50 protein-coding genes, 1 tRNA gene and 1 pseudogene (1 of these 52 only partly in view) are annotated in these 56241 nt (G+C 64.5%); 30 read left to right on the forward strand and 22 right to left on the reverse strand.

Annotated features, from left to right (window positions below):
• The first annotated feature begins 265 nt into the window (after window positions 1-265).
• Window positions 266-640 carry a transposase gene (locus ACLIIZ_RS17780; protein ID WP_416694282.1) on the forward strand — a complete coding sequence of 125 codons (375 nt, stop codon included), beginning with the start codon at window positions 266-268 and terminating at the stop codon, window positions 638-640.
• A gap of 11 nt (window positions 641-651) precedes the next feature.
• A pseudogene (tnpC, locus tag ACLIIZ_RS17785) lies at window positions 652-1498 on the forward strand (IS66 family transposase); the annotation flags it as partial.
• 108 nt (window positions 1499-1606) lie between these two features.
• On the opposite strand, the gene ACLIIZ_RS17790 reads toward tnpC, so the two are convergent.
• Complete coding sequence (locus ACLIIZ_RS17790; RefSeq protein ID WP_416694284.1) at window positions 1607-2365, reverse strand: tRNA threonylcarbamoyladenosine dehydratase; 759 nt, start codon at window positions 2363-2365, stop codon at window positions 1607-1609.
• The gene (locus tag ACLIIZ_RS17795; protein WP_416694286.1) at window positions 2365-3468 is read right to left on the reverse strand and encodes an HD domain-containing phosphohydrolase; all 1104 of its coding nucleotides are present in this window, start codon (window positions 3466-3468) and stop codon (window positions 2365-2367) included. Before ACLIIZ_RS17795 ends, ACLIIZ_RS17790 begins: the two co-directional genes overlap by 1 nt.
• Before the next feature lie 143 nt (window positions 3469-3611).
• Between ACLIIZ_RS17795 and ispB the strand changes: the two genes are divergently transcribed.
• Both ispB and ACLIIZ_RS17805 read left to right on the forward strand, forming a co-directional pair.
• Window positions 3612-4580, forward strand: a complete 969-nt coding sequence (gene ispB / locus ACLIIZ_RS17800; RefSeq protein WP_416694288.1) for an octaprenyl diphosphate synthase — start codon at window positions 3612-3614, stop codon at window positions 4578-4580.
• A 16-nt stretch (window positions 4581-4596) separates the two neighbouring features.
• A tRNA-Pro gene (locus tag ACLIIZ_RS17805) sits at window positions 4597-4673 on the forward strand.
• 133 nt (window positions 4674-4806) lie between these two features.
• Here ACLIIZ_RS17805 and ACLIIZ_RS17810 read toward each other — a convergent pair.
• From ACLIIZ_RS17810 to ACLIIZ_RS17830, 5 genes are all read right to left on the reverse strand, one after another.
• A complete protein-coding gene (locus ACLIIZ_RS17810; RefSeq protein ID WP_416694290.1) occupies window positions 4807-5787 on the reverse strand; it encodes a LysR family transcriptional regulator in 981 nt (326 codons plus the stop codon).
• Between the two features lie 66 nt (window positions 5788-5853).
• Complete coding sequence (locus ACLIIZ_RS17815) at window positions 5854-8145, reverse strand: nitric oxide reductase activation protein NorD (RefSeq protein ID WP_416694292.1); 2292 nt, start codon at window positions 8143-8145, stop codon at window positions 5854-5856.
• Window positions 8146-8150: 5 nt separating this feature from the next.
• Window positions 8151-8954, reverse strand: coding sequence for a CbbQ/NirQ/NorQ/GpvN family protein (locus ACLIIZ_RS17820; protein ID WP_416694294.1), 804 nt, complete (start codon window positions 8952-8954; stop codon window positions 8151-8153).
• A gap of 59 nt (window positions 8955-9013) precedes the next feature.
• Window positions 9014-10393, reverse strand: coding sequence for a ribulose-bisphosphate carboxylase (locus tag ACLIIZ_RS17825; RefSeq protein ID WP_416694296.1), 1380 nt, complete (start codon window positions 10391-10393; stop codon window positions 9014-9016).
• Between the two features lie 332 nt (window positions 10394-10725).
• Window positions 10726-11433: an HAD family hydrolase gene (locus ACLIIZ_RS17830; protein ID WP_416694298.1), complete on the reverse strand. Its 708-nt coding sequence runs from the start codon at window positions 11431-11433 to the stop codon at window positions 10726-10728.
• Window positions 11434-11611: 178 nt separating this feature from the next.
• On the opposite strand from ACLIIZ_RS17830, the gene ACLIIZ_RS17835 reads away from it, so the two are divergent.
• The 9 genes from ACLIIZ_RS17835 to ACLIIZ_RS17875 all read left to right on the forward strand — a co-directional run bounded on the left by ACLIIZ_RS17835 (window position 11612) and on the right by ACLIIZ_RS17875 (window position 21329).
• Entirely contained in the window at window positions 11612-12673 is a 1062-nt protein-coding gene (locus ACLIIZ_RS17835) for a class 1 fructose-bisphosphatase (protein WP_416694300.1), read from the forward strand.
• 33 nt (window positions 12674-12706) lie between these two features.
• Window positions 12707-13579: a phosphoribulokinase gene (locus tag ACLIIZ_RS17840; RefSeq protein WP_416694302.1), complete on the forward strand. Its 873-nt coding sequence runs from the start codon at window positions 12707-12709 to the stop codon at window positions 13577-13579.
• Between the two features lie 32 nt (window positions 13580-13611).
• Window positions 13612-15645, forward strand: coding sequence for a transketolase (gene tkt / locus ACLIIZ_RS17845; RefSeq protein ID WP_416694304.1), 2034 nt, complete (start codon window positions 13612-13614; stop codon window positions 15643-15645).
• A 46-nt stretch (window positions 15646-15691) separates the two neighbouring features.
• Window positions 15692-16696 (forward strand): type I glyceraldehyde-3-phosphate dehydrogenase, encoded by a 1005-nt coding sequence (gap, locus tag ACLIIZ_RS17850; protein ID WP_416694306.1) that lies wholly within the window; start codon window positions 15692-15694, stop codon window positions 16694-16696.
• 10 nt (window positions 16697-16706) lie between these two features.
• On the forward strand, window positions 16707-17924 hold the full coding sequence (locus ACLIIZ_RS17855; protein WP_416694308.1) for a phosphoglycerate kinase: 1218 nt from the start codon (window positions 16707-16709) through the stop codon (window positions 17922-17924).
• Entirely contained in the window at window positions 17915-18952 is a 1038-nt protein-coding gene (fba, locus tag ACLIIZ_RS17860; protein ID WP_416694310.1) for a class II fructose-bisphosphate aldolase, read from the forward strand. The genes ACLIIZ_RS17855 and fba (ACLIIZ_RS17860) overlap by 10 nt, the downstream gene beginning before the upstream one ends.
• Window positions 18953-19041: 89 nt before the next feature.
• Window positions 19042-19746, forward strand: coding sequence for a ribulose-phosphate 3-epimerase (gene rpe / locus ACLIIZ_RS17865; RefSeq protein WP_416694312.1), 705 nt, complete (start codon window positions 19042-19044; stop codon window positions 19744-19746).
• Entirely contained in the window at window positions 19743-20405 is a 663-nt protein-coding gene (locus ACLIIZ_RS17870) for a phosphoglycolate phosphatase (protein ID WP_416694314.1), read from the forward strand. Before rpe ends, ACLIIZ_RS17870 begins: the two co-directional genes overlap by 4 nt.
• 78 nt (window positions 20406-20483) lie before the next feature.
• Window positions 20484-21329 carry a hypothetical protein gene (locus ACLIIZ_RS17875; protein WP_416694316.1) on the forward strand — a complete coding sequence of 282 codons (846 nt, stop codon included), beginning with the start codon at window positions 20484-20486 and terminating at the stop codon, window positions 21327-21329.
• Between the two features lie 61 nt (window positions 21330-21390).
• Here ACLIIZ_RS17875 and fba (ACLIIZ_RS17880) read toward each other — a convergent pair whose 3' ends face one another.
• From fba (ACLIIZ_RS17880) to tkt (ACLIIZ_RS17920), 9 genes are all read right to left on the reverse strand, one after another.
• Window positions 21391-22455: a class II fructose-bisphosphate aldolase gene (fba, locus tag ACLIIZ_RS17880; protein WP_416694318.1), complete on the reverse strand. Its 1065-nt coding sequence runs from the start codon at window positions 22453-22455 to the stop codon at window positions 21391-21393.
• A gap of 45 nt (window positions 22456-22500) precedes the next feature.
• Window positions 22501-23940 (reverse strand): pyruvate kinase, encoded by a 1440-nt coding sequence (pyk, locus tag ACLIIZ_RS17885; RefSeq protein WP_416694320.1) that lies wholly within the window; start codon window positions 23938-23940, stop codon window positions 22501-22503.
• A 48-nt stretch (window positions 23941-23988) separates the two neighbouring features.
• Complete coding sequence (locus ACLIIZ_RS17890) at window positions 23989-25080, reverse strand: diguanylate cyclase (RefSeq protein WP_416694322.1); 1092 nt, start codon at window positions 25078-25080, stop codon at window positions 23989-23991.
• A gap of 5 nt (window positions 25081-25085) precedes the next feature.
• The gene (locus ACLIIZ_RS17895) at window positions 25086-26270 is read right to left on the reverse strand and encodes a phosphoglycerate kinase (protein WP_416694324.1); all 1185 of its coding nucleotides are present in this window, start codon (window positions 26268-26270) and stop codon (window positions 25086-25088) included.
• A 16-nt stretch (window positions 26271-26286) separates the two neighbouring features.
• Window positions 26287-27375 (reverse strand): type I glyceraldehyde-3-phosphate dehydrogenase, encoded by a 1089-nt coding sequence (locus ACLIIZ_RS17900; protein WP_416694326.1) that lies wholly within the window; start codon window positions 27373-27375, stop codon window positions 26287-26289.
• 74 nt (window positions 27376-27449) lie between these two features.
• Window positions 27450-28145 carry a hypothetical protein gene (locus ACLIIZ_RS17905; protein WP_416694328.1) on the reverse strand — a complete coding sequence of 232 codons (696 nt, stop codon included), beginning with the start codon at window positions 28143-28145 and terminating at the stop codon, window positions 27450-27452.
• A gap of 15 nt (window positions 28146-28160) precedes the next feature.
• The gene (locus tag ACLIIZ_RS17910; protein ID WP_416694330.1) at window positions 28161-29789 is read right to left on the reverse strand and encodes a methyl-accepting chemotaxis protein; all 1629 of its coding nucleotides are present in this window, start codon (window positions 29787-29789) and stop codon (window positions 28161-28163) included.
• Between the two features lie 202 nt (window positions 29790-29991).
• The gene (gene gap / locus ACLIIZ_RS17915; RefSeq protein WP_416694332.1) at window positions 29992-31020 is read right to left on the reverse strand and encodes a type I glyceraldehyde-3-phosphate dehydrogenase; all 1029 of its coding nucleotides are present in this window, start codon (window positions 31018-31020) and stop codon (window positions 29992-29994) included.
• Window positions 31021-31055: 35 nt separating this feature from the next.
• Window positions 31056-33059: a transketolase gene (gene tkt, locus ACLIIZ_RS17920; RefSeq protein ID WP_416694334.1), complete on the reverse strand. Its 2004-nt coding sequence runs from the start codon at window positions 33057-33059 to the stop codon at window positions 31056-31058.
• 207 nt (window positions 33060-33266) lie between these two features.
• Here tkt (ACLIIZ_RS17920) and ACLIIZ_RS17925 point away from each other — a divergent pair, with 207 nt between their 5' ends.
• Both ACLIIZ_RS17925 and ACLIIZ_RS17930 read left to right on the forward strand, forming a co-directional pair.
• Window positions 33267-33869, forward strand: coding sequence for a TRAP transporter small permease subunit (locus ACLIIZ_RS17925; protein WP_416694336.1), 603 nt, complete (start codon window positions 33267-33269; stop codon window positions 33867-33869).
• Window positions 33866-35617, forward strand: a complete 1752-nt coding sequence (locus ACLIIZ_RS17930; protein WP_416694396.1) for a TRAP transporter large permease — start codon at window positions 33866-33868, stop codon at window positions 35615-35617. Before ACLIIZ_RS17925 ends, ACLIIZ_RS17930 begins: the two co-directional genes overlap by 4 nt.
• Before the next feature lie 125 nt (window positions 35618-35742).
• On the opposite strand, the gene ACLIIZ_RS17935 is transcribed toward ACLIIZ_RS17930, so the two are convergent.
• The 3 genes from ACLIIZ_RS17935 to ACLIIZ_RS17945 form a co-directional block, all read right to left on the reverse strand.
• Window positions 35743-36882: a TRAP transporter substrate-binding protein gene (locus tag ACLIIZ_RS17935; protein WP_416694338.1), complete on the reverse strand. Its 1140-nt coding sequence runs from the start codon at window positions 36880-36882 to the stop codon at window positions 35743-35745.
• A gap of 144 nt (window positions 36883-37026) precedes the next feature.
• Window positions 37027-38040: a class 1 fructose-bisphosphatase gene (locus tag ACLIIZ_RS17940; protein WP_416694340.1), complete on the reverse strand. Its 1014-nt coding sequence runs from the start codon at window positions 38038-38040 to the stop codon at window positions 37027-37029.
• Between the two features lie 33 nt (window positions 38041-38073).
• Window positions 38074-40554: an EAL domain-containing protein gene (locus ACLIIZ_RS17945; protein WP_416694342.1), complete on the reverse strand. Its 2481-nt coding sequence runs from the start codon at window positions 40552-40554 to the stop codon at window positions 38074-38076.
• Between the two features lie 180 nt (window positions 40555-40734).
• On the opposite strand from ACLIIZ_RS17945, the gene ACLIIZ_RS17950 reads away from it, so the two are divergent.
• The 14 genes from ACLIIZ_RS17950 (at window position 40735) to ACLIIZ_RS18015 (ending at window position 52958) form a co-directional block, all read left to right on the forward strand.
• Window positions 40735-41472, forward strand: coding sequence for a 16S rRNA (uracil(1498)-N(3))-methyltransferase (locus tag ACLIIZ_RS17950; protein WP_416694344.1), 738 nt, complete (start codon window positions 40735-40737; stop codon window positions 41470-41472).
• A 3-nt stretch (window positions 41473-41475) separates the two neighbouring features.
• Window positions 41476-42978 (forward strand): polyphosphate:AMP phosphotransferase, encoded by a 1503-nt coding sequence (gene pap / locus ACLIIZ_RS17955; protein WP_416694346.1) that lies wholly within the window; start codon window positions 41476-41478, stop codon window positions 42976-42978.
• On the forward strand, window positions 42975-44294 hold the full coding sequence (argA, locus tag ACLIIZ_RS17960; RefSeq protein ID WP_416694348.1) for an amino-acid N-acetyltransferase: 1320 nt from the start codon (window positions 42975-42977) through the stop codon (window positions 44292-44294). The genes pap and argA overlap by 4 nt, the downstream gene beginning before the upstream one ends.
• A gap of 191 nt (window positions 44295-44485) precedes the next feature.
• Window positions 44486-45742 (forward strand): tyrosine-type recombinase/integrase, encoded by a 1257-nt coding sequence (locus ACLIIZ_RS17965; RefSeq protein ID WP_416694350.1) that lies wholly within the window; start codon window positions 44486-44488, stop codon window positions 45740-45742.
• Window positions 45739-46035, forward strand: a complete 297-nt coding sequence (locus ACLIIZ_RS17970) for a hypothetical protein (protein ID WP_416694352.1) — start codon at window positions 45739-45741, stop codon at window positions 46033-46035. The genes ACLIIZ_RS17965 and ACLIIZ_RS17970 overlap by 4 nt, the downstream gene beginning before the upstream one ends.
• A gap of 43 nt (window positions 46036-46078) precedes the next feature.
• Entirely contained in the window at window positions 46079-46369 is a 291-nt protein-coding gene (locus ACLIIZ_RS17975; protein WP_416694354.1) for a hypothetical protein, read from the forward strand.
• Window positions 46370-46438: 69 nt separating this feature from the next.
• Window positions 46439-46717, forward strand: a complete 279-nt coding sequence (locus tag ACLIIZ_RS17980) for a type II toxin-antitoxin system RelE/ParE family toxin (RefSeq protein WP_416694356.1) — start codon at window positions 46439-46441, stop codon at window positions 46715-46717.
• Window positions 46717-47019, forward strand: a complete 303-nt coding sequence (locus tag ACLIIZ_RS17985; protein ID WP_416694358.1) for a HigA family addiction module antitoxin — start codon at window positions 46717-46719, stop codon at window positions 47017-47019. Before ACLIIZ_RS17980 ends, ACLIIZ_RS17985 begins: the two co-directional genes overlap by 1 nt.
• A gap of 1 nt (window position 47020) precedes the next feature.
• A complete protein-coding gene (locus tag ACLIIZ_RS17990) occupies window positions 47021-47800 on the forward strand; it encodes a hypothetical protein (RefSeq protein ID WP_416694360.1) in 780 nt (259 codons plus the stop codon).
• A 126-nt stretch (window positions 47801-47926) separates the two neighbouring features.
• Complete coding sequence (locus tag ACLIIZ_RS17995) at window positions 47927-48151, forward strand: helix-turn-helix transcriptional regulator (protein WP_416694362.1); 225 nt, start codon at window positions 47927-47929, stop codon at window positions 48149-48151.
• Window positions 48148-48387, forward strand: coding sequence for a hypothetical protein (locus ACLIIZ_RS18000; RefSeq protein WP_416694364.1), 240 nt, complete (start codon window positions 48148-48150; stop codon window positions 48385-48387). Before ACLIIZ_RS17995 ends, ACLIIZ_RS18000 begins: the two co-directional genes overlap by 4 nt.
• Window positions 48384-48584, forward strand: coding sequence for a hypothetical protein (locus ACLIIZ_RS18005; protein WP_416694366.1), 201 nt, complete (start codon window positions 48384-48386; stop codon window positions 48582-48584). Before ACLIIZ_RS18000 ends, ACLIIZ_RS18005 begins: the two co-directional genes overlap by 4 nt.
• Window positions 48574-51375, forward strand: a complete 2802-nt coding sequence (locus tag ACLIIZ_RS18010; protein ID WP_416694368.1) for a DUF927 domain-containing protein — start codon at window positions 48574-48576, stop codon at window positions 51373-51375. Before ACLIIZ_RS18005 ends, ACLIIZ_RS18010 begins: the two co-directional genes overlap by 11 nt.
• Before the next feature lie 1310 nt (window positions 51376-52685).
• Entirely contained in the window at window positions 52686-52958 is a 273-nt protein-coding gene (locus ACLIIZ_RS18015; RefSeq protein ID WP_416694370.1) for an oxidative damage protection protein, read from the forward strand.
• A 45-nt stretch (window positions 52959-53003) separates the two neighbouring features.
• On the opposite strand, the gene ACLIIZ_RS18020 is transcribed toward ACLIIZ_RS18015, so the two are convergent.
• Window positions 53004-53141 (reverse strand): hypothetical protein, encoded by a 138-nt coding sequence (locus ACLIIZ_RS18020; protein ID WP_416694372.1) that lies wholly within the window; start codon window positions 53139-53141, stop codon window positions 53004-53006.
• Window positions 53142-53318: 177 nt separating this feature from the next.
• Between ACLIIZ_RS18020 and ACLIIZ_RS18025 the strand changes: the two genes are divergently transcribed.
• Window positions 53319-55103, forward strand: a complete 1785-nt coding sequence (locus tag ACLIIZ_RS18025; RefSeq protein ID WP_416694374.1) for an EAL domain-containing protein — start codon at window positions 53319-53321, stop codon at window positions 55101-55103.
• Between the two features lie 6 nt (window positions 55104-55109).
• On the opposite strand, the gene ACLIIZ_RS18030 is transcribed toward ACLIIZ_RS18025, so the two are convergent.
• Together ACLIIZ_RS18030 and ACLIIZ_RS18035 are read right to left on the reverse strand one after the other, a co-directional pair.
• A complete protein-coding gene (locus tag ACLIIZ_RS18030) occupies window positions 55110-55742 on the reverse strand; it encodes a type II secretion system protein (RefSeq protein ID WP_416694376.1) in 633 nt (210 codons plus the stop codon).
• A 29-nt stretch (window positions 55743-55771) separates the two neighbouring features.
• Window positions 55772-56241, reverse strand: the 3' portion of a protein-coding gene (locus tag ACLIIZ_RS18035) for a type II secretion system protein (protein WP_416694378.1). 220 nt of this gene lie beyond the right edge of the window; 470 of the gene's 690 nt are visible here — the last part of the coding sequence; its start codon lies beyond the right edge, outside the window — the gene reads right to left on this strand; it ends in the stop codon at window positions 55772-55774.

A 56241-nucleotide genomic window follows, 5' to 3' on the forward strand; every position in this document is an offset into this window, starting at 1 on the left:
TCCCGAACAGGACCGTGAAACAGAATCGCGCCGATGATAGTGAGCACCTCGCTCGCGAAAGTAGGTCACCGCCAGGCTCCCATTCCAAAAGACCCCCCCTAGTTCTCTAGGCGGGGCCTTTTGCCGTTTACAACGTAAATCAACGGTAAGCGGTAGTAAGCGCTAAGCCCACGGCGAACCGTAAGCCCCCGGCAACCCCACCTACAAATTGCTCCGATAGACCGCGAAGATAGTGTCCCCTTAAAAGCGATGGTGGACACTATCAATGGAAATACAGAAGCCAATTCGCCGGCGGCGGCATCACCCGGAGGCGTTCAAGCATGCGGTGGTGGAAGCCTGCTGCGAGCCAGGCGCCGCGGTGGCCGGAATTGCCCTGGCCAACGGCGTCAATGCCAACTTGGTTCGACGCTGGTTGCGGGATCGCGCCATTGAACCACCCCGCCGACGCGTGCCGGTGCCCGTCAAAGAGGTCGCATCGGGGATGGCGCCGGCGTTCGTGCCGTTGCCGCTGGCAGCGGCCGAAGCGCCATCGCGCGATATCCGGATCGAGATCCAGCGAGGCAACACGGCGATCAAGCTCGACTGGCCGGCCCAGGCCGCCGGCGATTGTGCCGCCTGGCTGATCAACTGGCTGCGATGATCCGGGTCGATGCCTTGTGGCTCTCCATACGGATGGGCGTCACCCTGCAACCCCTGGTCGATGCCCTGAAGGCCGAGATGCTGACCTGCCCGGTGCTGCATGCCGACGAAAACCCGGTGGCAATGCTCGACCCCGGCGCCGGCAAGACGCATCGGGCCTATACAGCATCGGCGCCTTCGAGCCGATCAAGGCCGTCATCTACGATTTCGCCGACAGCCGGGCCGGCAAGCATGCCCAGGAATTTCTCGACACCTGGCGCGGCACACTCGTCTGCGACGACTACGCGGGCTACAAGGCCCCGATCGCCGGCGGCGTGACCGAAGCGGGTTGCATGGCGCATGCGCGCCGAAAATTCTTCGACCTGCACGCCAGCAACCAGAGCCAGATTGCCGAACAGGCGCTGGCCTACATCCAGGGGCTCTACCAGGTGGAGCGGGAAGTTGCCGAACGGAGCCCGGACGAACGGCGACGAATCCGTCAGGCGCAGGCCAAACCGATTCTCGATGAATTCCACGATTGGCTGCCCCGGCACTGATTGCAGGTGCCCAACGGATCATCGACGGCCAAGGCGATCGATTACAGCCTCAAACGCTGGACCGCGCTCGTTCATTACGCCGACGACGTCAGGTACCGATCGACAACAACTGGATCGAGAACCGCATCCGCCCGATTGCCACGGGCCGGAAGAACTGGCTATTCGCCGGCAGCCTGCGTGCCGGCAAGCGGGCTGCCGCCATCATGAGCCTGATCCAGTCCGCCAAGCTCAACGACCACGATTCCTTCCTCTATCTGAAGGACGTCCTGTCTCGCCTGCCAACGATGCGGGGCACCACCGCCTGCTTGGACGCCTCCGGATGATGCCGCTGCCGGTGAACTGGCTCCTGTATTGTCCACTATCGTTTCAAGGGGAAACGATCTTCGCGGTCTATCGGAGCACTTTATTGGTCAGTCCCGCCCGGGGCTTACTCAGGTGCTGCCGATCTGGCGGATGGCGTGGCTTGCTGCCGCCATGCCGAAGGCGGAGGTTACACAGACGCTGGATCCGAAACCTGCGCAATTCAATCCGCTGGGCGACGGGCCGTCGCAACTTGGGCGGGTTTCGGGGTAGCGCAGCGCTTCGTCGGAGTAGATCGCGGTAACGCCAAGCTTGCCCTGTCGCGGGAAGCCATGGTGGCGGCGTAGTGCGGAACGGACTTTGGCGAGCAGCGGGTCCTGGACGGTCTGGGCGAGATCGGCAATCCGGACCCTGGTTGGGTCGAGTTGCCCACCTGCGGCGCCCGCCATGATGAGTGCCTGCCCACACTGGCGGCAGTAACTGGCGATGGCGACCTTCACGCGAGCCTGATCAATGGCGTCGATGACGAAATCGAAGCCGTCGCCGAGCAAGCGTCTGACGTTTTCCTCAGTGACAAAATCCTCGATGGTGCGGACCTGACATGCGGGGTTGATGCCGTAGATACGCTCGGCCATGGCGTCAACCTTGGCTTTGCCATAGATGTCGCCAAGCGCATGAATCTGGCGATTGGTGTTCGATTCGGCAACCATGTCGAGGTCGATCAGCGTCAGCCGGCCGATGCCCGTTCTGGCTAGGGCCTCGGCGCACCAGGAGCCGACTCCGCCGATACCGACGACGCAGACGTGCGCCGCTTGCAGGCGGCGATAGGCCGCCTCACCATAAAGTCTGGCAACGCCGGAAAAGCGGCGTTCAACGTCGGGGCTCGTCATCAGCTCTCGATGGTCTTGCGGATCACGGCATTGAAAGGCGCGATCCATTCCGGTGCGAACTGTTTGTCGCAGGCGTTGATTTCGGCGATCGCCCGCAGCACCGAGCGATTTTTGCCTCGATGGATGTGCTTGAGCATGACCGCTTCAAAAGCATCGACGATGGCAAGGATCTTGGCGCCTGGACAGATGCTTTCGCTATTCAAACCTTGCGGATAGCCGGCGCCGCCTGGCATTTCGTGATGCTGGGCGACGATTTCGGCGGCCGTTTCCCAGCCTGCCATGCGTTGCAGCAGGCCGGCGGCGTAGCCAGGGTGGTTGCGCAACTGCGCCTTGTCACTCTCGCTCAGCTTGCCGACCTTGAGCCAGTTTTCTTCGGGGAGCAGCATCATGCCGATATCGTGCATGTAGACCGCAGCCTCCAGTTGCAAAGGGTCGATCGGATTGCCCGCGGTCCGGTTGGTTTCCAGCGCCAGTCGCAGCACCCGCATCGTTCTTCCCTTGAACAGCGGGGAGCGGCTCTCGAACTGGGTAGCCAGCGAACGGAAGAAATGCAGGTCGTTGCTGACATTGGCGTGTTCGGACTTGGGAATCGCGGTCTTCGGCGACTTGCCGCTCATGCTGCTGATCACCGGCGGAAAACCGGTAACCGCTTCGATCAGTTCGGCGCAATCCGCGTCGACACGCTCGCCGCTGGCGCGAGAAATTTTCTCCAGTCCCTGCACCAGATCCAGCAGGCGCAAACTTTCCAGCGGCTTGCGGTTGAGTACGGCATCGGTCGCCAGTTCCAGGCGGTCGATCGCCAGTAATATGGTTTCGGCGAGCAAGTCAGAGAAGCCGATTTCTCCCTCGCGGAAACGCGACATCATCGATTCGATCGGATGAGCGATGGCGATGCCCAAATCGAACTTGCACAGAGCCGCATCGCCCTTGATGTTGTGGATGGCGCGGAAGAGATCGGCGGTGATTTCGCGGTCGCCTTGCGACTTTTTCAGGCGGGCGACGTCGCGCTCGACTTCGGGCGCCCGGTCGGTGAGCGCATCGGCGAATTCTTCCAGCGCTTCACGGTCGTGAACCGTCGGCGAGATTACTGCGCGAATATCCATTTCCGGGCTCCCTGTGCCAACACCAATCGATCCGAGGAGTTTAGCAAACCCCCGTCCGGATAGGGAGAAGACGCCGCCGATTGACCTTGACTGCCCAGTGGTGGCCCCCTAAGATTTCGGGCTTCGCCTCGAGATAACGCATCGTGACCCTGGAACAGCTTTATGCCCTGATCGGGCCCGACATGAAAGCCGTCGACGCGGTGATTCGAGAGCGCCTCTACTCCGACGTCGTACTGGTTCGCCAAGTCGCCGAATACATCATCAACAGTGGCGGCAAGCGCATGCGCCCGGCACTGGTGCTGCTGACTGCCGGGGCGATGGGATATCAAGGCACGCACCACCATGAACTGGCGGCCGTTGTCGAGTTCATCCACACGGCGACGCTGCTGCATGACGATGTGGTCGACGAATCCGAACTGCGACGCGGTCGGCAAACCGCCAATGCTGCCTTTGGCAACGCAGCCAGCGTTCTGGTCGGAGACTTCCTCTATTCGCGTGCTTTCCAGATGATGGTGGCAGTCGACAACATGCGCGTCATGCAGGTCCTTTCCGACGCCACCAACATCATCGCCGAGGGCGAAGTGTTGCAGTTGATGAACTGCCACGACGCCGACGTCGATGAAGAGCGCTACATGCAGGTCATCCACTACAAGACGGCCAAGCTGTTCGAAGCCGCCGCTCGCCTCGGCGGTATCATCGGCGATGCGGAGCCCGTCGTCGAGGCAGCCCTGGCGTCTTACGGCATGCATCTGGGGACGGCTTTCCAACTGGTGGACGACGTGCTCGACTATTCCGGCCAGGAAGCGGATACCGGCAAACATCTCGGTGACGACCTGGCTGAAGGCAAGCCGACTTTGCCGCTGATCCACGCGATGCAGCACGGCACCCCGGAACACGCCGCCTGTGTTCGCAAGGCGATCGAGGAAGGTGGACGCGATGCGTTCCCGGAAGTGCTCCAGGCTATCCAGCAGAGTGGGGCTTTGGAACACACCCGGGCCCGGGCGGCAAAGGAAGCGGAGCAGGCCAGAGCAGCAATTTCGCTGCTGGGGGATTCTCTTTATAAAAAAGCTCTGCTAGAATTGACCTTCTTAGCTGTTGAGCGAAATCACTAGGTTTCGCAAAGCACATCGGAGTGTAGCTCAGCCTGGTAGAGCACTGCGTTCGGGACGCAGGGGTCGCATGTTCGAATCATGTCACTCCGACCAAAGAATCTACGAAAAGCCTTGATTTATCAAGGCTTTTTTCGTTTCTGTCGGTGCGTTGAGCAAAGTGCCGTCTTTGTGCTCCGATATCGCTCCAAAGAAACCCGTTACCGCTCGGGACTCCGTCGTCTCCGGTTTATCCCTTGCCGCCGACGTCATACGGGCAGGGCTGGCGTTCCAGATTCAGCAGGTGATGGTCGAATTCCTGGATCAGGGCCGGTGCCGTTTCATCGAGCAGGAAAGCGCGGAATTTGGCGGCGGCCGGCATCAGGCGCTTGGCGCTCATGTTGACCACGTACCAGGTGCGTTCGATCGGTGTGCCTACGACGTCGAGCAGGCACAGGGCGTGGGTCTTGAGTTCCAGCGGCAAGGTGTGCAGCGACAGCAGGCTGACGCCCATGCCGGCCATCACCGCCTGCTTGATGGTTTCGTTACTGCCCATGCTGATCGTCCGCGCCGGGGTGAACAGGTGGTTCTTGAACATTTCCTCGGCAACGCGCCGCGAGCCCGAGCCTTCCTCGCGCAGCAGGAAGGTCTCGTGTCGCAGTTCGTGCATCTCGAAGCGGCGGGCGTCGCGCAGCGGATGGTCGGCCGGGGCGATAAGGACGTAGGGGTGGCAGGCCATCGGCTCACCGTGCGCGTCGATTTCCTGCGGAATGCGGCCCATGATCGCCAGGTCGATGGCGTTGTCCTGCAGCTTCTGCAAGAGCGCCTGGCGGTTGCCGACGCTGAACTGGACATCGACGCCGGGGTGTTGGTGGGCGAACTTGGCGAGCAGGCGCGGCATGAAATACTTGGCGGTGCTGACCAGACCGACCGAAATCTGGCCGCTTTCGGCGCCATTCAGCGCCTGCAGGCTGGCTTCGGCGTCCTTGATCTCGCCCAGGATGCGTAGCGCGTGATGGACCAGCAGCTCACCGGCGCCGGTCAGCGCGACGCCGCGGCCCATGCGTTCGAACAGCGGCAGGCCGACGTTGTCTTCGAGCTGCTTGAGTTGCATCGACACGGCCGGCGGCGTCAGGTGCAGTTCCTCGGCGGCGCGGGCGTAGCTCAGGTGGCGGGCGGCGACGACGAAGATCTGCAGTTGGCGCAGGGTCAGGTTGCGAACGAAGTTCATGTTTTTCTGAACTGGAGCGATGAAAAATTCGGAATCGCTTAACTCTAGGCGTCGCATCGGCCAGCGTCAACGGGTCAGGTTGAGGTAGATCAGCGGCAATTGCTCGGGCAACTGCTCGATCCGGTCGAGCACCCGCCAGCGCTGGCCGAAGATTTTCCCGACGTAGGCGTCGGCCTTGGGGTCGAGGCTCAGGCAGAAGCAGTCGATGCCGCTGGCGGCCAGTTCGGAGACCGCCTGGCGCGTATCGGCGAGCAGGTAGTCGGGGTCGCTGACGTCGATGTCGGCCGGCTCGCCGTCGGTCAGGACGAGCAGCAGGCGTTTCTCGCTGCGCCGGGCGGCGAGCAGGCGGCCGCCGTGGCGCAGGGCGGCGCCCATGCGCGTCGACCAGCCGGCCTCGACGGCGGCCAGCCGCGCTTTGACCGTGTCGTCCCAGGCCTCCGAGAAGCCCTTGAGGTGGTGGTAGCGGACCTCGTGCCGGGTGTTCGAGTGGAAACCGGCGATGGCGCAGGCGTCGCCAAGCTGGTCGATGGCCCAGGCGAGCAGGGCGACCGCCTCGCGCGCGGTGTCGAGCACGCGCTGCCCGCTGCCCGGCAGTGTGGCGTTGAGCGATTGCGAGAGGTCGAGCAGCAGGAGCACGCTGATGTCGCGGCCAGCGGTGCGCTGGCTGATTTCGATCCGGGCTTCGGGCAGGCGCCCGCTCTGCCAGTCGACGAGGGCGTCGATGGCGACGTCGAGGTCGAGTTCGCTGCCGTTTTCGCGGTAGCGCTCGCGCACCCTGGCCTGCGGCTTGACCAGGTCGAGCAGGCGCTTGAGGCGGCGGGCGAGTAGCGCGTGGCGGGCAAGCAGCGCATCGATGTCGGCGGCGCGCCCGGCCGGGTGCAGGGCTTCGTAGACCGCCGTCCAGTCCGGCCGGTAGCTCTGGCTGGCGGCGTCCCATTCCGGGTAGTGGCGGGGTGGCAGGCCGCTCGTTTCGGGGGCGGCGCTGCGCGGCGGCGGGGTGAAGGATTCCTCCTCGTCGCCGGCTTCGATGAAGGTCCACAGATGGCGGTTGTCGTCGCGGTAATCGACCTCGGTGTCGGCGAAATGCACCTGGGCGAACTGGTCGCTGGGCAGCCGGCTGCGGGTGGCGTAGGCGAGCGCCAGTTCTGCCATCGCCCGGGTCGAGGCTTTGCTTTCCGCCAACTGGGCGGCGAAACGGGCGGTGAACTCGCCGATCAGTGGGTCCGGGTCACGGTAATCGCGGTCGATGCAGGCGCGCGACAGGCGCGTCAGGCGGTGGCGCAAAGTATTCTCGCGGGCCGGGTCGCAGGCGTCGGCGGCTGGTATCGGATGGAGCGCCAGCAGAATCCGGCGCAGGCCCGGATAGCTGTGGACGATCAACGCGTCGATGCGGGCATCCTCGAAAGCCTCGACGCTCAGGCGTTGCAGCGGGCTCCAGTTGTCGGCGACGAGCGGCGTGCTCCAGCGGTGGTGGCCGCTCAGGTGCGCGAGCATCGCCCGGTAGCGGTCGCTGCCGGAGACACCGGCGCTCGCTTCAAGGACGTCCGGCAGGCGCATGCCGTCGGCGGCCAGGTAGGGCTGCAGGCGTGCCTCGACGAAGGCGGTCGAGTACGGAACGAGCAGGCTGTCGTCCTGCCACAGACCCTGCTGGCTGAGAACGAGGCGGCGCTCGACGTCGGCGAACAGGGTGCCGGCGCGCTGTTGCTGGAGCAGGGCGCGGCTTTCCGGCGAGCGCAGCGCGAAATACTCGCGCAGGCGCTCCGGGTGCTCGCCGCTCAGACGAATGCCGTCTTCCAGCCAGCGCCGGACGCCGGCCAGCGGGACCAGGGCGAGGAGCTGCGGTGCGACGCGCAGGAATTCGGGCAGCGCCGGGCTCGCCTGGGTGACCTGGCGGCCGTGGATCGAGCCCGAGGTGCGCGCCGCCAGATCGCGCGCCAGGCGCAGGTAATGTTCGAGGGCGGGTGCGCTGCGCAGGCGTTCGGCGACGCCGCCCAGGGTTTGCAGCAGCGGCGTCAGGGCCAGGCCGTTGGGCGATTTCTGCAGCTCGCCGATGGTCTCGATGAGCAGCGGCAAAGCCTCGTCCTGGGGGATCGTCGCCACCACGCGCGGCCAGCCTTCGAGAAAGGCGAGCGGCGGTTCGGCGCCCCGGCCCAGCTTGCCGAGCCGGCGGGCGGTTTCAAGAAAGGCAGGGAGTTCGGCGTCGGTGAGCGCTTGCTTCGATGCCGCGTAACAGTCGTCGAAGACGTCGGCGACACTGGCAAAACCACAGTCGAGCGTGGCCCAGGCTGCCTGCGCTTCAGGGTTGGCCATCAGCCGCTGGCGGGCGTCGGCCACTTGGCGGATGCCGGGGACGGCCATGGCGATCAACCGAAAATCGCGCCGATGGCGTGGTCGAGACTGTCGATGATGTCCGGGTCGTCGGTGATCGGGCGCACCATCGCCATCCGGCAGGCGTCGGCCGGCGCGGTGCCCTGGCCGATCAGCCTGGCCGCATAGACGATCAGGCGGGTCGAGATGCCTTCGTCGAGGCCGTGCCCCTTCAGCCGCCGGCCGACCTGGGCGAGTTCGACGAGACGCCCGGCGAGGTCGGCGGCAATGCCGCTCTCGCTGCAGACGATGGCGGTTTCCAGCGTGCTGTCCGGGTAGTCGAACTGGAAGGCGGCAAAGCGCTGCTTGGTCGATTGCTTGAGGTCCTTCATCAGGCTCTGGTAGCCCGGGTTGTAGGAAATCACCAACTGGAAGTCGGGATGTGCCGCCACCAGCTCGCCCTTCTTGTCGAGCGGCAGCGTGCGCCGGTGATCGGTCAGAGGGTGGATGACGACCAGCGTGTCCTGGCGCGCCTCGACGATCTCGTCGAGGTAGCAGATGGCGCCGAGGCGCGCCGCCAGCGTCAGCGGGCCGTCCTGCCAGCGGGTGCCGCCGGCGTCGAGCAGGAAGCGGCCGACCAGGTCGGCGGCCGTCATGTCCTCGTTGCAGGCCACCGTGATCAACGGCTTGCCCAGCTTCCAGGCCATGTGTTCGACGAAGCGCGACTTGCCGCAGCCGGTCGGCCCTTTCAGCATGACCGGCAGGCGCGCGGCGTAGGCCGCTTCGTACAGTTCGATTTCCTTGTCTTGCGGCTGGTAGAAGGGTTCCTGGCGAACCCGGAAGTCGTCGGCGGTGGGCATGGCGGGCTTCCTTTGCGGCTGGGGTGAAAAAACCCCGCCAAAGCGGGGTTGGTGAATGCTTACTTATGGACGCCGAGCTTTTCCCGCCAGCCGGGATAGATCTTGTCGGCATCGTTCGGGAAGGAGACGAAGGCGCGGGCGAATTCCGGGTGTTCCTTCGCCCATTCGATCGGGTCGGCCTTGGCCTTCCAGCATTCGTAGGCCTGGCGCAGCGACTTGGCGCCGGCGGCCGGACTGTCGATGTGGCCGTAGGAACCGCCGCCCGCCGTGTTGATCACGTTGCCGTGGCCGAGATTCTCGAAGAAGCCAGGCAGGCGCAGGGCGTTCATGCCGCCGGAGATGATCGGCGTCGTCGGCTTCATGCCGTACCACTCTTGGTGGTAGGCCGGGCCGCTGTAGCTGTCGCGCTCGATGATGTAGGCGATGGCGCGGTCGTCCTTGTCGCCTTCCATCTTGCCGTAGCCCATGGTGCCGACGTGGATGCCGGAAGCGCCCTGCAGGCGGCTCATCTTGGCCAGCACGTAGGCGGTGTAGCCGCGCTTGCTCTGCGGGCTGGTGACGGCGCCGTGGCCGGCGCGGTGGTAATGCAGGTACTGGCCCGGGAAATAGCGGCGGGCGGTGGTGACCATGCCCGGGCCGCCGACGTAACCGTCGACCAGGAAGGCGACCTTGTCGGCGTCCGGGCCGAAGGTTTCGAGGATGTACTCGCCGCGCGCGATCATTTCGCCGTGGTAGTCGGCGGTGATGTTGGCGGAGAAGATCTTGGCCTCGCCGGTTTCGTCCATCGCCCGCTTCATCGCGTCGTACACCAGGGGCATGACCTTCTTCATCGGCGCGAAGACCTGGTTGCCCTGCGGTTCGTCGTTCTTGATGAAGTCGCCGCCGAGCCAGAACTGGTAGGCGGCGGCGGCGAACGGTTCGGGGCGCAGGCCGAGCTTGGGCTTGATGATGGTGCCGGCGATGTAGCCGCCATCGACGACCGGCCGGCCGAGGATGCGCCAGAGGTCGGAAATATCCTTGGCCGGGCCGTCCAACAGCTCGATGGCGCGGCGCGGCACGTAGAAGTCGTACATCTTGGCGTACTCGATGTCGCCCATGCCCTGGTTGTTGCCGATGGTCAGCGTCAGGAAGGAGACGATCATCATCCGGCCATCGACCACGTTGCGGTCGAAGAGGTCGAGCGGATAGGCGATGCGCATCTCTTCGCCGGCTTCGTCGATGTGATAGACCAGCGCGTCGACGCCCTTGGTGAATTCGTCGGTGGTGCACACCTCGACGTTGGTGCCGGTCGACGACTCGGCAGCGAAGTGCGCGGCAGCCTCCAGGTAACCGTAACCGGCCTTCGGCTTCATCTTGTAGGCGCAGAGGATGTGGCGGCCGCCGGCGATCAGGTCGTCTTCCCTGAGGCTGAGGTCGGCGTAGCGGTTCGATTGGTCCATCGTCTTGTCTCCGTGTGTGGTTGTGCGGTTTGCTGCGGCGATGGAGCGAATATTAGGAAGGGCGAAAGATAAATAACAGTCACGTATTTTTACCGGGGTGTTCAGCAAAAATTTACGATCCGTGCGGTGAATCCCGGGAACTTTCCGGCGTGACGGGAAACAAAACCGCTCCGATCAAATTACCTACTGCGGGGTATCACATGGACCAACTGTCCCTCGTCGGTGTCGGCTTTGCCGTCGCCATCTTCGGCCTGGCCTGCTTCATGGCTTTGAAGCTGGCCTCGAAGAAGGCGTATCACTGATCTGCCGGCGCCGGGATTTCCCGGCGTTTTTCATGGTGCAGGGGGAAACAGGTCCTTCGGGGCGATGCCTTCCAGGCTGTCGACCACCCGCCAGGCAGCGCTGAAGTCCTGGTCGCGCGAATATTCGCCACGGCAGACCAGACAGCGCAGGCCGGCAGTGCGCGCCGCGTCCAGGCCGTTGGCCGAATCCTCGATGGCGAGACAGGCGGCGGCCGGCAGGCCCAGGCGCTCGCGCACCCAGTCGTAGATGTCGGGCGCCGGCTTCTTGGCCGGCACGACGTCGCCAGCGCCGATCACCTCGAACCAGCCGGCAGCGTCCGGCGCCAGACTGGCACGCAACAGCGCGTCCACATTCTCCGGTGCGGTCGTCGTCGCGATCGCCAGCCGCCAGCCGGCGGCCCGCGCCGCACCGATCAGCTCGGCGACGCCGGGGCGCAACGGAATGGCGCCGGCGGCGACGCTGCGCACATAGTGCGCGGTCTTCGCCCGATGCAGTTGCTGCACCAGTTCCCCGAAATCCGCCGCGGCCGCCCGCCGCGGATCGTAACGTCCGGCGAAATGCCGGATCCGTTCCTTGCCGCCGGTGACTGCCAGCAGTTCGCCATAGAGACGGGCGTCCCAGACCCAGGGTAGACCGAATTCGGCAAAGGCGGCGTTGAACGCCGGCAGGTGGCCGTCACGCTCGGTTTCGGCGAGCGTGCCATCGACATCGAAGATCAGGGCGGGTTCGGTTTGCATGCTCGCCAAGATAGTGCGGCGGCCGCGCGATCGCCAGTCAGGAATCCTGAACCCAGGGCTCAGACTTGTTTAATCAGCAATGATTTATGAATAAATTAAAAAATACTGACTAGGCCTTAATTCACAAGTAACTTATCTTGAGCTCCAACACGGTAACAAACCAATGACTGGAGACATCATGCTATTCGGACGCACCACGCTGTCGAAGTTCGTCATCGAGCACACCCGCGGCCAGCACAGCGACATGGGCGCCCTGCTGATCGACGTCGCGGCGGCGGTCAAGGGTATCTCGGCGCTGGTCGGCAAGGGAGCGCTGTCCGGGTTCTCCGGATCGGCGGCAACGACCAACGTGCAGGGCGAAGAGCAGAAGAAGATCGACGTCCTGGCCAACGAGGCCATCCTGCGCCACTGCGAATGGGGCGGCCAGCTCGCCGGCATGGCGTCGGAGGAGATGGACGAACCCTGTCCGATTCCCGAAAGCTATCCGCGCGGTCGCTACCTGCTGGTCTTCGACCCGCTCGACGGCTCGTCGAACAGCGACGTCAACGTCTCGGTCGGTACCATCTTCTCGATCCTGCAGCGGCCGCAGGCCGGCGACGCGACGCTGGCCGACTTCCTGCGCCCGGGCGCCGAACAGGTGGCTGCCGGCTACGCCATCTACGGCCCGGCGACCATGCTGGTGCTGAGCGTCCGCACCGGCACGCATGCCTTCACGCTGGACCGCGAGAGCGGCAACTTCATCCTCACCCATCCCGACATCCGCGTGCCGGAGGCCACCCGCGAGTTCGCCATCAATACCTCGAACGAGCGTTTCTGGGAGCCGCCGGTGCAGCGCTACGTCGCCGAGTGCAAGGCAGGGAAGACCGGCGTGCGGGGTGCCGATTTCAACATGCGCTGGATCGCCTCGATGGTTGCCGAAGTGCATCGCATCCTGATGCGCGGCGGCATCTTCATGTATCCCAAGGACAGCAAGGATCCGTCGAAGCCCGGGCGCTTGCGCCTGCTCTACGAAGCCAACCCGATGGCGATGCTGATCGAGCAGGCCGGCGGCGCCGCCAGCACCGGCCGCGAGCGCATTCTCGACGTCGCGCCGGAAGCGCTGCACCAGCGCGTGCCGGTGATCCTCGGCTCGCGCGAGGAAGTCGAACGGCTCGAACGTTACCACCAGGAGTTCGACGCCGGCACCGACCGTCCCTACGCCTCGCCGCTGTTCGCCGAACGTTCGCTGTTCCGCGATTAGCCCACCGTCTTCCTCATTCCCGGAGTTCCCGCCATGTCCGTCAAACATCCGATCATCGCCATCACCGGCTCGTCCGGCGCCGGCACCAGCACGGTGATGCAGAGTTTCCAGCACATCTTCCGGCGCGAGAAGATCAACGCCCAGATCGTCGAGGGCGATTCCTTCCATCGCTACGACCGGCTGTCGATGCGCGCCGAAATGAAGGCGCAGGGGGAGCAGGGCAACGTCAATTTCAGCCACTTCGGCCCGGAAGCCAACCTGCTCGAAGAACTGCAGGACCTCTTCGTGAGCTACGGCAAAAACGGTAGCGGCAAGGTGCGCAAGTACCTGCACGACGCCGCCGAGGCCGCGCCCTGGCAGCAGGAGCCCGGCACCTTCACGCCCTGGCAGGACATCCCGGCCGCTACCGACCTGATGTTCTACGAAGGCCTGCACGGCGCCTGGAGTGGCGACGGCATCGACATCGCCGCCCAGGTGGATCTCTGCGTCGGCGTCGTGCCGATCATCAACCTGGAGTGGATCCAGAAACTGCACCGCGACCAGAAGATGCGCGGCTACTCGCAGGAAGCGGTGGTCGACACCATCCTGCGCCGGATGCCCGACTACGTGAACCACATCTGCTCGCAATTCGGCCGCACCCACGTCAATTTCCAGCGCGTGCCGATCGTCGATACCTCCAACCCCTTCATCGCTCGCGACATCCCGTCGGCCGACGAGAGCATGGTGGTGATCCGCTTCGCCAACCCGAAAGGGATCGATTTCCAGTACCTGATCAACATGCTGCACGGCTCGATGATGACCCGCCCGAACACGCTGGTCGTGCCCGGCGGCAAGATGGGGCTGGCGATGCAGATGATCTTCACGCCGATGGTCCTGCGCCTGATGGATCAGAAGCGCCGCGCCTGAGACGGACGGAAATTTCAGCCATGGAGAGAGACATGACGACCACCACCTTCCGCCGCGACCTGGCGAACGCCCTGCGCTTCCTCGCCATCGACGCCGTCGAGCAGGCCAAATCCGGCCACCCCGGCGCGCCGATGGGCATGGCGGACATTGCCGAAGTCCTGTGGCGCGACCATCTGCGCCACAACCCCGCCAACCCGCAGTGGGCCGACCGCGACCGCTTCGTGCTGTCGAACGGGCACGGCTCGATGCTGCTCTACGCCTTGCTCCACCTGAGCGGTTACGACCTGCCGCTCGCCGAGATCAAGCGTTTCCGGCAGTTCGGCAGCAAGACCGCCGGCCATCCGGAAGTGCACCACACGCCGGGCGTCGAGACGACCACCGGGCCGCTCGGCCAGGGCATCAGCAACGCGGTCGGCATGGCGCTCGCCGAGAAGCTGCTCGCCCAGCGCTACAACCGTCCCGGCCACGCCATCGTCGATCACCGCACCTGGGTCTTCCTTGGCGACGGTTGTCTGATGGAAGGGATCAGCCACGAAGCCTGCGCGCTGGCCGGTGTCTGGGGGCTGGACAAGCTGGTCGCCTTCTACGACGACAACGGGATTTCCATCGACGGCCACGTCGCAGGCTGGTTCCGCGACGACACCGTTGCCCGTTTCCGCGCCTACGGCTGGGACGTCATCGGCCCGCTCGACGGCCACGATCCGATTGCCATCGCCGCGGCGACGGCCGAGGCCCGCCAGTCGCGCGGCCGGCCGACGCTGATCGTCTGCCGCACGCAGATCGGCTGGGGGTCGCCGAACAAGGCCGGCAGCCACGACGTGCATGGCGCGCCGCTCGGCGCCGCGGAAGTTGCCGCCACCCGCGCCGCGCTCGGCTGGCCGCATGCGCCGTTCGAGATTCCCGAGGCGCTGCGCGCCGCCTGGGACGCCCGCGCCAGCGGCGCGGCGGCGGAGGCCGCATGGCAACAGCGCTTTGCCGCCTACCGTGCCGCCTATCCGGCGCTGGCCGCCGAGTTCGAGCGCACCCAGGCCGGCGGCCTGCCGGAAGGCTGGCCGGAAATCCGCGCCGAACTGCTCGCCCAGGCGGCAGCGAAGACCGGCGGCATCGCCAGCCGCAAGTCGTCGCAGAACTGCCTCGATTTCCTGATCGAGCGCGTTCCCGAACTGCTCGGCGGTTCGGCCGACCTCACCGGCTCCAACCTGACCGCCGGCAAAGGCAGCGTCGCCTGGCACGCGGCCGGCGACAAGACGCCGAACTACCTGTCCTACGGCGTGCGCGAATTCGGCATGGCGGCGATCATGAACGGCGTCGCCCTGCACGGCGGGTTGATTCCCTATGGCGGCACCTTCGCCGTCTTCTCCGATTACTCGCGCAACGCCATCCGCATGAGCGCGCTGATGCAGCAGCGCGTCGTCCATGTCCTGACCCACGATTCCATCGGCCTCGGCGAGGATGGGCCGACGCACCAGCCGATCGAGCATGTCGGCAGCCTGCGACTGATCCCCGGTCTCGATGTCTGGCGTCCCTGCGACGAGCTGGAAACAGCGGTCGCCTGGGCCGAGGCACTGGAACGCCGCGACGGGCCGAGCGCCCTGTTCCTGTCGCGGCAGAATCTCGAACAATGCGGCGACCGCGCCGCTCGGGCCGAAGAGATTGCCCGTGGCGGCTACGTCCTGCGCGACGCCGACGGCCCCTTGCAGGCGGTGATCCTCGCCACCGGCTCGGAAGTCGGCATCGCCCTGGCCGCGCAGCGCGAGCTGGCCGCCCACGGTGTCGCCGTGCGCGTCGTCTCGATGCCTTGCTGCGAGCGCTTCGACCGCCAGAAGACGGCGTGGAAGAAGGCGGTGCTGCCGCCGGACGTGGTGCGCATCGCCATCGAGGCGGCGCATCCCGATCCCTGGCGCAAGTACGTCGGCCTGGTCGGCGAAGTGGTCGGTATCGACAGCTTCGGCGCCTCCGCCCCGGCCCCCGTCCTCTACGAACATTTCAAGCTGACCGCCGCCCATCTGGCGAGCGTCGTCGTCGAAACCATCGCCCGCGAGAGCGGCAGCGACGGCGACTTCTGAGCGCCCCGGCCGCCACCGATTTCCATTCAAAATCAGGAGACAACCCATGCCAATACGGGTGGCAATCAACGGCTTCGGCCGTATCGGACGCATGGCCTTGCGCGCCATCGCCCAGGAAGACGAGTTTTCCGGTCTCGAGGTGGTCGGCATCAACGACCTGCTCGATGCCGACTACCTCGCCTATCTGCTCAAACACGACTCGGTGCACGGCCGCTTCGGCGGCGAGGTCGCCGTCGATGGCAATAACTTGCTGGTCGATGGCCGGCGCATCCGGCTCAGCGCCGAGCGCGACCCGGCCCGCTTGAACTGGGGCGAACTCGGCGTCGATCTGGTGATCGAGGCGACCGGCTTTTTCCTCACCCAGGAAAGCTGCCAGGCGCATCTTGCTGCCGGGGCGCGCAAGGTTGTCCAGTCGGCGCCGTCGAAGGACGACACGCCGATGTTCGTCTATGGCGTCAATCACGACAGCTACGCCGGTCAGCCCATTCTCTCGGCGGCGTCGTGCACGACCAACTGCCTGGCACCGGTGGCGAAGGTGCTCGACGATCGCTTCGGCATCAAGCGCGGGCTGATGAGCACGGTGCACGCGGCGACCGCCACCCAGAAGACGGTCGACGGTCCGTCCGGCAAGGACTGGCGCGGCGGGCGCGGCATCCTGGACAACATCATTCCGTCCTCGACCGGCGCCGCCAAGGCCGTCGGCAAGGTGATTCCGGCGCTGGCCGGGCGCCTGACCGGGATGGCCTTCCGGGTGCCGACGCCGGACGTCTCGGTGGTCGACCTGACCGTCGAACTGGCGCGCAGCGCGTCCTATGCCGAGATCTGCGCGGCCATGCGCGAAGCCGCCGCCGGACCGCTCAAGGGCGTCCTCGCCTATACCGACCAGGCGGTGGTATCGACCGATTTTCGCGGCTGCCCGCAACCGTCGATCTTCGACGCCGAGGCCGGCATCGCGCTCGATCCCAGCTTCGTCAAGGTCGTCTCGTGGTACGACAACGAGTACGGCTACACCTGCAACATGCTGCGCCTGGCGCGCCATGTCGCGCACTGAGGGGGCGGCGATGACGACTTTCCTGCGCATGACCGAGGTCGACCTTGCCGGCAAGCGGGTGCTGATCCGCGCCGACCTCAACGTGCCGACCGACGACGCCGGCCGGATCACCGACGAGACGCGCATCGTCGCCTCGCTGGCGGCGATGCGGCTGGCGCTCGACGCCGGCGCGGCGGTGATGGTGACCTCGCATTTCGGCCGTCCGAAGGAGGGCGCGCTGCAACCGGGCGACACCCTGGCGCCGGTCGCCGAACGCCTGGCCGAAGCGCTCGGTCGGCCGGTGCCGCTGGTCAGGAACTGGCTGGCCGACGGCTGGAGCGTCAAGCCCGGGCAGATCGTCCTGCTCGAGAACTGCCGCGGCAACGTCGGCGAGAAGGCCGACGATCCGGCGCTCGCCGAAAGCATCGCGGCGCTCTGCGACGTCTATGTCAACGACGCCTTCGGCGCCGCCCACCGTGCCGAGGCAAGCATCTGCGGCGTTGCCCGCTACGCCCCGCTGGCCTGCGCCGGCCCACTGCTGGCCGCCGAACTCGATGCCCTCGGCCAGGCCTTCGAGGCGCCGCGCCGGCCGCTGGTGGCGATCGTCGGCGGTTCCAAGGTGTCCACCAAGCTGTCCATCCTGCGTTCGCTCGCCGCCCGCGTCGACCGCCTGATCGTCGGCGGCGGCATCGCCAACACCTTCCTGCTCGCCGCCGGCAAGCCGATCGGCAAGTCGCTGGCCGAACCCGACCTGCTCGACGAAGCGCGGGCGATCATGGCCATGATGGCGGCGCGCGGCGCGTCCGTTCCGCTGCCCGAGGACGTCGTCGTCGCCGGGGAGTTCTCGGCCAATGCCGAGGCAAGCTTGCGCCCGGTCGACGCGGTCGGTGCCGACGACATGATCTTCGACGTCGGCCCGCGCAGCGCGTGCGAGATTGCCGGCATCCTGCAGGGCGCCGCTACCATCGTCTGGAACGGGCCGCTCGGCGTCTTCGAGTTCCCGCAATTCGCTGCCGGCACCGCGGCGCTGGCCCGAGCCATCGCCGATTCGCCGGCCTTCTCGGTGGCCGGCGGTGGCGACACCCTGGCCGCGATCGGCCAGTTCGGCGTCGGCGAACGCATCGACTACATCTCCACCGGCGGTGGCGCCTTCCTCGAATTCCTCGAAGGCAAGCCGCTGCCCGCCGTCGCCGCGCTCGCAGCGGCGGCGACCCGCCACCATCCGCGAAAGGAAAACGCATGGCTCTGATCTCGCTGCGCCAGTTGCTCGACCACGCCGCCGAGCACGATTACGGCCTGCCCGCCTTCAACGTCAACAACATGGAGCAGATCCACGCCATCATGCAGGCGGCGGCGGCCTGCGACAGCCCGGTGATCCTGCAGGCTTCGGCCGGCGCCCGCAAATATGCCGGCGAGCCCTTCCTGAGGAAGCTGGTCGAAGCGGCGATCGAGCAGTACCCGGAGATTCCGGTCTGCCTGCACCAGGACCACGGCACCTCGCCGGCGGTCTGCCAGCAGTCGATGCGCAGCGGCTTCTCGAGCGTGATGATGGACGGCTCGCTGGGCGAGGACGGCAAGACGCCGACCAGCTACGCCTACAACGTCGACACCACGCGCAAGGTGGTCGAGATGGCGCACGCGATCGGCGTCTCGGTCGAAGGCGAACTCGGTTGCCTCGGTTCGCTGGAAACCGGCGAGGCCGGCGAGGAAGACGGCATCGGCGCCGCCGGCAAGCTCGATCATTCGCAAATGCTGACCGACCCGGAAGAGGCGGCCGACTTCGTCGCCAAGACCGGCGTCGATGCCCTGGCCATCGCCATCGGCACCAGCCACGGCGCCTACAAGTTTACCCGGCCGCCGACCGGCGAGATCCTTGCCATCGACCGCATCAAGGCGATCCACGCGCGCATTCCCAACACCCACCTGGTGATGCACGGATCGAGCAGCGTGCCGCAGGAATGGCTGGCGGTGATCCGCCGCTACGGCGGGGCGATCAAGGAAACCTACGGCGTGCCGGTCGAGGAAATCGTCGAGGGCATCCGCCATGGCGTGCGCAAGGTCAATATCGACACCGACATCCGGCTGGCGATGACCGGCGCGATGCGCCAGGCGATGGCCGAAAGACCGGAAGAATTCGACCCGCGCGCCTTCCTCAAGGCTGCCGTCGTGGCCGCCCGCGACATCTGTCGCTTGCGTTTCGAAGCCTTCGGTTCGTCCGGGCAGGCGAGCAAGATCAAGCCGCTGTCGCTGGAAAGGATGGCCGCCGCCTATCGCTGAACCGCATTACCGAACTCTGCACGGCCCTTGCGTCGTTTCGACCCCGCTCGTCGGGGTCTTTTTTTCCCCTGTTTTTCTGGAGCGCAACCATGTCCGCCCGTGATTTCATCATCGCCCCCAGCCTACTTTCCGCCAATTTCGCCCGCCTGGGCGAGGAAGTGGCCAACGTCATCGCCGCCGGCGCCGACTGGATCCACTTCGACGTGATGGACAACCACTACGTCCCCAACCTGACCATCGGCCCGCTGGTCTGCGAGGCGATCCGCCCGTGCACCGACGCGCCGATCGACGTGCATCTGATGGTCAAGCCGGTCGACCGCATCGTCCCCGATTTCGTCAAGGCCGGCGCCAACCTCATCACCTTCCACCCGGAAGCCTCCGAGCACATCGACCGCACGCTGGCGCTGATCCGCGATGGCGGCTGCCAGGCCGGCCTGGTGTTCAACCCGGCGACGCCGCTCGACCATCTCGACTATGTCCTCGACAAGATCGACGTCGTCCTGCTGATGAGCGTCAACCCCGGCTTCGGCGGCCAGAAGTTCATCCCCGGCACGCTGGCCAAGGCGCGCGCGGCACGAGCCAAGCTCGATGCCTACGAGCGCGACAGCTGCCGGCGCATCCGTCTCGAGATCGACGGCGGGGTCAATCCGGGTAATATTGCGCAGATCGCCTGTGCCGGCGTCGATGCCTTCGTCGCCGGCTCGGCGGTATTCGGCGCCGGTCGCGACGACGACCCGCACCGCTACGATACGATCATTGCCGCGCTGCGCGCGGCGCTCAAGGACCGCCCATGAAATTCCGCTCGATCACCTTCGACCTCGACGGCACCCTGCTCGACACCGTTGCCGACCTCGCCGAAGCCTGCCGCCTGATGCTCGCCGAACTCGGCCAGCCGCCGCGCAGCGAGGCGGAAATCCGGCGTTTCGTCGGGCGTGGCATGGCGGTGCTGGTCGAACGCTGCCTGACCTGGGAAGCGGCGCCCGATCCGGCGCTGCAGGCGCAGGGCATTGCCGCCTTCCAGCGCCACTACGCGGCGGTCAACGGGCGCCAGGCGCAGTTCTTTCCCGGCGTCCGCGAAGGCCTCGCCGCCTGGCACGCCACCGGCCTGCCGCTGGCCGTGGTGACCAACAAGCCCGCGGCGTTCACCGAAGTCCTGCTCGAACGCACCGGCATCGCCCACTATTTCACAGCCGTCGTCTCCGGCGACACGACGCCGCAGCGCAAGCCGCATCCGGCGCCGCTGCTCCATGCTTGCGCGGCGCTCGGCTGCGAACCGGCGAGCAACCTGCACATCGGCGACTCGAAACACGATATCGAAACCGCCCGCAACGCCGGTTGTGCGGTGTACTGCGTGCCCTACGGCTACAACGAGGGCGAACCGCTGCGCGCCGCCGACTGCGACGCGCTGGTTGCTGATTTGCGGGTTGCCTTGCGCCTGGCGGAAAGCGAGTAGCGCGAGCGCCAGCATTCGCCTGTATTTTTTTGCCAATCCATGCAATATTTCCGCAGGATTGCTAGCTAGGGGGCGGATTTGGATAACAGGATCGAAATAGCGCAAGGCGCTTACCGGGTATTCGTCTTCGACGAGGTCTACCCGTTACGGGCAGCTCAGGAACAGGCGGAAAAAAAGAAGCTCGGTGCTTTCGGTATGTTGGCCCGACTCAATCCTCTCAACCGACCGCGGGAAGAAACGGTGATGCTGGCGAAGGAGGTGCTCCGTTACGAGCCCTTCTGGCACGTGGTGGCGCAACGCGCGGTGGACTATGCCTGCGAACTGGTTTATCCGGTGGCAGTGCACAATCCCTATGCCAAGGCGATCACTATCCTGGAGCAGGATTACGAGGTCACTCGCCAGGGCGAGAAAGCGAGGATTGACCTGCATGTTCAGGAGAAGTGCCACCGGAAACTGGACTTCGAAAGCCATGTCGATGGCCTGAGCCGCGATATCAAGCCGTCGATGCTTGATGCCTACATCCGTAAATACAAATTTCAGGAAGTCGACGCTGTAGACAAGCCGGAGGCGCTGACGCCCCTTGTGCCGCTTGCTGCCGTGGCACAGATGGCACAGGCGAAACTTACTGGCGAGGCGATGAATGCGCACGCCATTTTTTCCGAGCGGCTGGCGTTCGAGAAGCTGCACCTCTATTTTCGACCGGTTTTCGCGTTTGAATTCGTCTGGAGTTCAGCCGACCGGCGAGGCGTGATCGAGGTTGACGGTCTGACTGGGGAAACCGTGGAGAACGGCCAGTGGTTCAAGGATCGGCTCGATCGCGTGATGACCCGGGAAATGCTCTTCGAGCTTGGGGCGGAAGTGGCCGGCGGCGTGGTTCCCGGTGGCGGTCTGGCCGTCAAGGCAATCGCGAAAATGACGGAGTGAGTCCAGCTCAGAAAAACAGCCGCCCGCAGGCGGCTGTTATGGTCAAACGGGGGAAAACAGCTTACCTGACGATCTGGTTCAGCTCGCCCTTGGCGTAGCGGTCGGCCATCTTGTCCAGCGATACCGGCTTGATCGTGCTCGCCTGGCCGGCGCAGCCGAAGGCTTCGAAACGGGCGAGGCAGATCTTCTTGGCGGCTTCGCGGGCCGGCTTGAGGTAGTCGCGCGGGTCGAACTTGCCCGGGTTTTCGGCCATGTAGCGGCGGATGGCGCCGGTCATCGCGAGGCGGATGTCAGTGTCGATGTTGACCTTGCGCACGCCATGCTTGATGCCCTTGACGATTTCCTCGACCGGCACGCCGTAGGTTTCCTTCATGTCGCCGCCGAATTCGCGGATTTCGGCGAGCAGTTCCTGCGGCACGCTGGAGGAGCCGTGCATGACCAGGTGGGTGTTCGGGATGCGGGCGTGGATTTCGGCGATGCGGTCGATGGCGAGGATGTCGCCGGTCGGCTTCTTGGTGAACTTGTAGGCGCCGTGGCTGGTGCCGATGGCGATGGCGAGGGCGTCGCAGTTGGTCTGGCGGACGAAGTCGGCGGCTTGCTCGACGTCGGTCAGCAGTTGTTCGCGGGTCATCGTGCCTTCGGCGCCGTGGCCGTCTTCCTTGTCGCCCTTCATGGTTTCCAGCGAGCCGAGCACGCCCAGTTCGCCTTCGACGGAGACGCCGATGCTGTGCGCCAGTTCGGTGACCTTGCGGGTGACTTCGACGTTGTATTCGAAGCTGGCGACGGTCTTGCCGTCGGCTTCCAGCGAGCCGTCCATCATCACCGACGAGAAGCCGGACTTGATCGCCGCCATGCAGACGGCCGGGCTTTGCCCGTGGTCCTGGTGCATGACTATGGGGATGTGCGGGTAGGCTTCGAGCGCGGCCAGGATCTGGTGGCGCAGGAAGGGTTCGCCGGCGTACTTGCGGGCACCGGCCGAGGCCTGCATGATGACCGGCGCATCGAGCTGGCTGGCGGCTTCCATGATGGCCCAGACCTGCTCCATGTTATTGACGTTGAAGGCGGGCAGACCATAGTCGTTTTCGGCGGCGTGGTCGAGCAGTTGGCGCAGGGAGACGAGCGGCATGGGAACTCCTGGATAGTTGGGTCGCTGAATTAACCGGCTATTTTATTACGGACGGGTCGGCTGATGCTCGCCGACGCGCACGATCTTCAGTGTGTTGGTGCCGCCGATGCTGCCGATCGGTTCGCCGATGGTGAGCACGATCAGGTCGCCGCGGTCGACGATGCCGCGTTCGATGAGCAGGGCTTCGGCTTCGGCCAGCAACTGGTCGCGCTCGGTGTGCTGCTGCTGCATGAGCAGCGGACGGACTTCGCGGTATAGCGCCATGCGGCCGATCGCGGCGGCATCCGGGGTCAGCGCGTAGATCGGCACGCCGCAGTTGAGCCGGCTCATCCACAGTGCGGTCGACCCGGACTGGGTCAGTGCGGCGATCGCCTTGACCTTGAGGTGATGGGCGGTCCAGATGGCGGCCATGGCGATCGACTGGTCGATGCGGGTGAACACGCGGTCGAGGAATTCGCGGTCGAGCGTGACTTCGGCCGAGCGCTCGGCTTCGACGCAGATGCGTGCCATCGATTCGACGGTCTCGACCGGGTACTTGCCGGCGGCGGTTTCGGCCGACAGCATCACCGCGTCGGTACCGTCGAGGACGGCGTTGGCGACATCGGAAACTTCGGCGCGGGTTGGCACCGGCGAATGGATCATCGATTCCATCATCTGCGTCGCGGTGATCGCCAGCTTGTTCTTGTCGCGCGCCATGCGGATCATCTTCTTCTGCAGCGCCGGCACGGCGGCGTCGCCGACTTCGACCGCGAGGTCGCCGCGGGCGACCATGACGCCGTCCGAGGCATCGAGGATCTCGGCCATGTTGTCGACGGCTTCGACGCGTTCGATCTTGGCGATCAGCACGGCTTCGCTGCCGGCGGCGCGCAGCAACTGGCGCGCCATGTACATGTCGGCGGCGCTCTTGGGGAAGGAGACGGCGACGAAATCGACGCCGATCTCGGCGGCGGTCTTGATATCGTCCATGTCCTTGGCGGTCAGCGCCGGCGCGGTCAGGCCGCCGCCCTGGCGGTTGATCCCCTTGTTGTTCGATAGCTCACCGCCGACCAGCACGCGGGTGTGGATTTCGGTGCCGCGCACGGCTTCGACCGTGAGCTTGAGACGGCCGTCGTCGAGCAGCAGGATGTCGCCGGGGACGACGTCCTTCGGCAGGTCCTTGTAGTCGAGGCCGACCCGTTCCTGATTGCCGAGCGGGCAGGCGGCGTCGAGGATGAAATGGGCGTCGGCGGTGAGCGTGATGCGGTTGTTCTCGAACTTGCCGACACGGATCTTCGGCCCCTGCAGGTCGCCGAGGATGCCGACGACGCGGCCGTGTTTGGCGGCGGCGGCGCGGATGCCTTCGGCCCTGGCCTTGTGGTCGGCGGCGGTGCCGTGCGAGAAGTTCATGCGGACGACATCGATGCCGGCCTGCACCATGCGCTCCAGGACTTCCGGAGACGACGAGGCGGGGCCGAGGGTGGCGACGATCTTGGTATGGCGGGACATTGTCTCTTCCTGTCTATAGGTGTGGTTATTCTGTCTTGCTACGACGATTCATTCTGGGTCAGGCTGATGACTGGCGTATTTCCGGAGCTGTTCCTCCATTTGTGCCAGGGGGAGGCCGAAATGGAACTGCTGTTCGAGCAGGCGCAGGATGGGCAGCAGTTGCTGGCCGGTTTCGCCCAGTTGCTCGCGGGTGTTTTCCTGGCGCAGCAGGGCCTGGATGCGGGCGAAGGGGTCGTCGGCCGGAGGGTCGCTGCTGATGACATGGCCGCCAGGGGTCTGGCGGGCGAGTTCGAGGCGGCTGACCGCCATTTCGATCAACTGCGCAGCCGATTTGCCGCGTTCCGCCGGCAGGGCGGCGAGACCGGCGCTGACGGCGACCTGTACCGTTGTTTCGGCGATCCGGATGCGGCTCTCGCCGAGGGCGCTGCACACGCGCTGGGCGAAGGCGGTCGCCGTCGCCGGGCTGGTGCCGGGCGAGGCGACGACATAGGTCGAGCCGCCGAGGTGGGCAATCAGGTCGCGCGGGCCGAGCTTGGCGCGGATTACCCGCGCGAAACGCTGGCCGATGTCCTGCATGATCGCCGCGCCGAAGCGTTCGCTGATCGCCGATTCGCTCTCCAGCCCGAAAGCCAGCACGCTGGCCGACCAGGTTTCCGGATCGGCAATTTCCGCCATCTGGTTGCATAGATGGCGGCAGGCCAGGGTGCGGTTGCCGAAGGCTGCCTGGCTGTCGGCGTCGTCGGGGACGGCTTCGATATCCCAATTGACCAGGCGGCAGATGCGGCGGCGGATGTCGTCGGCACTGCCGCCGCGCACGATGAAGTCACTGACGCCGCGCTCCTTGGCCTCCTCGCGGTTGGGGGCGGTTTCGTCCTTCGAGATGAGGAGGAAGAAGGGCAGGTCGGCGAGCCGGCGTAGCCGGTTCTGGCGCAGGCGCGACAACAGCTCGTAACCGCTCAGGCGCGGCAGGCCGATGCTGGAGACGACAGCAACGATCGAAGCGTCGAGCACCAGCGTCTGCCAGGCCGATTCGCCGTCGCCTTCCTCGCGGATGTCGAAGTCCTCGCGCAGCAGCCTGACGAGCGCCGTCCTGGCTACCCGCGAAGGATCGGCGATCAGGATTCGGCGCTTGTCGCTCATCGCGCTCAGCCGGCGGCGCGTTGTTCGAGGACGGCAATCGCCGGCAGCGTCTTGCCTTCGAGGAATTCCAGGAAGGCGCCGCCGCCGGTCGAGATGTAGCCGACGTCGTCGGCGATGTTGAACTTGGCGATGGCGGCCAGCGTATCGCCGCCGCCGGCGATCGAGAAGGCTTCCGAGTGGGCGATGGCCGAAGCCAGCATCTTGGTGCCGCCGGCGAACTGCGGCAGTTCGAAGACGCCGACCGGGCCGTTCCAGACGATGGTGCCGGCGTTGGCGACGATCTCGGCGAGCTTGACGGCACTCTTCGGGCCGACGTCGAGGATGCGGTCGTGGGCGCTGACGTCGTCGATGCAGATCTTGTTGGCACGGGCCAGGGCGGAGACTTCGTCGGCGACGACGACGTCGGTCGGCAGCGGCACTTCGGCGCCGCGTTCCTTCATGATGTCCATGATGGCGTGCGCTTCCTTGACCAGGTCGGGCTCGGCCAGCGATTCGCCGATGCGCTTGCCGGAGGCGAGCAGGAAGGTGTTGGCGATGCCGCCGCCGACGATCAGCTGGTCGACCTTGTCGGCCAGCGAACGCAGGATGGTCAGCTTGGACGACACCTTGGAGCCGCCGACGATGGCCACCAGCGGGCGCTTCGGTTCGTGCAGCGCCTTGGACAGGGCGTCGATCTCGGCGCCCATCAGCACGCCGGCGCAGGCGACCGGCGCGTACTTGGCCATGCCGTGGGTGGTGGCTTCGGCGCGGTGGGCGGTGCCGAAGGCGTCATTGACGTAGATGTCGCAGAGCTTGGCCATCTTCTGCGCCAGCTCGTCGTTGTTCTTCTTCTCGCCCTTGTTGACGCGGCAGTTCTCAAGCAGCACAACCTCACCCGGCTTGACCTCGAAACCGCCATCGACCCAGTCGGCGACCAGGCGCACCGGCAGGTGCAGCATCTGGCCGAGACGCACGGCGACCGGCATCAGGCTGTCTTCCGGGTTGAGCTGGCCTTCGGTCGGGCGACCGAGGTGCGAGGTGACCATGACCGCGGCGCCCTTTTCCAGGCAGTAGCGGATCGACGGCAGCGAGGCGCGGATGCGCGTGTCCTCGGTGATGTTGCCGGCTTCGTCCTGTGGCACGTTGAGGTCGGCGCGGATGAAAACGCGCTTGCCGGAAACATCGAGGTCGGTCAGCTTGATGACGTTCATGGTCTTCTCCAAGGGGTTATTGTTGGTGAGCGGTCCAGTGGCGCGACCAGTGGTCGGCCACTTCGAGCATGCGGTTGGCGAATCCCCATTCATTGTCGAACCAGACGAAGAGATTCAGCAGGTGGCTGCCGGCGGTGCGCGTCTGGCTGCCGTCGACGATCGCCGAGTGCGGATCGTGGTTGAAGTCGATCGAGGCGTGCGCCTGATCGGAGCAGGCCAGGCGGCGCTTGAGCGGGCCGGCGGCGGCGTCGGCGAGCAGCCGGTTGATCGTCTTCGCCGAAACCGCCTGGCGGGTGTGCACGGTAAGGTCGATCGCCGAGACGTTCAGCGTCGGCACCCTGATCGCCTTGGCGTGCACGCGGCCGGCCAGTTGCGGCAGCAGGCGCTCGACGCCGCGCGCCAGGCCGGTCGATACCGGGATGATCGACTGCATCGCCGAACGGGTGCGGCGCAGGTCGTCGTGGTGGTAGCCGTCGATCAGCGGCTGGTCGTTCATCACCGAGTGCAGCGTGGTGAGCAGCGCCTGCTCGACGCCGATTTCGCGGTCGAGCAAGTCGAGCACCGGGACGATCGCGTTGGTCGTGCACGATGCGGCGGAAACCAGGCGTTGGTCGCCGTTCAGGCTGTCCTGGTTGATGCCGGCGACGATGGTGGCATCGACATCGTCGGCACTGTGGCCCGGGTGCGAGAGGAGCAGGCGCGGGCAGCCGGCGGCCAGGAAGCGTGTCAGTTCGTCGCGCCGGCCGTAGGCGCCGGAACATTCGACGAGCAGGTCGATGCCATGCTCGCCCCAGTCGACCTCCTCCGGCGTGCGCGCATGGCTGACGGCGATCGGCCGACCATCGATGAACAGGCGTCCCTCGCCGAGCCCGATTTCGGCCGGGAAACGGCCGTGCGTCGAGTCGTAGCGGGTGAGGTAGGCGATGCTGTCGAGGTTGGCCGGCTCATTGATGGCGACGACCTCGAAACGCCGGTTGGCCGAAGATTCGTGCAGCGCACGCAGGAAGCAGCGACCGATCCGGCCGTAGCCATTGATGGCGAGACGCAGCACTTCAGGGGACGGAAAGTTGGCAGGCAAGTACGGTGGTGCGACGCGGATGGTCAAGCCGCAATTTTACCAGCACGGCATGGATTCCGGGTACGCGTGACAAATGGAGGCGCCCGGCTGTCCGAGCTGCCTCATGGAGTAACTGGCGGGCCAGCCAGGGGCAGGGATTTCAGTTGGCAATCAAACGCAGTCGCTTTTCCGGAGAGGATTTTTTGGCGGGTTCGATGGCGCTGCATGATTTCCTGCCGGCTCAGTTGTTCCGGCCTGACTGCGCTTTCGCCGGCGCCGGCGTTGAAGAGCGGGTAGAGGTGGCCGTTGCGGCCGCGCCGCCACGCTGCCACATGGACTCTTCCTTGTGCCAGGAGCGAATCCATGTATTTGGCGTTCTTGATCGTGTTGGCGGAGATGCCGGCCAGCTTGGCGATTTCCCGGTAGTCCAGCTTGCTTCGGGTATTGAGGATGGCGACGATTTTCGCCATGCCGCGGGAGTCCCGGTCAATCGACGCGAATTTCGGACGGGGGCAATCCGTTCCTCGGCCCAGCGCATAAAGCGGCGTGGTAAAACCGTTGTGGTTTTTCAGCCAGCCTTCGATGCGAATCAGCCCAAGGCCTTTCATCTTTTTGAGGTATCCGCCGCCTTCGAGGGTGGTCAGGGCGATGAAGGCGTCGCGCGCGATCTCCTTGGGAGAGAGGGGGGTTTTTGCTCGCAGCAGCGAAACGATCCGCTGCATCGCCGGGGAGATCGATGCGGCGGTTTCGTCAGTGCTGGCGACGACGGGCCGCCGCCGGTCTTTGGCCGTTTGGCTGGCGGATGCGATTTGAGCCATCGGGCATCGCCGCCATCAGATACGGAAGCGGGACACCGCGGCCTGCAACTGGCGGGCGGTGCTGTCGAGAGAGGTCGAGGCTTGCGAAGTCTCGTGCGCGATGGCGCTGGCTTCTTCCGCCTGGGTCGCGATCTGTTCGATCTTGACGGCGACATCGGTGGATGCGGTCGATTGTTCGCGCAGGCCGCTATCGACATCGCTAATGACCTCGGCGACCTGTTGCGCCATCGCACGCATCTCGGCGATCGCCGATCCGGCCTGCTGCGCCAGCTCAACGCTGCTGTCGGCGAGCTGGACGCCCTGGGCGACGCCGCTGACCACCTGGCCGGTCGATTGCTGGATGGCATTGACCATCTTGCCGATTTCTCCGGTGGACACCGAGGTGCGCTCGGCCAGCTTGCGCACTTCATCGGCGACGACGGCAAAGCCACGCCCGCTTTCGCCGGCGCGGGCGGCTTCGATGGCGGCGTTCAGGGCGAGCAGGTTGGTCTGGTCGGCAATGTCGCGGATCACCGAGACGATGCTGGAGATCTTCTCGGATTCGTTTTTGAGATTGGTGATCTGCTCGGATGCCTCGCGTACGACATCGGCCACCTGATTGATGCGGTCGACCAGTGCGTCGATGGCCTGCCGACCATGGCTGGCTTGCTTGTCCGATTCCCCGGCGAGGCGGGCGGCTTCGCCGGTGCTGTCGGAAACGTGGTTGATCGACACCGTCAGTTCCTCGACGTTGGCGGCGATTGCCGAGGCGGCGGAGCTCTGGATCGACGCCGATTCGTCGATCATCTGCACCGAGTGGTTGAGGGCTTTGGAGGCTTCGAGCACCTGGCCGGCCCCGCGTAGCGATTCGCCGATGGTGCTGCGCAGCGAGAGCTGCATGTGGGCGACCGCGCGCAGCAGCTTGCCGATTTCGTCGGCGCCGCCGCCCGGTACGTCGCCGGTCAGGTTGCCCTCGGCGATGCGCTCGGTGGCGGCGACGGCCTGGTCAAGCTGATGGCCCATGCGCTGGGCGACGACATAGGAAACGATGAGGGCCATCAGAGTGCCGCCGATCAGCGCGGTGATGGCGCCGGTCAGTCCGCTGGCCAGGTCCTTCTGGGTCTGTTCGGACAGCGCGTCGGCCGCCTGGCGGTTGATGTCGGTCAGCTCGTCGGTGCGGTCGCGCAGCTTGTTGGCGTTTTTCACCCACTCGGTTTTGCGCAGTTGCTGGGCGCCGGCTTCATCACCCGCCACGGTCAGCGCAACCGCCTTCTCGACGCTGGCCTTGTAGTCGTCGGCGGCAGCTATGGCGGCCTTGTAGACTTCCCTTTCCTTGTCGCTGGAAATCAGTTTTTCGTACCTGGCGAAGGCCTCGCGCAACATACCGTCGAGCTTCCCCATATCCTTGGCCAGCTTGGCCTTGGCTTCCGGGGTGTCGGGCAACATGTATTCTAGGCTGCGTACGCGATAACGCAGTCGGAGCTGGCTGATTTCCCCGATCGCCTGGATCGAGGGCAGGCTGTTGCCGGCAAGCTCGGCCATATCCCTGCCTGCCGAACGCAATTCGACGACGGAGAAGACGATCGCCGCGATCAGGATGCCGCCGCTGGCAAGAAAGTTGATCAGCAGCTTGTAACGCAGTGAAAGATTGTCGAACCAGCTCATGACGCCTCCCGGAATGTGAAATTATTGTCAGCTTGCTGCATTGCAATTGCTCTATTTTTGGGCAATGCGAGGAGACGATGGATCTGCAGACTGATAGTGCAGTAAATGGATTAAATCTGGCTTAATCGATTATAGGCACTTGGCATTAACCGGGCGAAAAAAAACCGCCGGCTTGCCGGCGGTTTCCTTGAGCCTGCTTCGCTTACTTGGCAGCCATCCAGGCGCGGGCGGCGTCGAGCATGCGGCAGGAGTAGCCCCACTCGTTGTCGTACCAGGCCAGCACCTTGACCAGGGTCGAGCCGTCTTCGGCCTTGAGGACGCGGGTCTGGGTCGCGTCGAAGGTCGAGGAAACCGTGGTGTGGTTGAAATCGGACGACACCAGCGGCTCGGTGTTGACCGCCATGATGCCCTTGAGCGGGCCGTTGGCGGCAGCGGTCATCAGGGCGTTGATTTCGTCCTTGGTGGTGGCGCGCTCGGCGGTGAAGGTCAAATCAACGAGGGACACGTTGATGGTCGGCACGCGCAGCGCGAAACCGTCGAACTTGCCGACCAGTTGCGGCAGCACCAGGCCGACGGCCTTGGCGGCGCCGGTCTTGGTCGGGATGATGTTGGCGGCGGCGGCACGGGCGCGGCGCAGGTCCTTGTGGCGGACGTCCACCGTGACCTGGTCGTTGGTGTAGGCGTGCACCGTGGTCATCAGGCCGGACTTGATGCCGATGGCGTCGGACAGCACCTTGGCCACCGGGGCCAGGCAGTTGGTCGTGCACGAGGCGTTGGAGACGACGCTCATCGCCTGGGTCAGGATGCCTTCGTTGACGCCCATGACGATGGTGCCGTCGACGTCGTCACCGCCCGGGGCGGAGATCAGCACGCGCTTGGCGCCTTGTTCGAGCAGTGCCTGGGCCTTGGCCTTGGAGGTGTAGGCGCCGGTGCATTCGAGCAGGACGTCGACGCCGTGGTCGGCCCAGTTGATGTCCTTGGGGTTCTTGGTCGAGTAGAAGGCGATCTTCTTGCCGTCGATGATGATGCAGTTTTCACCTTCGGTTTCGACGCTGGTCGTGAACCGGCCGTGCGTCGTGTCGTACTTCAGCAGGTGGGCGTTGGTCGCCAGGTCGCCGGAGGCGTTGATCGCGACAACGTCGAATTCGTTCTGCAATCCTTGTTCGTAAATGGCGCGCAGCGTGCAGCGACCGATACGACCGAAACCGTTGATTGCAACCTTGATAGCCATGGATCTATTTCCTCTCTGCGTTGGATGTATTGAAATCAGGACAACAGGCTTTTCGCCGTGGCGACGACGTTGCCGACGGTGAAGCCGAACATTTCGAAGAGCTGGCCGGCCGGTGCCGATTCGCCGAAGCGGTCGATACCGATGACCGCGCCGTGCAGGCCGACGTATTTGCGCCAGAAATCCGGATGTGCCGCTTCGATGGCGATGCGCTTCTTGCAGGTGCCAAGCACCGAAGCCTTGTAGTCGTCGCTCTGGCGGTCGAAGACATTGGTGCAGGGCATCGACACGACGCGCGCAGCAATGCCTTCGCCGGCCAGCGCGGCCTGGGCGTCGAGCGCCAGCTTGACCTCGGAGCCGGTGGCGATCAGCGTGATCTGCGCGTCGGCGTTTTCCGACAGCACGTAGCCGCCCTTGGCGATGTCGGCGTCGGCAGCGTTCTGGGTGACGGTCGGCAGGTTCTGGCGCGACAGGGCGAGCAGGCTCGGGCCGTCGCGGCGTTCGACGCCGGCGATCCAGGCGATGGCGGTTTCCGTCGCGTCGGCCGGGCGCCAGACATCCAGATTCGGGATGATGCGCATCGACGGGATGTGCTCGACCGGCTGGTGGGTCGGGCCGTCCTCGCCGAGACCGATGGAGTCATGGGTATAGACCATGATCTGGCGCTGCTTCATCAGCGCCGCCATGCGGATGCCGTTGCGCGCGTAATCCGAGAAGACCAGGAAGGTCGCGGTGTAGGGAATCAGGCCGCCGTGCAGCGCGAGGCCGTTGGCGATGGCGGTCATGCCGAATTCACGCACGCCGTAGTAGCAGTAGTTGCCGCCCTCAGTCTTGGTGACGCCTTTGCTGCCTTTGACGAAGGTCAGGTTGGAACCGGCCAGGTCGGCCGAGCCGCCGAAGATTTCCGGCACCGCCGGGACCAGCGCGGCGATGGCGTTCTGCGAAGCCTTGCGCGTGGCGATGTTCTCGGCCTTGGCGCGGCAGGTGGCGAGGTAGGCGGCCTTGGTTTCTTCCCAGCTGGCCGGCAGTTGGCGCTGCATCACGCGGCGTTCGAACTCGGCGGCGAGTTCCGGGAACTCGGTCTGGTACTTGGCGAAACGGCGTTCCCAGTTTTCCTGGAAGGCGGCGCCGCGGACTTTGCCGTTCCAGGCGGCATAGACGTCACCGGGGACTTCGAAGGGCGGGAAATTCCAGCCGATGTAGGCGCGGGCGGCGGCGATCTCGTCCTTGCCGAGCGGCGCGCCGTGACAGTCGTGGCTACCCTGCTTGTTCGGCGAGCCGGCGCCGATCACGGTGCGGCAGCAGATCAGGCTCGGTTTGTCATGCACCGCCTTGGCGGCGAGCAGGGCGCGTTCGATGGCTTCCGGGTCGTGGCCGTCGACTTTGGGTACGACGTGCCAGCCGTAGGCCTCGAAGCGTTTCGGCGTGTCGTCGGTGAACCAGCCTTCGACGTGACCGTCGATCGAGATGCCGTTGTCGTCCCAGAAGGCGATCAGCTTGCCCAGGCCAAGCGTGCCGGCGAGCGAGCAGGCTTCATGCGAGACGCCCTCCATCAGGCAGCCGTCGCCGAGGAAGGTGTAGGTGTGGTGGTTGACGATGTCGTGGCCGGGGCGGTTGAACTCGGCAGCCAGCACCTTCTCGGCCAGCGCGAAGCCGACGGCGTTGGTGATGCCCTGGCCGAGCGGCCCGGTGGTCGTCTCGACGCCCGGCGTGTAGCCGTATTCCGGGTGGCCCGGGGTCTTGGCGTGGAGCTGGCGGAAGTTCTTCAGGTCGTCGATGCTGACGTCGTAGCCGGTCAGGTGCAGCAGCGCGTAGATCAGCATCGAACCGTGGCCGTTTGACAGCACGAAGCGGTCGCGGTCGGGCCATGCCGGATTGGCCGGGTTGTGGCGCAGGTGGCGCCGCCACAGGACTTCGGCGATCTCGGCCATGCCCATCGGCGCGCCCGGGTGACCGGAGTTGGCTTGCTGGACGGCGTCCATGGCTAGCGCGCGGATGGCGCCGGTCAGGGGGTTGAACTTGGGAGGAATGCTCACGCTCATGATCCGGGATCCAGCCTGCTGAAAAGCCGTAATTATCGGCGAAAAGCCGGCTTTTGGATAGCTGGCCAGCGGTTTGCCGGTGCTTGTGGGGGCTGTTCGCCAATCATCTTCCAGCCTCTCAGGGCTATCCCTAATTTTTGTGCGACTGGCCGGTGGGTAGACTGCAACGCAGAGATGCCGCCCTTCGTGCGGCAGAGGAGGATGACAATGCAGTATCTGCTCGTGCTGTCGCGTTTGATCGATGCGTTCAGCGAACGTCTCGGGAAATTGATTTACTGGCTGGTCCTGCTTGCCGTGCTGATTTCTGCCGGCAATGCGGTCGTGCGCAAGACGCTCAATATCGGTTCCAATGCCTTCCTGGAAATCCAGTGGTACCTGTTCTCGGCGGTCTTCCTGCTCGGCGCGGGCTTCGTGTTCATGAAGAACGCCCACGTCCGCATCGATTTCCTGTCCAACCGTTTCTCGCCCAAGGTGCGCAATCTCATTGACATCATCGGCATCCTGCTCATCCTCTGGCCTTTCTGCGTGGTTTTCATCGACCTTTCCTGGCCGCTGTTCACTGGCGCCTGGGCTAGCGGGGAAATGTCGCAAAACGCCGGGGGGCTGATCCGTTGGCCGGTATACCTGATGATGCCGGTCGGGTTTGCCTTGCTCATGCTGCAATCGCTCTCCGAACTGATCAAGCGTTTTGCCTTCCTCGCCGGAATGATCCCCGATCCTATCGGCCACAACCCGCACGCCCCCGAGGAGGATGTCCTGTCCTACGAAATCGAAGAGCACGCCGGTCGTGCCCGTGAGGAGAAGCGCTGATGGCCTTCATCGCCGAATACTTTGTCCCCCTGATGTTCGTGGGCTTGATTTTCTTCCTCCTCTCCGGTTTTCCGGTGGCCTTCGCGCTGGCCGCCACCGGCCTGCTGTTCGGTACCGTCGGCATGGAGGCCGGGCTGTTCCCGGCCACCCTGTTCCAGGCTTTGCCGTTACGCCTGTTCGGCATCATGCAGAACGATACCCTGCTGGCCATTCCCTTCTTCACGCTGATGGGCATCATCCTGCAGAAGAGCGGCATGGCCGAGGATCTGCTGGAGTCGATCGGCCAGGTCTTCGGCCCGTTGCGCGGCGGGCTGGCGCTGGCCGTGATCATCGTCGGTGCCCTGCTGGCGGCGACCACTGGGGTGGTTGCCGCGTCGGTGATTGCAATGGGGCTGATCTCGCTGCCAATCATGCTGCGCTACGGTTACAACCGCGCCATCGCCGCCGGGACGATCACCGCCTCCGGCACCTTGGCGCAGGCAATTCCGCCCTCGCTGGTGCTCATCGTGATGGCCGACCAACTCGGTCGCTCGGTCGGCGACATGTATGCCGGGGCGATGATTCCGGCCTTCATGCTGGTTGGGTTGTACGTGATCTTCATCGTCGGTCTGGCGATTTTCAAGCCGGACTGGGTGCCGGCGCTGCCCCCCGAGGCACGGATTTACCGCGAACCGAACGGGCGCAGCGGGCAGCTATCGCTGTGGCTGCTGTCGGCCGGTTCCTGGGCGATCGGCCTGCTGCTCTTCTTCAATTACGACGCGGTTGCCGATAGCCTGTTTGGCAGAAAGGGGCTGGCGCCGTTCGACGAGCGCGCCATCTTCACCCTGTCGGTGATCGGTATCGTCGCCCTGCTGCTGGCGATCATCAACAAGCAACTGAAGCTCGGCCTGCTTTCGGTGTTAGCCGAGCGCGTCACCTTTGCATTGATCCCGCCGCTGGTGCTGATCTTCCTGGTGCTCGGCACGATCTTCCTCGGCATCGCCACGCCGACCGAAGGCGGCGCGATGGGGGCGGTGGGGGCGCTGATCATGGCGCTGAGCCGCCGTCAGCTGTCGCTGACCTTGCTCAAGGAGGCGCTCGACAACAGCGCCCGCCTGTCCTGTTTCGTACTCTTCATCCTGATCGGCTCGACGGTGTTTTCCTTCACCTTCAACGCCGCCGACGGGCACATCTGGGTTGAGCACCTGTTCGACAAGCTGCCCGGCGGGCAGATCGGTTTCCTGGTGTTCGTGAACCTGCTGGTCTTCGTTCTCGGCATGTTCATCGACTTCTTCGAGATTGCCTTCATCGTCGTCCCGCTGCTGGCGCCGGTGGCGGAGAAGATGGACATCAACCTGATCTGGTTCGGCGTGTTGATCGCGATGAACCTGCAGACCTCCTTCCTCACCCCACCTTTCGGTTTCGCGCTGTTCTACCTGCGCAGCGTCGCCGCCCGCACCGCTTACAAGGATGCGGTGACCGGCAAGCAGATCGAACCGCTGACGACGCCGCAGATCTACAAGGGGGCGATTGCCTTCATCATCCTGCAGCTAATCATGGTGGCGGTGCTGATCATGTACCCCGGCCTGGTGACCGGCAGTCTGGACGAAAAGGTCAAGGTCGATCTCAACACCATCGAGCTCGACGCCGGCAGCAGTTCCTGGGGCGATCAGCCCGCCCTGCCGGACCCGATTGCGCCACCGAGCGATCCCGCGGCCGACCCGGCGGCAGCCTTGATGGAGGAAATGCGCCAGGACGCCAAGCGCTGAGGCCTTTTCTCCCGGCAACGAAAACCGCCCGGATGTAATGACCGGGCGGTTTTTTTGTGCCCTGGGTTTTCCGCCCACAAAAAACCCGCAGACCGGCTGCGGGTTGTACGGGCGAGGTGCCTGCCTCAGAGTTTCTGCGACTGCATGTAGCTGTCGAAGCCGGCTTCCGAGAAGCGGAACCACTGGTGCTGGTCGCGGCGGAAGACTTCGTAGTCGGCGTAGATCTTCTTCCAGTTCGGGTTCTTCGCCGACAGCTCGGCGTAGTGTTCCTGCGAGAACTTGAAGGCGGCGTCCATGACGTCCTTCGGCAGACGGAACAGCTTGGTGCCGCCGGCGACCAGTTCCTTCAGCGCGGTCGGGTTGCGGGCATCGTACTTGGCCTGCATGTCGACGTGGGCGAAGGCCGAGGCGCATTCGATGATCGCCTTGTATTCCTTGGACAGGCTGTTGTAGGCCTTGTCGCTGACGTACAGCGTCAGTTGCGGGCCGCCTTCCCACCAGGCCGGGTAGGCGTAGTAGCCGGCGACCTTGTTGAGGCCGAGCTTCTGGTCGTCGTAAGGGCCGATCCATTCGGTGGCGTCGATCGTGCCCTTTTCCAGCGACTGGTAGATTTCGCCGGCCGGGATGTTCTGCGGCACGCCGCCGATGCCGGCGAGGATGCGCCCGCCGAAGCCGCCGATGCGCATCTTCAGGCCGTTCATGTCGGCCAGCGACTTGATTTCCTTGCGGTACCAGCCGCCCATCTGGGCGCCGGTGTTGCCCATCGGGAAGTTGACGATGTTGTACTGGGCGTAGAGTTCGCGCAGCAGCTTCAAGCCGTTGCCCTGGAACATCCAGGCGGTGGTCTGGCGGGAGTTGAGGCCGAACGGGATGGTGCAGTCCATCGCGAAGCTCTCGTCCTTGCCGAAGAAGTAATACGGCGCGGTGTGCGCGCATTCGACGGTGCCCTGCTGGACGGCATCGAGCACGCCGAACGGCGGGACCAGTTCACCGCCGGGGTGGACGGAGATTTCAAACTTGCCGCCGGACAGTTCCTTGACCTTGGCGGAGAAGGTCTCGGCCGCGCCGTAGATGGTGTCGAGCGCCTTCGGGAAGCTGGAGGCAAGGCGCCAGCGGATGGTCTCGCCACCGGTGGCGACGGCGGGGGCCGCCGGGGCGGCGGTCTGCGGGGCGGCTTCTTCCTTCTTGCCGCAGGCGCTCAGCAGCATGCCGGCGCCGGCGGCGGCGCCGAGCGAAGCGGTGGTCAGAAACTTGCGTCTTTCCATGAATGGTCTCCTCGTTTTGATGCCCCGCCGCAGCGGGGTGGATTGGGGCACTATCGATCTATTCGGGGTCGATAGCCATCATGGTCTGCCGATTCGCCGCAATGCCGAATTAGGAGATTCCCTAATCGGCTGCTGCCCGGTGATTCACGCCGCGTGATAGGCGGTGACGCGGTCGACTTCGTTCTTCGAACCGAGGATCACCGGCACGCGCTGGTGCAGGCCGTCCGGGGCAATCTCGAGGATGCGCTGACGGCCGGTGGTGGCGGCGCCGCCCGCTTGCTCGACGAGGAAGGCCATCGGGTTGGCTTCGTACATCAGGCGCAGTTTGCCGCCCTTGCTGCGGACCTTTTCGTCGAGCGGATACATGAAGATGCCGCCGCGGGTCATGATGCGATGCACGTCGGCCACCATCGAGGCCACCCAACGCATGTTGTAATCCTTGCCCAGCGGGCCTTCGCGGCCGGCGGTCATTTCCTCGACGTAGCGCTGCACCGGCGCCTCCCAGAAGCGGCGGTTCGACATGTTGATGGCGAATTCCTTGGTGTCTTCCGGGATGCGCACTTTTTCCTGGGTCAGCACGAACTGTCCCTGCTCGCGGTCGAGGGTGAACACGACGACGCCGTCGCCGACGCTCAGCACCAGCAGCGTCGTCGGACCATAGACCGCATAGCCGGCGGCGACTTGCGCGGTGCCGGGTTGCAGGAAGGCGGCCTGGGCGGCTTCCGGCGAAGACAGGTCGGCGCCTTCAGGGCACTTGAGGACGGAGAAGATGGTGCCGATCGAGACATTGACGTCGATGTTCGACGAGCCGTCGAGCGGGTCGAAAGTGAGCAGGTATTCGCCCTTCGGGAAACGGTGCGGCACCAGATGCGGCAGGTCCATTTCCTCGGAGGCCATGGCGGCGAGGTGGCCGCCCCATTCGTTGGCTTCGAGCAGGATTTCATTGGACAGCACGTCGAGCTTCTTCTGCGCCTCGCCTTGCACGTTGTCGCTGCCGGCTTCGCCGAGTACGCCGCCGAGGCCGCCCTTGCCGATGGCGATCGAAATGGCCTGGCAGGCGCGGGCGACGACTTCGATCAAGGACTTGAGGTTGGCCGGGATGAGGCCCTTGTTACGGTGTTCTTCGGTCAGGTAGCGGGAAAGGGTGCGCTGGGCCATGGGAAATTCCGGGAAAAAGGAAAAACCCGGATTTTACGCCTGGCGGTCTATCGCGTGCAGGAAGGCGAAGGCGGCGGCGCTCGACAGCGGCTTGCTGAACAGGAAACCTTGCACCTCGTCGCAGCCGTTGCTGCGCAGCAGTTCGAGCTGGTCTTCGGTCTCGACGCCTTCGGCGATGACGTTGAGACCGAGCGAATGGGCGAGCGCGATGGTGCCGAAGGCGATCGCCCGGTCGTTGAGATCGTGCTCGATGTCGCGGACGAAGGAGCGGTCGATCTTCAGGTGGTCGATCGGGAACAGCTTGAGGTAGGCGAGCGAGGAATAGCCGGTGCCGAAATCGTCGATCGCCAGGCTGACGCCCATGCGGCCCAGGCGTTCGAGGATGTGGATGGCTTCCTGCGGGTTTTCCATCACCGAGCTTTCGGTGATTTCCAGTTCCAGCAGTTCGGCCGGCAGGCCGGATTCGGCGAGCGCGCCGGCGACCGTCTCGCAGAAATCGCGCCGGCGCAACTGGCGGGCCGAGACGTTGACGGCAACGCGCAAGGGGACGAGGCCGCTGTCGATCCAGTGTTTCATGTCGCGGCAGGCGGTGAGCATGACCCAATCGCCGATCTCGACGATCATGCCGGTTTCCTCGGCGATCGGGATGAAGCGGTCGGGCGAGATCATGCCGTCGACCGGATGGTGCCAGCGGAGCAGCGCTTCGACGCCGGTGGCCCGGTTGTCGGCGCCGAACTGCGGCTGGTAGACCAGGGCCAGTTCGTTGCGGCCGATGGCGTGACGCAGCTTGCGTTCGATGTCGAGGCGCTCGGTCGCCTGCTGATTCATGTCGGCGGCGAAGAACTGGTAGTTGTTGCGGCCGGCCGATTTGGCGTGATACATCGCGGTGTCGGCGTTTTTCAGGATGGCGTCGCCGTCCGGGCCGTCGTCCGGGAAGAGGCTGATGCCGATCGACGGACTGGTGTGCAGTTCGTGACCTTCGGCTTCGATCGGCGTCGCCAGCGCATTGACGATCTTGCTGGCGACCAGCGCCGCGTCGGCCGGCGAATTGATGCCGGGCAGGATGACGACGAACTCGTCGCCGCCCAGGCGGGCGACGAAATCGGTCTCGCGGACGACGCTGGACAGGCGGCAGGCGACTTCGCGCAGCATCTCGTCGCCGACCTGGTGGCCGAGGGTGTCGTTGATGATCTTGAAGCGGTCGAGGTCGATGAACATCATGCCGACCTTCCAGCCGTGACGGCGCGCTTCCGGCAGCAACTGGCCGAGGCGCATGAGCAGCGACAGGCGGTTGGGCAGGCCGGTCAGCGAATCGTGCTGGGCGATGTGGCGCATGCGCGCCTCGGCTTCCTTGCGCTCGGTGATGTCGGCGAAGATCCAGATGTAGTGGCAGGGCAGGTTGCCGGTGTTTTCCTCGACCCGGTTGATGCGCAGGCTGGCCGGGAAACTGCCCTGCTCGCCGCGCCGCACCAGGACTTCGCCGCGCCAGGCGCCATGCAGGCCGAGGCTGGCGTGCAATTGCTCGCGCGACCAGTTGTCGTCGGCGCGGATCAGGTCGAAGACGCTGGTTTGGAGCAAGGCGTCCGGGGTCAGCCCGGTCATCGCCGAGACTGCCGGGTTCACCGACAGCAGGCGGTGCGCCTCGTCGGTAACGGCGATGCCGGCCGGTGTGTGGTCGAACACGACCTGCGCCAGCTTTTCCCGTTCGGCGGAGGCGAGTCGTTCGCTGACGTCGGCATAGATGGTGACGAAGCTGCCATCGGCTAGCGGGACGCCGCGCACGTCGATGGTTGTGCCGTTTGGCCGGGTGCGTTCGAAGTGGTGTGGCACCGGGTGGCGGGCGCGTGCCATCAGCGCGCGGACGATCGATTCCGGTTCGCCGGGGCCGTATTCGCCGCGCTCGGCGTTGAAGCGGTAGATGCGTTCGATCGGCACCGGCTGTTCGGCGAACAGGCTGTCCGGCAGTTCGAGCAGGCGCTGGAACTCCCGGTTGTGCAGCAGCAGGTTGAGGTTCTTGTCGAACATCGTGACGGCGCTGGGAATTGCCTCGACGACGGTTTCCAGCAGCGCGTGCTGGTGACGTAGTTCTTCCTCGGCCTGCTTGCGTTCGGTGATGTCGGTATAGGTGGTGATGAAGCCGGCCAGTTTGCCGTTGATCAGCAGTGGTTCGCTGTCGACCAGGCGGGTGCGGCCGTCCGGGCGCGTCCGTTCCAAACGTTGCGGGTTGAACAGGCTGGCCTGCTCGGTGATCCGCCGGACATGCTCCTCGGCGTCGCCGGGGCCGTATTCACCGCGCTGGGCGGGGATGCGGACGAGGTCGGAGAAGTGCGCCCCTTCCTTGACCAGATCCGGCGGCAAGGCGAGCAGGTCGATGAAACCCTGGTTCCAGACGCGCAACTGCAGGTGCTCGTCGAAGACGCTGATGCCCTGCGGCAGGCTGGAAACCACCGCCTGCAGGTAGGCGAGGCGCAGCCGTGAGTCTTCGGCGGAAGCGGTCGGGGTATCGATGTTCAAGGCGTGGGCGGAAGCTGCACAGTATTGCGGGATGATACCCCATGCCTTGCCCCCGTCGCGCCTGCATTTACCCGATGGCGGTGGTCGTTGGGTGGTGGCGCGTCGGAATTCGCCGGGCGATGCTTCGCCGGCAAGCATGACGCTCCCTTCGTCGCGCGGTTTCACCGCATAATAGCGGCGATGAATCTGCCCCGTTTTTACTGCCGGGAGGCCCTGTCGCCGGGCGCCCACGTCGATCTGCCCGAGCCGGTGGCCCGCCACGCCGTGCGCGTCCTGCGCTTGCCGCCGGGGGCGCCGATGGTACTGTTCGATGGCCGCGGCGGCGAATATCTGGCCCATATCCAGCGCATCGAGCGCGACCGGGTGGTGGCCGAGCTGGCGTCATGGACAGAGGTCGAGCGCGAATCGCCGTTGCAGGTGACCTTGGTGCAGGCGCTGCAGGCCGGCGACAAGATGGATTTCACGATCCAGAAGGCGGTCGAGTTGGGCGTCAGCGCCATCGTCCCGGTGGACAGCCGGCGCAGCGTGCTGAAACTGGCCGGCGAGCGCGCCGCCAGGCGCGTCGCTCACTGGCAGGGCGTGGCTGCTTCGGCTTGCGAGCAGTGCGGGCGCAACCAGGTGCCGATCGTCGCGCCGCTGGAGCGCCTCGATCAATGGCTGGCGCGGCCGGCCGACGGGGCCTTGCGCCTGATGCTGGCGCCTGATGCCGAAACGACGCTGGCCGGATTGGCGCCGGCGAAACACGTGCAGTTGCTGATCGGTGCCGAAGGGGGGCTCGATCCGCAGGAAGTGATCGCCGCCCGCCAGGCGGGTTTCCAGGCGGTACGCCTGGGGCCACGGGTGTTGCGCACGGAAACGGCAGGGTTGGCGGCGCTCGCTGCGCTGCAGGCCCTTTGGGGGGATTTCAGGGAGGGGTAGGCGATGTTCGAATCGGCGGAACTCGGTCACAAGATCGACAAGGAAGTTTTCAAGCAGGAAGTGCCGAAGCTGCGCGCGGAGTTGCTCGACGTCCAGTACGACGTGCTGCAGAAGAAGGAGTTCCCGGTCGTCATCCTGATTTCCGGGGTGGACGGCAGCGGCAAGGGTGAAACCATCAACCTGCTCTACTCGTGGATGGACCCGCGCCACATCTCGACGCTGGCCTTTTCTGCGCCGAGCGACGAGGAAGCGGCGCGCCCCTACATGTGGCGCTACTGGCGCGCGCTGCCGGCCAAGGGCAAGGTCGGCATCTTCGCCGGCTCCTGGTATTCGCAGCCGATCACCGACCGCATCACCGGCGACATGCGGCGCGCCGAACTCGACGAGCGACTCGACGATATCAACCGTTTCGAGGCGATGCTGGTCAACGAAGGCGCGCTGGTCCTCAAGTTCTGGTTTCACCTGTCCAAGGACGCCCAGAAGAAGCGCCTGAAGGCGCTGGAAAAGGACCCGCGCACCGCCTGGCGGGTGACGCCGGAAAGCTACGACCGTCTGAAGACCTACGACAAGTTGCAGGAAGTCGCCGGCCACGTGCTGCGCGTGACCAATACCGCCAAGGCGCCGTGGATCATCGTCGAGGGCACCGACGACGCCTACCGTTCGCTGACCGTCGGCCGCATCGTCCTCGACGCCATGCGCCGCCGCCTGCAGCAGCCGCTGCAGCAGGTGCCGGTGGCGCCGCCGATCGTCCATCCGATCGACCAGAAGAACGTGCTGTCCACGCTTGATCTGACGCAGAAGCTGGGCAAGAAGGATTACGAGAGCCAGCTCGCCAAATACCAGTCGCGCCTGTCCGAGTTGGTGCGCGAACCGCGCTTCGTCGGCAAGCATTCGCTGGTGCTGGTTTTCGAAGGCTCGGACGCGGCCGGCAAGGGTGGCAGCATCCGCCGCGTCGGCGCGGCGATGGACGCCCGTCAGTACCAGATCGTGCCGATTGCCGCGCCGACCGAGGAAGAGCGCGCCCAGCCCTACCTCTGGCGTTTCTGGCGGCATCTGCCGCGCATCGGTCGGGCGGTCATCTTCGACCGCTCATGGTACGGCCGCGTGCTGGTCGAGCGGGTCGAGGGCTTCTGCAGCGAGGCCGACTGGCTGCGCGCCTACGCCGAGATCAACGATTTCGAGCACCAGCTGGTGGCTTCGGGAACGATCGTCGTCAAGTTCTGGCTGCAGATTTCCGCCGAGGAGCAGTTGCGCCGGTTCAAGGAGCGCCAGGACACCGAGTTCAAGCACTTCAAGATCACCGACGAGGACTGGCGCAACCGCGAAAAATGGGACGCCTACGTGGCGGCGGTCTGCGACATGGTCGATCGCACCTCGACCGGGTTGGCGCCGTGGACTCTGGTCGAAGCCAACGACAAGAATTTTGCCCGCGTCAAGGTCCTGAAGACCGTCTGCGAGCGTATCGAAACCGCCCTCAAGGGCGAAGGAAAATCCGAAACAAGATGAGCGACACCGCCTACGACGAGAATTTCGTCTCCTGGTTCCGGGCCGTCACGCCCTACATCAACGCCTTCCGCGGCAAGACCTTCGTCCTTGCCTTCGGCGGCAAGGCGATTGCCAGCGAGTTCATCCGTACCCTGGCCTACGACGTCAATCTGCTGGCCAGTCTCGGCATCCGCCTGGTGCTGGTGCACGGGGCGCGGCCGCAGATCGAGGAGGAACTGCGCGAGAAGAACATCGAGTCGAAGTACCACCGCGGCTACCGGGTCACCGACGCGGCGGCGCTCGACTGCGTGCTCGACGCCGTCGGTAGTGTCTATCTGGAAATCGAGGCGCTGCTTTCGCAGGGGCTGCCGAATACGCCGATGGCCAACAGCCGGATTCGCGTGATCGGCGGCAATTTCATCACCGGTCAGCCGATCGGCGTCCTTGACGGCATCGACATGCATTACGCCGGCAAGGTGCGCAAGGTAGACGCCGAGGGTATCAACGCCCAGCTCGGCCTCGGCAACATCCTGCTGCTCAACTGCGAAGGTCCGTCGCCGACCGGCGAGATCTTCAACCTGCAGATGGAGGAAGTCGCCGAGGCGGTCGCCCATGCGATCAAGGCCGACAAGCTGGTCTATCTCACCGACAGCCGCGGCGTCACCGACCAGTCCGGCGAACTGCTCGACGCAATGACTGCCGACGAAGCCTCGCAGTTGCTGCGTGATGCCGACTGGCTGACCAACGACATGGTCCGCTACCTGCCCTGCGCGGTGCGGGCCAGCCGCGCCGGTGTCGGCCGGGTGCACCTGATCGGTTACGAGCAGGACGGTGCGCTGCTGCGCGAATTGTTCACCCACGACGGCGTCGGTACCGTGGTCACCCGCGAATCGCTGGAAAACATCCGCGAAGCGAAGCCCGACGACATCGCCGCGCTGATCGCGCTGATCGAGCCGATGGAGCAGGAAGGCATCCTCGTGCACCGGCCGCGCGAACTGCTCGAACGCGAGATCGAGCGCTTCTCGATCATGCTGCACGACGGCATCATCGTCGGCTGCGCGGCGCTCTACCCGCACTCCGACGACGAGGCCGAACTGGCCTGTCTGGCGGTCAATCCCGATCACCGCGAATGGGGCTACGGCGAGCAACTGATGGAGCGCATCGTGCGCCGGGCGAAGAAGGCCGGCATCAAGCGCCTGTTCGTGCTGACCACGCGCACCGAGCACTGGTTCGTCGAACGCGGGTTCAAGCTCGGCACCGTCGACGATCTGCCGGCGGCGAAAAAGGAAATGTACAACTACCAGCGGCGTTCGAAGGTTCTGTTCAAGACTCTTTGAGATTGTTTCACTACGTCTCAGGACGAAGCGTAACCCCATAGAAGCCCCGGATTTTCCGGGGTTTTTGTTTTCAGTGTATTGCGTCACGTAGCAGGACAGCGCATTATTTGTGTGTAGCTAGTTGAGTAGAAAATTCAGTGGCTACGCATCTTGTGTGTAGCTTTCTGAAATTTGTGTAGCTGGGTGGCGATATGGGCAAGCTGACGGACGTTGAGTTGCGGAACTGGGTCAAGGCCGGCGAGCCGGTGGCGAAGGCTGACGGCGACGGCTTGACCTTCACCCTGTCGAAGAAAGGAACAGCGGCCTGGACGCTGCGCTATCGCTTCGCCGGCAAGCCGAAGGAATTGACCCTTGGGCGCTATCCCGACATGAGCCTGGCGAAAGCCCGAGAGGTCGCAGCAGAAAAGCGCGTGCAGATTCGGCTTGGGACAGACGTAGCCGGGGAGAAGCGGGCGCAGAAGGAAGCGGCCAAGGTGGCAGCGGAGCGGGCGAAGGTCGGCACGGTCAAGGTGCTCTATGAAGACTTCTACGACAGGCAAATCAAGGACCGCCGGCAACATCCTGAACAGGTGGCCGGCGTCTTCGCTCTGCACATCCTGCCCAAGCTGGGACACAAACAGATTGCCGATGTGAAGCCGGCAGACATTGACGCCATGCTTCGCCCCCTGTCGGATCGCGGCGTGTTCCGTACCGCCGCCAAGGCGCTGCAACTGACCAAGGCACTGTTCAGCTACGCCATGAAGCGGCACATCATCGAGGCGAACCCGGCCGCCCCCTTCAACTGGACGGATGTGGGCGGCGAGGTGGGGCCGCGTAGCCGGGTGCTTTCCAAGGCTGAGCTGGTCAGGTTCTTCAAGGCCATGCAGAACACCCCGAACTTTCCGCCCTACTCGGCGGCAGCGCTCAAGCTGTTGCTGGCGCTGGCGGTGCGGAAAATGGAACTGCTGACCGCTACCTGGGACCAGTTCGACCTTGGCGCCGGGGAATGGCACTTGCCGGCCGACCAGACCAAGACAGACGCAGCAATCCGCATTCCACTGTCGCCCTGGGTGGTCGAGATATTGAAGGACCAGCAGAGCCGGCAGCAGAGGAACAATCCCCATGTGTTCCCGGTGCAGCGCCTGGCCCCCGGCAAGACAACCCGGTATATGGGAGAGACGACGCTGAATCATGCCCTGTACATGATGCAGTCTGACCTTGACCCCTTCACCGTCCATGATCTGCGCCGCACCGCCCGCACCCACCTTGCCGCCCTGGGTGTCGCCCCCCACATAGCCGAGCTATGCCTGAATCACAAGGTCAAGGGCATCGAGGCTGTCTATAACGTCCATGACCATTTCGAGGAAAGACGCGCCGCCTTGTTCGCCCTGTCTGACCTGCTGGCGCAGTGCGAAGCCGGCAAAGCAGACCAGGTGATTCCCATCAAGTCGAGGAAGCGCAGCGCATGAAAAACACACCGCTTTCTTTCCCACCCCCTGATTTTTCACTGGGACAAGTGGGACAACTGGGACAAATCGCCGAAAGCCTTGCCAATAGTGAATCTTGTGTTTTCATTCTGCATATTTTCAGTGGGACAGCACTGGGACAAGGTGGGACAACTCAGTTTCAGAACGTGTCAGGACGGAAAAAGCGCCGCGCAAAGTATCTGTCGCCCGCCCCCCTTTCGAGCGCCCGGAAGGAAAATGAGCATGGCCGCTGCCTGACGGTTTCAGGCAATCGAGAGGGGGCGCGGGGGCGCTGAAACGTCCTGGTGGTCCTATGCATGATTAACTGAAGGGGAAAATATGGCCGCGGAAAATGGTACAACGGAGGCTGAAAGCGCTGAATTGCGCGAGAGCCAAGGAATGATTTCCTTGTCGCTGGCTAGGCGTGATGTTATTGCCGAAGCATCTTTTGAGATCGATACGCTTGCACGGGTTGTGGCCGGGGTCGTGCCGTTGAAGGATGATAATGCCTTCTACGCCGTACGCGGCATTGCCGCTCGCTTGCTTGATCTGGCCAGCATTGTCATGAGTGGAATGACCGATGAAACAGAATCAACGTCTTGCTTAGGTCGGCGGCTGCGGGTTGAGTAGCTTGCCAGATGAATGCAGGGGATTGTTCGATATGGTTGCATGTGTAATCCTCTGCATTACAATGTACCCATGATTCGCAGCATTCGACACAAGGGGCTTTTGCGGTTCTTCTCGACGGGCGACAAGCGCGGCATCAACGCTAAGCATGCCGCCCGGATCGAGCGGCTGCTTGACCGCCTGGACGCGGCCGGCAAGCCGGATGACATGAACCTTGCCGGCTTCAAGTTCCATGCGCTGACTGGGTTTGACCCGACGCGATACGCGGTCAGCGTATCGGGTAACTGGCGAATCACGTTTGCTTTTGATGGCGAGGATGCCGTCGACGTTGATTTGGAGGATTACCACTGATGAGCCTGAGGAACCCAAACCGCAAGCCGACGCACCCCGGCGCGATTTTCCGGGAGGATGTGCTGCCTGCCTTGAAGATGACGCAGACCGAACTTGCCCGCCGCCTGGATGTGTCCCGGCTGACTGTCTCCGAGCTGCTGCACGAAAAGCGCAGCCTGTCGCCTGATCTGGCTATCCGCCTGGGCCGGCTGACCGGAACAACCCCGGAAAGCTGGCTGCGGATGCAGGAAGCGCTAGACCTGTGGGAACTGAACCGGGCGAAGGCTGAAGAGTATGGGCGGATTGAGCGGTTAGCTGCCTGATATGCAAAAGCGTGGCCCCAAGCGACAAGCCGCAACAGCCGGCGCTGCCGACGATGGTGCGCGGCCAAGTGGCGGCATTCTTCCCGGTCGTGACAACCCAGTTTTGCTGGCAAATGCGAGGCGCGTAGCTGGGTTTTGCGGAGATTGGCCAGCCGATTTGTCACCAGCGAAAATTGCCTATCTTCAGTATGAGAAATCCGATTGGGCAGACGGGAAAATACAGACACTTGCGAAATTGATTGACGCTGCATGCCGGAGTCGTGAACTGTCGATTTACGCTTACCAGCAAGAAAGCTGGGATGGCCTGTGTATTGGGGTCGTGGCATCGTCTTGCCGAAATACCCCGGAAATGGTCTCCATGGACAGCGCGCCAACGAAGGACGGTTCGCCGTCGCATTATTTTTCGATTGCCTCGAATGATTTTGCAGCTTGGTGGCCCACGCTGAAAACCTCTCCCAGCGAGTTGTTGGCCGCGTGGATGCAGGTTCCTTACTTAGCCAGCGAGTCGAGCGCACCTATGCCTATCACCATTCAAAATGGATGGACAAAAGGCATTAAAAGAGTGGTCTGGGATGTTTCATTATCCCTTGAAGAAATCACCGGGTCAGGGCTGGAAGATGCTTTTGCAAAAGACAATCGAATCTACTGGGACGAAAAGCAGACGCAATACATCTTAAAGGACGATTATCGTGACGGTCTTCCGGACAGAAGTTGTCAGGCCAAACCGGGGACATTCAGGTCCTGGGCTAGTGAACTGAAGAAAGCGCAGGGAAGGCAGTAGCACTTTGCAAACATCTGCCAGATTCTGGCAGAGCGGGCGGGGCGTGTGTCCCGCCGCATAGTGGCAACACTCTGTAATTGCAGAGCGTTTCGGGCGATATCAACGCCCCATCCGAAAGGACGCCACATGATTACCCATTCTGTTCCCGCTCCCGCAACGGTGGCGGCACTCGAAAAAATCCCTCATGCAGCCCGCCGAATGGGCTTGTCCGTCTGCGGTTTGTACCGCGAAGCGAAGGCAGGTCGGCTGACTATCGTCAAGGTTGGTGCGCGTGCATCGGCCGTGTCTTCGCAGGAAGTCGATAAATGGATCGCTGACCGGATCGCGGCGGCGAAAGGCGGTGCAGCATGAGCACCCAGACCACGCACGAACAAAGCACCGGGACGGGGCTTGACCTTCACGAGATTGAAGACAGTGCTATTAACTTAGCTACGTTTATGGTGGAGCATGCACAGCAGCACAGCGATGATCCGGAAGTGGTCGCTGCAACGGTTGTGGCTGCTGCCATCTGCTATCACGCGGAACGTTTCGTCGATGGCTGCGAGCTGGTCGCCAATGCCGTGCAATCAAGCAAGGCCAAGCCATGAAGCCGCCCGCCTTTGAAATCCGCCTGACCTTGCCGGCGCCAGGCATGGGCTGGGAATACGTCGCCCGTAAGCAAGGCGAAGTGATCGCGGCGAGCGACGGCGATGCCAAGTTCGAGAACGTCGGGCCGGCATTCGCTGCATGTATTGCCGAGATCAATGCAGCCTTCTCAGCGAGGAATAGCGGCAATGGCAAATGACGGCGGCGGTTTTATCGGCCGTGTAGCTGCGGCAGCGCTGGCCGATTTTGACGGGGCTATGTCTTTTCTCGGCCTGTCTGGCGGCAAGAACCAGGGGCAGGAATACTTGCCACTGAACCCACGGCGCAGCGACACCAAACCCGGTTCATTCACGATCAACAGGGACAGCGGCGCGTGGTCGGACTTCGCAACCGGTGACAAAGGCGGCGATTTGGTTGCCCTGGCTGCGTATGTCCTGGGCTGTCGCCAGTCAGAGGCTGCGGAACGACTCGGCGCCGATTATGGGATCGGCCGCGCCGAATCTGTGAAAGGAACGCGGGGGGCGGGTGCAGACGTTTGCACAACCCCGCAAGCGCTGTGCGTGATGCCGATCCCGGACGATGCGCCGCCCCCGCCGGTTGCCCATATGCGGCATGGCCGGCCGGCTCGTCGCTGGGCTTATACCGATACCGCTGGCCGGCTGTGCTTCTTCCATGATCGCTATGAACCCAAGGGCGAGCGCAAGCAATTCAGCCCCTTGACCCTGTGGCGATTGCCGGACGGCCGGCTGCAGTGGCAGTTCAAGGCACCGCCGGCACCGCGTCCGCTGCTGGGCTTGCCTGACCTGGCGACGAAGGCGGGGGCCGTGGTGATTGTCGAGGGCGAGAAGGCACGGGACGCGGCGCTGCGGCTGCTACCTGAACATCCCGTGATCTGCTGGCAGGGCGGGGCGCAGGCCGTCAGCAAGGCGGACTGGTCGCCACTGTCCGGCCGTGAGTGCTGGGTATGGCCGGACAACGACACCGCCGGCAGCAAGGCCACTGCCGATGTGGTTGCCGCGCTGGGCAAGGCCGGCGCAGCCAGTGTCAAGCGCTTCAACCTGGCCGCATTCGCACGGCAAGCCAGCGAGGAAGGCGGCGCGCCGGCCTTGGTGGGGGCTGAACCCTTGGGCGACGGTGACGACGCCGCCGACCTGGCGGCGCGTGGCTGGACTGCCGGGCATATGGCGCTTGTCCTGGCCGATGCTTCGGCACTGGTCGAGGTGGCAGCATCGGCCGGACAGCGGGAGGAGCAAGGAAAGCAGAACGAGCCGGCAGCGGCGCGCCGCTTCGAGCTGGACGCGCGCGGCGTGTGGCTGCACGAACCCGACCGCGCGCCGCGCTGGGTGTGTAGCCGGCTGGATGTGGCCGCGATGGTCCGGGACCCGAAAAACGCAGGCTGGGGCTTGCTGTGTGAGTTCTTCGACCCGGACAAGGTGCTGCACCGGGTGATTGTCCCGGCGGCGCTGTTTCGTGGCGATGGCGCCGAGGTGGCAGGGCTTCTGCTCGATGCCGGCTTGCGAATCGCGCCGCGCGCCAAGCCTGCCTTGATCGAATACTTGCAGACAGCAACCCCCAAGGATCGCGCCCGCGTCACGAACCGCACCGGCTGGCACGATGCCGGACCCGAGGGCGCGGTCTTCGTCCTGCCTGATGGCGCTATCGGGCCGAATGCCGGCGCCTGGCTGTTCGAGGCAGAGGGCGGCGCTACTACCTTCGGCATGCGCGACAGTCTGAAATATTGGCGGGAGGAAGTTTCCAGCCTGTGCAGTGGCAATACCCGCCTGTTGTTTGCCGTGTCGGTTGCCTTCGCGGCGCCGCTGCTGTACCTGACCGGCAACGAGAGCGGCGGCTTTCACTTCCGGTCGAATTCCAGCGACGGCAAGACGACGGCGCTACGGGTGGCCGCTTCGGCGTGCGGCGGTCAGGACTTCATGCAGCGATGGCGGGCCACAGACAACGGGCTAGAAGCCTTGGCCATGCAGCACTGTGACGCGCCCCTGCTGCTGGATGAGCTGGCGCAGATGGACCCCAAGGCAGCCGGCGAGGTCGCCTATATGCTCGCCAATGGCAGCGGCAAGGCGCGCGCGGCACGAACCGGCGGCGCCCGTGACCGGGCAAGCTGGCGGCTGTTGTTCCTGTCGGCCGGGGAAATCGGCCTGGCTGAACACATGGGCGAGGTCGGCAAGACGCCGAGAGCCGGGCAAGAGCTGCGGCTCGCCGAGATACCGGCGGACGCGGGGGCGGGCCTGGGTGTGTTCGAGGACCTGCACGGCTACGCCAACGGCGCGGACTTCGCCAAGGCGTTGGACAGGGCGGTACGCAAGCACTACGGGACCGCTTTTCATGCCTTCGTGTCCGAACTGGTCGGCAACCAGGCCAGCATTCCCGAGTTGGCGAGGGAGGCGCAGCGGAAGTTTGAAGCCGCCTGTCTGGATGCCGCGGCACATGGGCAGGCGCGCCGGGTGGCTGCTCGCTTCGCGCTGGTCGGTGCGGCCGGCGAACTGGCAACGAAATGGGGTGTAACCGCCTGGGAGGCGGGCGAAGCGATGCGGGCGGCGGTGACGTGCTTTCGCGCCTGGCTGGGACGGCGCGGCGGGCAGGGCAACCAGGAAGAGCGGGCAATGCTGCAGCAGGTCCGGGAGTTCCTGCGCCGGAAGGGTGAAAGCGCCTTTACCGACTGGGACAGACCGGCGAACGATACCGACAAGCACGCCCCCGGCAAACCCGATCGGGCGGGCTACCGGCGCGCGTGCCACGATACGGACGGCAACGACGCTCAGGAATTCTTCATCTTCAATGAGACCTGGCGCGGGGTGATCTGCAAGGGCTTCGACCATGGCGCCATTGGTCGCCTGATGGTTGCCAAGGGGTATTGCCGCAAGGGCAGCGAGGCCGGCCGGGAATGGCTGGTCAAGGAAGCGCTGCCGACCGAAGGGCGCGCCCGCGTGGTGCATGTCCTGCCGGCCTTGTTCGATGATGACAATGATTGACTGGGACAGCATGCTTCCCTGCGGCGAGGCCGCGCGGGGGCAGGATGCAGCGCCGGAACAGCTATCCCCGGTTGTGGATACTCCGGCCGATAGCATCCAGCAGCGGACCGGAGAGGGGGATAACCGGCGGCGCTGCATCGAGTGCGGGAAGCGCGCTCCGAACGGGCGGTGTATGGCTGCGGCAAAGCGGGAGATAGTCGCCGCTGGAAGCTATCGCCCAGACTCGGAACTGCTGCGCCGCTGTGAAGGCTTCCGGCCGCTGCCAGATGACCCCGATCAACGCGCTGGCAGGGACAGGTGGCCGGGGCTTCCTGGCGCCTCAAAAAGATGAACACAGAGCACGCGCCGGGACCTGCCCGGCGTTGTTCATTCGCGCCCGGTTTTTCGTCCTGACACGTTCTGCAACTGAGTTGTCCCACCGTGTCCCACTGCTGTCCCACTGAAAATATGCAGAATGAAAACACCGGGTTGCCTAATGGCAAGGCTTTCGGCGATTTGTCCCAGTTGTCCCACTTGTCCCAGTGAAAAATCAGGGGGTGGGAAAGCGAAGCGTCTATTGCATCGCGCGCTAAGGGGGCGCGGCTGGGTACACTTTGCGCTACTCGAATGCAGTTGCCATTGCGAGCGAAGAGACCGACAGCAGTATAAGAAGGGGCGCCCAAGGCCGGGATTGTCGAGATGAAGAGCGCCGCTTCTTCCATGATCGCTATGAACCCATAGGAGAGCGCAAGCAGTTCAGCCCCTTGATCCTGCGGCGACGGCCAGCCGGCTGCAGTGGCAGTTCAAGGAGCCGCCGGCACCGCGTCCGCTGCTGGGCTTGCCCGACCTGGCGACGAAGGCCGGGGCCGTGGTGATTGTCGAGGGTGAGAAGGCGCGGGACGCGGCGCGGCTTCTGTTGCCTGAACATCCGGTGATCTGCTGGCAGGGTGGGGCGCAGGCCGTCAGCAAGGCGGACTGGTCGCCATTGGTTGGGCGTGAGTGCTTGGTATGGCAGGACAACGACACCGCCGGCAGCAAGGCCGCTGCCATGGGTCCTCCCGCGAGGGGTTGCACGCGGGTACGTAGAGCCCCGTCCTTTGACAGTTTTGGAACTTCCTATAGGGGGTTCCGGTTTTCGATCTGCCAGGACGTAGCAGCTTGCCTTCCTTTCGTTCAAAATAAGACCCAGTGGTCGCTTTCGGTGTAGCCAGTTGCGTAGCTGCTTGAAAGTGTGGTTTGGCGAAATAACGTAACCAAGCGGGTTTCCGGTCTTTGTAAAGGTTCTGTTCAAGACCTTATAATCCGCTGCATCAATCCCCAAGGAGAATGGCATGGCAAGGATGGTCAATTGCATCAAACTCGGTCGCGAAGCCGAAGGTCTCGATATGCCGCCCTACCCGGGCGAGCTGGGCAAGCGGATTTTCGAGAACGTCTCGAAGGAAGCCTGGCAGCAGTGGATTCGGCTGCAGACGATGATCATCAACGAGAACCGTCTCAACCTGGTCGATGCGCGGCATCGCAAGTATCTGTCGGAGCAGGTCGAGAAGCATTTCTTCGGCGACGGTGCCGACCAGATCCAGGGCTATGTGCCGCCGCCGGCCTGAGCCGGTACGCAATGAGCAACCCCGCTGCGGCGGGGTTTTTTGTTCCTAAATCAGGACGAAAGCGATCGCCAGGGCTGCGGCAATGCCGGCCAGCCAGCGGACCCGGCTCAGTTGCTCCGTGCAGAAGGCTTCCAGATCGTCGAACAACGGGGGGAAGCTGGCGATGTCGGCGGGGCGGTTCATGGGGCGCATTCCTCGGTGAGCGTTGCGGCGAGGATGACCCGCCTAGATTACAGGCGGATGACGCGAAACGCCGTTGCATTGTTTCACCGAACTGCAACAAGCGCCCCCTAGACTGGCTGCCCCGACTATCCCGCTAGCCCGTTTATGCTGCCCGTGACCGACGAAGAAGTATCTGAATTGAGGCGAGTCCTGGACGAAGGCCTGTTGCTGCCCGTCTTTCAGCCGATTGTCGATTTGCGGGCGCGGGCGATCCACGGCTACGAAGCATTGATTCGCGGTCCGCGCGACAGCGGCTTGCATCTGCCGGATCGCCTGTTCGCCGCGGCCAAGGCGGCCGGCCTGGCGCTGGAGCTGGAACGCGCCTGCCGGGAAGCCAGCCTGCGCCGTTTTGCCGGGCTCGGGCTGATCGGTCGGCTGTTCCTCAACGTCACGCCAAGCTGCTTGCTCGATCCGCAACTGATGAACGGGCAGACCCAGTCGTTGCTGCGCGAACTGGGCCTGCCGGCCAATCGGCTGGTGCTCGAACTGACGGAAAACCAGCGGGTGACCAACCTGCCCGGTATCTACGAGGCGCTGCAGCACTATCGTGGGCGCGGTTTCCAGATCGCCATCGACGACCTTGGCGAGGGCTTCGCCAACCTGCGCATGTGGTCGGATTTGCGTCCGGAATTTGTCAAGATCGACAAGCACTTCGTACATGGCATCGCCGATGATCGGATCAAGTACCACTTCGTGCGGGCGATGCAGGACCTGGCGGAAATCTGCAATGCCTCGCTGGTCGCTGAGGGTATCGAACGACGCGAAGACTTCGAGTGCGTCCGTGACATGGGGATTGCCTGCGGCCAGGGGTATTTCATTGCGCGGCCGGTGCTTGAACCGCCGCGTTACCTGCCACCGATGGTGGTGCAGGCGCTCGATCGGCAGCAGATTTCCCTGGCTCCTGCATTGGCTGGCGCCAGCCGTCCGCAGAGCGCGCGCACCCTGCTGCGGGTGATCGAACCGCTGCCCTGCGGGGCCACCAATGATCAGGCGATTGCCCGTTTCGAGGCCGATCCGGCGCTCTATGTGCTGCCGGTGGTCAATGGCGTACATCCGGTCGGCATGATCAACCGGCACAGCCTGATCGACCGTTTCGCCCGGCCGTTCCGGCGCGAACTCTACGGCAGCAAGAGTTGCGAGATGTTCATGGACCACGCGCCGTTGATCGTCGACCAGGCGGCGAGCATCCAGGAACTGGCAATGATGCTGGCGCTGGCACCCAAGCATTACCTGTACGACGGCTTCATCGTCACCGGCGAGGGGCGTTACCTCGGCGTCGGCAACAGCCAGGATCTGATGGCGAAGATCACCGAGATGCAGATCAGCGCCGCGCGCTACGCCAATCCGCTGACCCAGTTGCCGGGCAATGTGCCGATCAACGAGCACATCGATCGCATGCTGCTCGCCGGCATCGACTTCGTCGCAGCCTACATCGACATCGACAATTTCAAGCCTTTCAACGACAACTTCGGCTACCGCCGGGGCGACGACGTGATCCAGATGCTCGGCCGCTTGATCGGTGAAGTGGTCGAAACGCGTCAGGATTTCGTCGGCCATATCGGCGGCGACGACTTCTTCGTGGTCTTCCAGAGCCCGGACTGGGAGATGCGTTGCTGGCAACTGGTCAGCGCTTTCACCGAGCGCATCGATGCCCTGATTGGCCCGGATGATCCGGGGCGACAGGGTTACCTGGCGGAGAATCGGCGCGGCGAAATGGTCTTCCACGCGCTGCCGACGCTGTCGGTCGGTGCGGTCAGGATCAAGTCCGGCAGCTTCGAATCGCATCGCGAGGTTGCCGCGGCCGCCTCGGTGGCGAAGAAACAGGCCAAGAAGCGTGCCCGCGAACCGGGCACGCCCGGTGGCGGGAATGTCTTCGTCGAGCGGCGCGGTGCTGCCGAACTGGCGGCGAACCAGCTCAATTGACGGGGCTCAGATCTGCTTGCACAGGGTGTAGAGCGTTTTGCCGTCGTCGACGTAAGCCGTGATCTGCTCGGCATAGTCCGGGGTATTGCTGGCGCTCTGCTTGAATCCGCGCACGCTGCCCTGCTCCGGCAGACCTTCGTCCTGTGCCGCGTCGATGGCGTTGGCCACCGCCGCCGGCAGGTTGGTGGTGCACACCAAGGTGCCTTCCAGGATTTTCGCTGCGCCATCGCTGATGTCCGTCTGCACGCCGATGATGCCGCCGGCGGCGTTGGCCGGTTGCTGCGTCGGCACGGTGTGGCCGGTGACCAAGCCGGCGGCGCGCAGGTGTTGCCAGAGCAGGCGGCTCTCGTCGGTGGCGGTGCTGGAATTGAAGTTGCCGCCGATCTCGCCGTCGCCATTGCCGTCGTCTGAAGATGTCCAGCGTGCCTTAGCCTGCAAGTCGTCGCCGGGCAGCGCCTTGTAGCGCTCACGGTAGCCGAGGACGGCGACGGTGACGCCGTCGAATTCCTTCTCGACGCTGCGGATCTTGCTCTGCGTGATCAGTTCCTGTCCCTTCATGACGCCGCCGAGCAGGAGGCCGATGATGACGAGGACGATGGCGATTTCGATCAGGGTGAAGCCTTTCTGTGAGGTTTTCATGCTTGACTCCGTGGTGGTGGGTTGAGAAATCAGGGCAGACGGCCGGCGGCGAGCATCCGCGTGGCGAGGATGGCGGGCGGCAGCCAGCACACCAGGTCGTCGTAGTCGGCCTCCGCCAGGTGGCTGACGAAGACGCTGTCTTGGTCGGCGTTTTCCGCTTCATCGGCCGAGCCGCCGGCCAGCTTGCCGCCGTTGCTGCGATAGCCGAGATGGCCGTTGGCGCCGTGGCTGACGACGACGGCCGGCAGCTCGTTGGCAAGCGCGGCGCCGCTGTCGTGGGCGAGGCGGACGCTGGCGCCGCCTTTGCTTTCCAGAGTGAAGGCGGCCCGGGCGCCGCTCGGCACGTTGGCGCTGAAGGCGCTGGCGGCGTAATAGCTCAGGCGTTGTCCCCAGGGATCGAGTTCGGCGACTCCCAGCGTTCGCCAGGGCAGGACGCCATGTTCGAGCGGGCAGGCTTCGCGGCCAGCGGCTTCTTCACTGCTGGCCAGCGGCGTATCGG

Origin of the sequence: Azonexus caeni, assembly GCF_048146105.1 — a bacterium.
Lineage (GTDB): Bacteria > Pseudomonadota > Gammaproteobacteria > Burkholderiales > Rhodocyclaceae > Azonexus > Azonexus aromaticus_B.

Excerpts from the sequence above, each read along its gene's own strand:
- ACLIIZ_RS17985 (WP_416694358.1), top strand. The coding sequence starts at position 46,717 with ATGAGCCTGAGGAACCCAAACCGCAAGCCGACGCACCCCGGCGCGATT.
- pap (WP_416694346.1), top strand. The coding sequence starts at position 41,476 with ATGTTCGAATCGGCGGAACTCGGTCACAAGATCGACAAGGAAGTTTTC.
- fba (WP_416694318.1), bottom strand. The coding sequence starts at position 22,455 with ATGCCGCTCGTCTCCCTGCGCCAACTGCTCGACCACGCCGCCGAAAAC.
- ACLIIZ_RS17980 (WP_416694356.1), top strand. The coding sequence starts at position 46,439 with ATGATTCGCAGCATTCGACACAAGGGGCTTTTGCGGTTCTTCTCGACG.
- ACLIIZ_RS17995 (WP_416694362.1), top strand. The coding sequence starts at position 47,927 with ATGATTACCCATTCTGTTCCCGCTCCCGCAACGGTGGCGGCACTCGAA.
- gap (WP_416694332.1), bottom strand. The coding sequence starts at position 31,020 with ATGGCTATCAAGGTTGCAATCAACGGTTTCGGTCGTATCGGTCGCTGC.
- ACLIIZ_RS17840 (WP_416694302.1), top strand. The coding sequence starts at position 12,707 with ATGTCCGTCAAACATCCGATCATCGCCATCACCGGCTCGTCCGGCGCC.
- ACLIIZ_RS17970 (WP_416694352.1), top strand. The coding sequence starts at position 45,739 with ATGAAAAACACACCGCTTTCTTTCCCACCCCCTGATTTTTCACTGGGA.
- ACLIIZ_RS17825 (WP_416694296.1), bottom strand. The coding sequence starts at position 10,393 with ATGGACCAATCGAACCGCTACGCCGACCTCAGCCTCAGGGAAGACGAC.
- ACLIIZ_RS17940 (WP_416694340.1), bottom strand. The coding sequence starts at position 38,040 with ATGGCCCAGCGCACCCTTTCCCGCTACCTGACCGAAGAACACCGTAAC.
- ACLIIZ_RS17820 (WP_416694294.1), bottom strand. The coding sequence starts at position 8,954 with ATGCCCACCGCCGACGACTTCCGGGTTCGCCAGGAACCCTTCTACCAG.
- ACLIIZ_RS17965 (WP_416694350.1), top strand. The coding sequence starts at position 44,486 with ATGGGCAAGCTGACGGACGTTGAGTTGCGGAACTGGGTCAAGGCCGGC.
- ACLIIZ_RS17895 (WP_416694324.1), bottom strand. The coding sequence starts at position 26,270 with ATGAACGTCATCAAGCTGACCGACCTCGATGTTTCCGGCAAGCGCGTT.
- ACLIIZ_RS17990 (WP_416694360.1), top strand. The coding sequence starts at position 47,021 with ATGCAAAAGCGTGGCCCCAAGCGACAAGCCGCAACAGCCGGCGCTGCC.
- ACLIIZ_RS17935 (WP_416694338.1), bottom strand. The coding sequence starts at position 36,882 with ATGGAAAGACGCAAGTTTCTGACCACCGCTTCGCTCGGCGCCGCCGCC.
- ACLIIZ_RS18000 (WP_416694364.1), top strand. The coding sequence starts at position 48,148 with ATGAGCACCCAGACCACGCACGAACAAAGCACCGGGACGGGGCTTGAC.
- rpe (WP_416694312.1), top strand. The coding sequence starts at position 19,042 with ATGTCCGCCCGTGATTTCATCATCGCCCCCAGCCTACTTTCCGCCAAT.
- ACLIIZ_RS18020 (WP_416694372.1), bottom strand. The coding sequence starts at position 53,141 with ATGAACCGCCCCGCCGACATCGCCAGCTTCCCCCCGTTGTTCGACGAT.
- ACLIIZ_RS17975 (WP_416694354.1), top strand. The coding sequence starts at position 46,079 with ATGGCCGCGGAAAATGGTACAACGGAGGCTGAAAGCGCTGAATTGCGC.
- ACLIIZ_RS18010 (WP_416694368.1), top strand. The coding sequence starts at position 48,574 with ATGGCAAATGACGGCGGCGGTTTTATCGGCCGTGTAGCTGCGGCAGCG.
- ACLIIZ_RS17835 (WP_416694300.1), top strand. The coding sequence starts at position 11,612 with ATGCTATTCGGACGCACCACGCTGTCGAAGTTCGTCATCGAGCACACC.
- ACLIIZ_RS18030 (WP_416694376.1), bottom strand. The coding sequence starts at position 55,742 with ATGAAAACCTCACAGAAAGGCTTCACCCTGATCGAAATCGCCATCGTC.
- ACLIIZ_RS18015 (WP_416694370.1), top strand. The coding sequence starts at position 52,686 with ATGGCAAGGATGGTCAATTGCATCAAACTCGGTCGCGAAGCCGAAGGT.
- ACLIIZ_RS17870 (WP_416694314.1), top strand. The coding sequence starts at position 19,743 with ATGAAATTCCGCTCGATCACCTTCGACCTCGACGGCACCCTGCTCGAC.
- ACLIIZ_RS17810 (WP_416694290.1), bottom strand. The coding sequence starts at position 5,787 with ATGAACTTCGTTCGCAACCTGACCCTGCGCCAACTGCAGATCTTCGTC.
- ACLIIZ_RS17815 (WP_416694292.1), bottom strand. The coding sequence starts at position 8,145 with ATGGCCGTCCCCGGCATCCGCCAAGTGGCCGACGCCCGCCAGCGGCTG.
- pyk (WP_416694320.1), bottom strand. The coding sequence starts at position 23,940 with ATGTCCCGCCATACCAAGATCGTCGCCACCCTCGGCCCCGCCTCGTCG.
- ACLIIZ_RS17830 (WP_416694298.1), bottom strand. The coding sequence starts at position 11,433 with ATGCAAACCGAACCCGCCCTGATCTTCGATGTCGATGGCACGCTCGCC.
- ACLIIZ_RS17950 (WP_416694344.1), top strand. The coding sequence starts at position 40,735 with ATGAATCTGCCCCGTTTTTACTGCCGGGAGGCCCTGTCGCCGGGCGCC.
- ACLIIZ_RS17780 (WP_416694282.1), top strand. The coding sequence starts at position 266 with ATGGAAATACAGAAGCCAATTCGCCGGCGGCGGCATCACCCGGAGGCG.
- ACLIIZ_RS17925 (WP_416694336.1), top strand. The coding sequence starts at position 33,267 with ATGCAGTATCTGCTCGTGCTGTCGCGTTTGATCGATGCGTTCAGCGAA.
- gap (WP_416694306.1), top strand. The coding sequence starts at position 15,692 with ATGCCAATACGGGTGGCAATCAACGGCTTCGGCCGTATCGGACGCATG.
- ACLIIZ_RS17910 (WP_416694330.1), bottom strand. The coding sequence starts at position 29,789 with ATGAGCTGGTTCGACAATCTTTCACTGCGTTACAAGCTGCTGATCAAC.
- argA (WP_416694348.1), top strand. The coding sequence starts at position 42,975 with ATGAGCGACACCGCCTACGACGAGAATTTCGTCTCCTGGTTCCGGGCC.
- fba (WP_416694310.1), top strand. The coding sequence starts at position 17,915 with ATGGCTCTGATCTCGCTGCGCCAGTTGCTCGACCACGCCGCCGAGCAC.
- ACLIIZ_RS17890 (WP_416694322.1), bottom strand. The coding sequence starts at position 25,080 with ATGAGCGACAAGCGCCGAATCCTGATCGCCGATCCTTCGCGGGTAGCC.
- tkt (WP_416694334.1), bottom strand. The coding sequence starts at position 33,059 with ATGAGCGTGAGCATTCCTCCCAAGTTCAACCCCCTGACCGGCGCCATC.
- ACLIIZ_RS17790 (WP_416694284.1), bottom strand. The coding sequence starts at position 2,365 with ATGACGAGCCCCGACGTTGAACGCCGCTTTTCCGGCGTTGCCAGACTT.
- ACLIIZ_RS17905 (WP_416694328.1), bottom strand. The coding sequence starts at position 28,145 with ATGGCTCAAATCGCATCCGCCAGCCAAACGGCCAAAGACCGGCGGCGG.
- ACLIIZ_RS17855 (WP_416694308.1), top strand. The coding sequence starts at position 16,707 with ATGACGACTTTCCTGCGCATGACCGAGGTCGACCTTGCCGGCAAGCGG.
- ACLIIZ_RS17795 (WP_416694286.1), bottom strand. The coding sequence starts at position 3,468 with ATGGATATTCGCGCAGTAATCTCGCCGACGGTTCACGACCGTGAAGCG.
- tkt (WP_416694304.1), top strand. The coding sequence starts at position 13,612 with ATGACGACCACCACCTTCCGCCGCGACCTGGCGAACGCCCTGCGCTTC.
- ACLIIZ_RS18005 (WP_416694366.1), top strand. The coding sequence starts at position 48,384 with ATGAAGCCGCCCGCCTTTGAAATCCGCCTGACCTTGCCGGCGCCAGGC.